General features: G+C 59.2%; 35 protein-coding genes (2 of these 35 cut by a window edge). 19 read left to right on the forward strand and 16 right to left on the reverse strand.

From position 1 onward, the window contains the following. Positions 1-82, reverse strand: the 5' end (the start) of a protein-coding gene (locus K227x_RS23830; RefSeq protein ID WP_246146153.1) for an acyltransferase family protein. 1070 nt of this gene lie to the left of the window's left edge; 82 of the gene's 1152 nt are visible here — the first part of the coding sequence; its start codon is at positions 80-82; its stop codon lies off the left edge, out of view. Between the two features lie 43 nt (positions 83-125). Then, positions 126-611, reverse strand: a complete 486-nt coding sequence (locus tag K227x_RS23835) for a hypothetical protein (protein ID WP_145173808.1) — start codon at positions 609-611, stop codon at positions 126-128. Positions 612-821: 210 nt separating this feature from the next. Between K227x_RS23835 and K227x_RS23840 the strand changes: the two genes are divergently transcribed. The 9 genes from K227x_RS23840 to K227x_RS23880 all read left to right on the forward strand — a co-directional run bounded on the left by K227x_RS23840 (position 822) and on the right by K227x_RS23880 (position 11378). Continuing rightward, on the forward strand, positions 822-2177 hold the full coding sequence (locus K227x_RS23840; protein WP_246146155.1) for a cofactor-independent phosphoglycerate mutase: 1356 nt from the start codon (positions 822-824) through the stop codon (positions 2175-2177). 118 nt (positions 2178-2295) lie between these two features. Next, positions 2296-4080, forward strand: a complete 1785-nt coding sequence (locus K227x_RS23845) for an aspartate kinase (protein ID WP_145173811.1) — start codon at positions 2296-2298, stop codon at positions 4078-4080. Positions 4081-4186: 106 nt separating this feature from the next. Beyond that, positions 4187-4984: a DUF4339 domain-containing protein gene (locus tag K227x_RS23850; RefSeq protein WP_145173814.1), complete on the forward strand. Its 798-nt coding sequence runs from the start codon at positions 4187-4189 to the stop codon at positions 4982-4984. 235 nt (positions 4985-5219) lie between these two features. Next, a complete protein-coding gene (locus tag K227x_RS23855; protein ID WP_246146157.1) occupies positions 5220-5780 on the forward strand; it encodes a hypothetical protein in 561 nt (186 codons plus the stop codon). A gap of 63 nt (positions 5781-5843) precedes the next feature. Then, entirely contained in the window at positions 5844-7388 is a 1545-nt protein-coding gene (locus K227x_RS23860; protein ID WP_145173817.1) for a hypothetical protein, read from the forward strand. A 414-nt stretch (positions 7389-7802) separates the two neighbouring features. Continuing rightward, positions 7803-8735 carry an acetyl-CoA carboxylase, carboxyltransferase subunit beta gene (gene accD, locus K227x_RS23865; RefSeq protein WP_218933486.1) on the forward strand — a complete coding sequence of 311 codons (933 nt, stop codon included), beginning with the start codon at positions 7803-7805 and terminating at the stop codon, positions 8733-8735. 214 nt (positions 8736-8949) lie between these two features. After that, positions 8950-9852: a serine/threonine protein kinase gene (locus K227x_RS23870; RefSeq protein ID WP_145173820.1), complete on the forward strand. Its 903-nt coding sequence runs from the start codon at positions 8950-8952 to the stop codon at positions 9850-9852. Positions 9853-10348: 496 nt separating this feature from the next. Then, a complete protein-coding gene (locus K227x_RS23875) occupies positions 10349-11197 on the forward strand; it encodes a hypothetical protein (RefSeq protein WP_145173823.1) in 849 nt (282 codons plus the stop codon). Then, positions 11175-11378 carry a hypothetical protein gene (locus tag K227x_RS23880; protein ID WP_145173826.1) on the forward strand — a complete coding sequence of 68 codons (204 nt, stop codon included), beginning with the start codon at positions 11175-11177 and terminating at the stop codon, positions 11376-11378. Before K227x_RS23875 ends, K227x_RS23880 begins: the two co-directional genes overlap by 23 nt. Before the next feature lie 272 nt (positions 11379-11650). Here K227x_RS23880 and K227x_RS23885 read toward each other — a convergent pair whose 3' ends face one another. Next, a complete protein-coding gene (locus K227x_RS23885; protein ID WP_145173829.1) occupies positions 11651-13096 on the reverse strand; it encodes a RecQ family ATP-dependent DNA helicase in 1446 nt (481 codons plus the stop codon). A 253-nt stretch (positions 13097-13349) separates the two neighbouring features. Here K227x_RS23885 and K227x_RS23890 point away from each other — a divergent pair, with 253 nt between their 5' ends. Continuing rightward, complete coding sequence (locus K227x_RS23890; protein ID WP_145173832.1) at positions 13350-14600, forward strand: GspE/PulE family protein; 1251 nt, start codon at positions 13350-13352, stop codon at positions 14598-14600. 1514 nt (positions 14601-16114) lie between these two features. Here K227x_RS23890 and rpoC read toward each other — a convergent pair. Both rpoC and rpoB read right to left on the reverse strand, forming a co-directional pair. Further along, complete coding sequence (rpoC, locus tag K227x_RS23895) at positions 16115-20488, reverse strand: DNA-directed RNA polymerase subunit beta' (protein ID WP_145173835.1); 4374 nt, start codon at positions 20486-20488, stop codon at positions 16115-16117. Positions 20489-20672: 184 nt separating this feature from the next. Continuing rightward, on the reverse strand, positions 20673-24398 hold the full coding sequence (rpoB, locus tag K227x_RS23900) for a DNA-directed RNA polymerase subunit beta (RefSeq protein WP_145173838.1): 3726 nt from the start codon (positions 24396-24398) through the stop codon (positions 20673-20675). 977 nt (positions 24399-25375) lie between these two features. On the opposite strand from rpoB, the gene K227x_RS23910 reads away from it, so the two are divergent. Beyond that, the gene (locus tag K227x_RS23910) at positions 25376-26344 is read left to right on the forward strand and encodes a deoxyhypusine synthase family protein (RefSeq protein WP_145173843.1); all 969 of its coding nucleotides are present in this window, start codon (positions 25376-25378) and stop codon (positions 26342-26344) included. Between the two features lie 805 nt (positions 26345-27149). On the opposite strand, the gene K227x_RS23915 is transcribed toward K227x_RS23910, so the two are convergent. Beyond that, positions 27150-28250 (reverse strand): cellulase family glycosylhydrolase, encoded by a 1101-nt coding sequence (locus K227x_RS23915; RefSeq protein WP_145173846.1) that lies wholly within the window; start codon positions 28248-28250, stop codon positions 27150-27152. Between the two features lie 324 nt (positions 28251-28574). Here K227x_RS23915 and K227x_RS23920 point away from each other — a divergent pair, with 324 nt between their 5' ends. The 4 genes from K227x_RS23920 to K227x_RS23935 are packed head-to-tail and all read left to right on the forward strand — an operon-like array spanning position 28575 to position 32135. Then, positions 28575-29072, forward strand: a complete 498-nt coding sequence (locus K227x_RS23920; RefSeq protein ID WP_145173849.1) for a pilus assembly FimT family protein — start codon at positions 28575-28577, stop codon at positions 29070-29072. A gap of 11 nt (positions 29073-29083) precedes the next feature. Beyond that, the gene (locus K227x_RS23925; protein ID WP_145173852.1) at positions 29084-30133 is read left to right on the forward strand and encodes a PulJ/GspJ family protein; all 1050 of its coding nucleotides are present in this window, start codon (positions 29084-29086) and stop codon (positions 30131-30133) included. Further along, positions 30133-30807, forward strand: coding sequence for a type IV pilus modification PilV family protein (locus tag K227x_RS23930; RefSeq protein WP_145173854.1), 675 nt, complete (start codon positions 30133-30135; stop codon positions 30805-30807). Before K227x_RS23925 ends, K227x_RS23930 begins: the two co-directional genes overlap by 1 nt. Then, positions 30807-32135, forward strand: coding sequence for a hypothetical protein (locus K227x_RS23935; protein WP_145173857.1), 1329 nt, complete (start codon positions 30807-30809; stop codon positions 32133-32135). Before K227x_RS23930 ends, K227x_RS23935 begins: the two co-directional genes overlap by 1 nt. Positions 32136-32407: 272 nt before the next feature. On the opposite strand, the gene K227x_RS23940 is transcribed toward K227x_RS23935, so the two are convergent. The 7 genes from K227x_RS23940 to K227x_RS23970 form a co-directional block, all read right to left on the reverse strand. Next, positions 32408-33058, reverse strand: coding sequence for a PEP-CTERM sorting domain-containing protein (locus K227x_RS23940; RefSeq protein ID WP_145173860.1), 651 nt, complete (start codon positions 33056-33058; stop codon positions 32408-32410). Positions 33059-33177: 119 nt separating this feature from the next. Then, on the reverse strand, positions 33178-38940 hold the full coding sequence (locus K227x_RS23945; RefSeq protein ID WP_145173863.1) for a beta strand repeat-containing protein: 5763 nt from the start codon (positions 38938-38940) through the stop codon (positions 33178-33180). 993 nt (positions 38941-39933) lie between these two features. Beyond that, the gene (locus K227x_RS23950; RefSeq protein WP_145173866.1) at positions 39934-40737 is read right to left on the reverse strand and encodes a hypothetical protein; all 804 of its coding nucleotides are present in this window, start codon (positions 40735-40737) and stop codon (positions 39934-39936) included. Between the two features lie 69 nt (positions 40738-40806). After that, positions 40807-41871 carry a DUF1559 domain-containing protein gene (locus K227x_RS23955; RefSeq protein WP_246146159.1) on the reverse strand — a complete coding sequence of 355 codons (1065 nt, stop codon included), beginning with the start codon at positions 41869-41871 and terminating at the stop codon, positions 40807-40809. 149 nt (positions 41872-42020) lie between these two features. Continuing rightward, on the reverse strand, positions 42021-42200 hold the full coding sequence (locus K227x_RS23960; protein WP_145173873.1) for a hypothetical protein: 180 nt from the start codon (positions 42198-42200) through the stop codon (positions 42021-42023). Next, on the reverse strand, positions 42197-43315 hold the full coding sequence (locus K227x_RS23965; protein WP_246146168.1) for a DUF1559 domain-containing protein: 1119 nt from the start codon (positions 43313-43315) through the stop codon (positions 42197-42199). Before K227x_RS23965 ends, K227x_RS23960 begins: the two co-directional genes overlap by 4 nt. A gap of 572 nt (positions 43316-43887) precedes the next feature. Continuing rightward, positions 43888-44916: a Gfo/Idh/MocA family protein gene (locus tag K227x_RS23970; protein WP_145173876.1), complete on the reverse strand. Its 1029-nt coding sequence runs from the start codon at positions 44914-44916 to the stop codon at positions 43888-43890. 620 nt (positions 44917-45536) lie between these two features. Between K227x_RS23970 and K227x_RS23975 the strand changes: the two genes are divergently transcribed. From K227x_RS23975 to K227x_RS23985, 3 genes are all read left to right on the forward strand, one after another. Continuing rightward, complete coding sequence (locus K227x_RS23975; protein WP_145173879.1) at positions 45537-45929, forward strand: thioredoxin family protein; 393 nt, start codon at positions 45537-45539, stop codon at positions 45927-45929. A 263-nt stretch (positions 45930-46192) separates the two neighbouring features. Beyond that, the gene (locus K227x_RS23980; protein ID WP_145173882.1) at positions 46193-47071 is read left to right on the forward strand and encodes a UDP-N-acetylmuramate dehydrogenase; all 879 of its coding nucleotides are present in this window, start codon (positions 46193-46195) and stop codon (positions 47069-47071) included. 120 nt (positions 47072-47191) lie between these two features. Next, positions 47192-48061 carry a cell division protein FtsQ/DivIB gene (locus K227x_RS23985; RefSeq protein WP_145173885.1) on the forward strand — a complete coding sequence of 290 codons (870 nt, stop codon included), beginning with the start codon at positions 47192-47194 and terminating at the stop codon, positions 48059-48061. 381 nt (positions 48062-48442) lie between these two features. On the opposite strand, the gene recQ is transcribed toward K227x_RS23985, so the two are convergent. From recQ to K227x_RS24000, 3 genes are all read right to left on the reverse strand, one after another. Beyond that, positions 48443-50290: a DNA helicase RecQ gene (recQ, locus tag K227x_RS23990; RefSeq protein ID WP_145173888.1), complete on the reverse strand. Its 1848-nt coding sequence runs from the start codon at positions 50288-50290 to the stop codon at positions 48443-48445. 669 nt (positions 50291-50959) lie between these two features. Then, entirely contained in the window at positions 50960-52285 is a 1326-nt protein-coding gene (locus K227x_RS23995; protein WP_145178384.1) for a serine/threonine-protein kinase, read from the reverse strand. Between the two features lie 169 nt (positions 52286-52454). After that, positions 52455-55586: a hypothetical protein gene (locus K227x_RS24000; RefSeq protein WP_145173891.1), complete on the reverse strand. Its 3132-nt coding sequence runs from the start codon at positions 55584-55586 to the stop codon at positions 52455-52457. A 522-nt stretch (positions 55587-56108) separates the two neighbouring features. On the opposite strand from K227x_RS24000, the gene pilM reads away from it, so the two are divergent. Continuing rightward, positions 56109-57671, forward strand: partial view of a type IV pilus assembly protein PilM gene (gene pilM, locus K227x_RS24005; RefSeq protein ID WP_145173894.1) — the 5' portion only. The gene runs 699 nt beyond the window's last position; 1563 of the gene's 2262 nt are visible here — the first part of the coding sequence; its start codon is at positions 56109-56111; its stop codon lies off the right edge, out of view.

Consider the following 57671-nt stretch of genomic DNA (forward strand, 5'->3'; position numbering starts at 1 on the left):
CCAAAATTCGGCGGTGGGGCTTCAGTATGCTGGCGTTGGATTCCATCACGGGGCGTTCGCACATCCGGCCAAAGGTCGGCATCAAAGGGAAGGGGGCAGTGAACGAAAAATGGGATCGCGGAGATCTATTCAGCGAAAGGATTCGACTGGACTTGGCTGGTCGCCTGGCTGGGGTCTTTCTTAAAGAACCATTGGTCGGCCAGACGGTGAACGGCGGCTTCGTATTCAGCGGCGACTTGCCCAGGGTCACCGCGGGAGTCCTTGTCGCGAGCGACTTCATCCACCATCTCGATCATCGCCATCTCGATATCCGTCGTTTCGGTATCAGCAGTTTCGATATCCGTCATGTCGGTATCAGCGGAGTCGAGATTGGACGACCACTCGTTGGCGGTCAGACCGACCGAACGGATCTCGGGAAATTCGGTGCCGACGTACTGCATTCGCGGGGCGACGTATTCATCTTCGGCCGTCGCCATGCTGCTCGACTGGGGAACGTATGCTTCCCGCTGGTGGGGGCACTTCCTGCCTTGGATTCCTCGCCCAACGATCAGCAGCAGCACCCCAAAGGCCGTGACGACAGTGACAGTTCCTAGATGGGGCACGCTTCGCATGACAGGGGGATCGGTTGGAGGACGAAGTGGGGAATTCGATGTTCTGAACCCTAGGTCGGGCTAGCGGGGACACTCCCGATCGGGTCATGGTTTGTGCCCCCCCGAGCGGATCCGAGTGTGGTTTGTCACAGAGATAACGATTGGGACGGCAACGGGCCCGGATGGGGCTGAAAACCAGCTTGCTGGAACCCCCTTTCGTAGGACCGATAGGTGAACGAAACTACGGCAACGATCATCCGCAGCCCGTTTGGCGGGAATCAAACGGATGATTTGGCTGGCCGGTCGCCCCGCCAGCAGGACTGTTTTGTTCCCTCTCCACCCCCCTTCATTCCTGGGCCATTGACCGCCGTGAAGTATGTAATCGTGATTCCCGACGGATGTGCCGACGAACCGATCGAATCGTTGGGGGGCAAGACTCCGCTGCAAGCGGCCCACCTGCCTGCGATGGACTCGTTGGCAGCCCGTGGCTACCAGGCGCTGTCCAACAACACCCCTTCGCATTGGCCGGCTGGCAGCGAAGTGGCCAATTTGTGCTTGCTCGGTTACGACCCCGACGTTTATTTCACTGGCCGGGCACCGCTAGAAGCCGCCGCCCAGGGGATCACACTGGGGCCGGACGACTTCGCCATTCGATGCAATTTGGTCACGATCGAAGACCAAATCATGGTCGATTTCACGGCCGATCACATCAGCACCGAAGAAGCGACCGAGCTATTGTCGGCTGCCCAAACGCTGGTCGCTGGCGATGAATTTGGCGGTCGATTCGAATTCGTGCCTGGGGTCAGCTACCGAAACCTGTTGATTTATCGCGGCCAACCGGGGGAAAAGCCACCCTTTTCCCGCGACACTCGCAGCAGCGCCCCGCACGACCTGACGGATTTGACCGTCGCCAACGATTTCCCACGCGGGCCGGGCAGCGATCTGTTGGTCCGTTTGATGGACGCATCGGCCGAACTGTTCGCCAACCATCCCGTCAATCAGAAACGGGTGGCGGCGGGCAAACGCCCGGCCACCAACGTCTGGTTGTGGGGACTGGGCGGTGCCCCCAATTTGCCGTCGTTCCAGGATCGGCTGGGCGTCCAGGGCGTGATGATCACGGCCGTGGACCTGTTGCGTGGGATTGCCGCGTTGGTGGGCTGGCCGCGGATCGAAGTCGACGGAGCAACCGGTTATCTGGACACCGACTACGCCGCCAAGGGGCAAGCCGCCATCGAAGCTCTGGATCAATACGACGTTGTTTGCGTCCATGTCGAGGCCCCCGACGAAGCTTCGCACGAAGGCCGCCCGGACGCCAAGATCGAAGCACTGCAGCAGATCGACAAACTGGTCGTCGCCCCGCTGATCGAAGCATTGGCCAGCCACGGCGATCACCGCATCCTGGTCCTGCCCGACCACCCCACGTTCTGCAGCACCAAGAAACACACGCACGGGATGGTTCCATTGGTGATGGCCGGCACGGGCATCAACTGCGACGCCCAAACGACCTACGACGAACCGGCTGCGGAAGCGGCTGGCAAGAAGTTTGATCACGGCTGGGATCTGATGGAAGCGTTCATCAAGGGCTAGGAATCGACACCTTCCCGGCTTTGCCATTGCCCCTGGATCCATCCGACCCCGGGGCGATCTCCTGTTGCCTTTCTGTATTTCCCCCCAATCCCTTTACGCAACTTCCCCCTTTCCAGCCATGTCCTTGATCGTTCAGAAGTTTGGCGGCACCAGCGTTGCCGATGTCGAAAAGATTCGCGCCGCGGCTCGGAAAGCCATCCGGGCCCAACGACAGGGACACCGCGTCGTGATGGTGGTCAGTGCGATGGGCAAGAACACCGACACACTGTTGGATCTGGCATCCCAAGTCGGCGACAACCCGCCCGCACGGGAAATGGACATGCTGCTTAGCACCGGGGAACAGGTCAGCGTCGCTCTGGTTGCGATGGCCATTCACGAACTGGGGGCCAAGGCGACCAGTTTGACCGGTGGCCAGATCGGAATGAAAACCGACAACAGCTATTCCAAGGCTCGGATCCAATCGATTTCGACCGAACGGATCGAGCGGTTGTTGGACCAGGGCAACATCGTTGTCGCCGCCGGATTCCAAGGCATCGACGACGACCTGAACATCACCACCCTCGGACGGGGCGGCAGCGACACGACCGCAGTCGCGCTGGCGGCCGTGTTGGGCGCCGACGCCTGCGAGATCTACACCGACGTCGATGGCGTCTACACCACCGACCCGCGGAAACTTCCCGAAGCCCGCCGCGTGGAAGTCATCAGTTACGACGAGATGCTGGAATTGGCCAGTCTGGGTGCGGGCGTGATGCACAGCCGGTCGATCGAGTTCGCCAAGAAATTCGGCGTCCCGATCCATGTCCGCAGCAGTTTTTCGGACACCGAAGGCACGATGATCGTTGCCGAAGCCGAATCGACCACCCAACCGGTTAGCGGCGCGGCGATGACCGCCGACGAGGCTCGCGTGACCGTCCTGGGTGTGCCCGATGTGCCCGGCAAAAGCTTGCAGATTTTCTCGGCCATCGCGGCTCGCAAAATCGCCGTCGACATGGTCGTCCAGAACGTCGGCAAAGACGGCCGCGCCGACATCTCGTTCACCGTCCCACGCGGCGAACTGAAATCCACCTTGCAAGCGCTCGATCAAGTCATCGCTGCGGTGGGCGCCGAAGGGGTGACCCACGACGACCAGGTTTCCAAAGTCTCGGTCGTGGGTTTGAACATGGCCACCCAAACCAATGTCGCCTCGCGAATGTTCCGGGCCTTGTCGGACGCCGGGGTCAACATCCAGATGATCACGACCAGCGAGATCAAAATTTCGACTCTGGTCCCCAAGGATCAAGCCGCCAACGCGCTGCGGGCTGTCCACGAAGCGTTCCAATTGCACCACCGGCCCGACGACGCCAAGTCGTGGAAACAGATCAAAGCCGATCGGGGTGCCACGGATGTGGAAACGCTGGTCAATCGATTGCGAGCCGATGCGTTGGAAGCCCTGACGTTGACCGGAATCACGCTGACCAAAGACCAAGCCCGCGTCACGCTGCACGGCGTTCCCGACCGGCCGGGGATCGCCGCCGACGTGTTCGAGATGATCGGCGAAGCCAAAATCTTTGTCGACATGATCGTTCAAGGTTATGACGGCGAAGACGGTTCGACCAGCGTCAGCTTGACGGTCGAAAAGAAAGACCTGAAACGAGCCATGGAAGTCGCCGAATCGATTCGCGCCAAGCACGGTTTGCGAGACATCCAAGGCGCCGACAACATCGCCAAGGTGACGGTCAGCGGCATCGGACTGCGCAGCCACACGCATGTTGCAACGCTGCTGTTCGACCGCTTGGCAACGGACCAGATCAACGTCGAAATGATCAACACCAGCGAATTGCAGGTCAACGCCGTCATCGATGCCGCCAAGGCTGTCGAGGCCACCGAAGGGCTGCGGAAGACATTCGCCGAATCCCTGCGCTGATTTTGGCGATTGCGTCGCCCGCTGAAAAACGATCACCAACCGGCTATACTAGGACGGCGTTCATACTTTCCTTGTCTCGTTCCGTTCTGTCCGCTTAGGGTCGTCCATGGGCGTTCGCTTTGCATGCCACGCATGCCAAAAGCCGCTGCACATCAAGCAGGAACTGGCCGGACGGCGTGGCGTATGCCCCCAATGCTCGGTTCGATTCCGAATCCCGACGATCGACAGCCCTACGTCGACGCCGCTGGATACGCCTGATGCGAACTCGCAATCTGATGCGAACTCGCAATCCGATGCGAACTCGCAATCCGATGCGAATTCGCAATTCGGCGGGCCAGAGTCCGGGCAACCGGCATCCCCCCAAACTGCGGCCGCGGTGGCCGATTCCGCATCCGCGACCAGCCGCCCATCGGCCTCCAGTCATCCGGGCTCCAGTCATCCGGCCGCGGCAAGCAAGATCGGCCTGATCGCCAATGACCCGGACGCCAACTGGTACATCCGCCCACCCAGCGGCGGACAATACGGACCGGCCGATGGCGATTTGTTGTTGCAGTGGATCGGGGAAGGCCGCGTGGCGGCAACGGCGTTGATCTGGCGTGACGGTTGGCCCCAATGGCGCGAAGCATCCGAAGCGTTGGCCGAAGTCGCGTCCACATTGCCGGTCGTGGCCGAACCATCGCCGCGTCTCGGCAGCGACTCCAATCCAGCGGCCGCCGCCGGTGCGTCCAAGGCCCCAACCGCTACGGCAAGCCTCGATAGTACGGCATCGGTTGCGGGCCAATCCGGCATCGGCGCGGCTCGTCGATCGCGTTCGATGCAACGAATCTTTTGGATCGGACTGCTATCCTTGGTGGCGATCGTCCTGGTTGGCGTCCTGATTTATCTGGTCACTGGATCGGCCTAACGGCGGTCGTCCGGACAGACCCACGCGGAAAAAAAGACGGTGCTATCGGAGTCTTCAGTTTTGCTTTCGTCGTTGCACGACGTACAAATACAGCAAAACCAGCTCCTTACCGATCACAGTGCTGATCCACTACATTGTCTGAACATTCCGCCACCCCTTTTGTCGGCAGTCCCGCGGGGCTTGCTGTCCCCCATGGCGGACGATCCCTCGAACCACCATTCCGGAGTCACCTCTGATGCGTTTGATTCTTTTGACACTTGCGTTGGCAGCTTTCGCAACCTATTCGGCCCCATCGATGGCCCAGACCGCCGCAGCCGCCAAGACGGAAACCGTCGACGTGTTCGGCGATGGCAAATTGGAAATCCCAGCCGAATTCAAACGAGTGCCACCACAGTCTCGGATGCTAGCGCATGAATTCCAGGCGTCGGCTGGCGAAGGCGATGATGCGGCGACCGCGCGAGTCACGATGATGGCCGCCGGCGGTGGCGCCAAAGCCAACATCACCCGCTGGCAAGGACAGTTTGCCGGCGGCGACAAAGCGGCCAACAAGACCGAAGAACTGAAGATCGGCAATTGGGAAGTTCACTTGGTGGACGCCAACGGCAGCTACGCCGAAACCATGGGCGGAGGCCCGTTTTCGGGTGGCAAAGTCGTCCAACGCACCGATTATGCGATGGCCGGTGCAATCCTGATCAATCCCGCAGGCAAAAGCTACTTTGTCAAAATGATCGGGCCTGCCGCGGTCGTCAAAGCCAACCGGCAGCGGTTTGTCAAAATGATCAAGAGCATCGAGTAAACCGCCGCTTTTTTCGATCCATTTCCGCCCGCGCGGGCAACCGCCACCTGCGAAGACTGACGCATGAATATCCAAAGCTTTTTGGAACACCACGGGATCGTCCGAAATCCTTTCGCCGAAGAGGACGCCCAAACGGACCAAGTTTTCAAAGAGCACTGCATCAGTAGTGCCTACCACCCGATTTGGGACAAAGTGTACGGCGACCCCAAGGAACCATCCACGTCGATCGTGTTTGGCCCCAAGGGTTCGGGCAAAACGGCCATGCGGTTGCAAATCGATCGACACATCCAACGCTACAACCGCGAAAACGTTGATTCGCGAGTGTTTGTGATTCGTTACGACGATTTCAATCCGTTCTTGGATCACTTCTGTGAACGGATGAGCCGGCGGACGACCAAGAAAAGCGAGCGAGTGTTCGACGCGTGGCGGCTGTGGGACCACATGGATTCGATCCTGTGCATCGGAGTGACCGATCTGGTCGACCGAGTCCTGCGGGAAGCGGGCGATCCGCCCCCACAACGATCCGGGATGGCGGACGACAACGGTGACGCGATCGGCCCGGATGACCTGAAAAAGCTGGATCGCACGTCGGCCAGAGATCTGTTGCTGCTGGCCACCTGCTACGACCAATCGACCGCGTCGGCGTTCACCGATCGCTGGACCAATCTTCGCAAACACCTGCGTTATGGCAATGCATCGTCGCTGTGGCCCATGATCTTGGCCATCGTTTCGTTCGTTGCATCGATGGCATTGGTCGGATGGCTATTTGTCCGCGGTGGTGGGCAAGGGCCCGATGGGGAAGCCATCCCGGTCAGCCCCCATTGGTTGTGGCTGGTCCCGTTGATCACGCTGATCGGTGGGATCCCGTTTTGGATCAAATGGGCCAAAACCCAGTCAGCCGCAGCGGGGATTCGCAAACACATGCGTGTCGGCAAACGCGAAACCGGAACGCTGCGAAAGGTGCTGATGAAGTTCCCGTCCAAGGAACTGGACAGCCAACCGCTGCCACGTTTCGACCGCACCGACGATCGCTACGAGATGCTGAATAAATTCCGGGCGATCCTTTCGCGATTGGGATATGGCAGCGTCACAGTGCTGATGGATCGTGTCGACGAACCCGACTTGATCGGTGGCAAGCCCGAATTGATGCAGCGATTCGTGTGGCCGATGCTGGACAACAAACTGCTGAAACACCAGGGAATCGGTTTCAAGCTATTCCTGCCTCAGGAACTGCACCGGGACGTCGAACGCGAAACCCGCGAATTCCACGAACGGGCCCGATTGGATAAACAGAACGTGATCCCTGCGTTCCAGTGGACTGGCGAAGCACTTTACGATCTGGCGCGGGCACGGATGTTGGCCTGTGCGGCCGACGGACGATCGCCCGAGCCGAAGGACCTATTCGACGACGACATCAGTTACGAACGATTGCTGGCGGCCATGCAGTCGCTGCGAGTCCCCCGGCACCTGTTTCGGTTGCTGTATCGTGTGCTGGTCGACCATTGCAACCGACACACCGATGCGCAACCGGTCTTCAAGATCAAGGGACAGACGTTCGAATCGGCATTGGCCGTGTACAGCCGCGATTCGGAAGTCAACAATGGCTAGTGGACCATGGGGTGGCTGATCAGCGGCTAGAACCGCACCAAATAGATCCTCCCAGCGGGTGGCCAGGCAGCGATTCCGAGCGACGATTGGCGCCATCCCCAGCATCCGACTTGTCCTGTGCCAGCGATTTGGTACGCTACAAGGCCCGGCGGTAGCGTACCGCCACACTGATTTGTTAGGCACCAACGTCGAACAACACTCTGTTTTTCGACATCAACCAAGGGAGATTACACTAGGTGGGTACTAAGAGAACGGGAAAAGGTCGACGAAAAGTGGGACGAAAAAAGCGCCGTATGCGAGCGAAAATTCGTCACCGTAAGAAATAATTTCTGATGGCCGGAAATAGCGGCCAACTCGCGATTCTCCCAATCACCTCGCATGTCCACCGTCGATTCCAACCCTGCTGGCCCCGCGATGTCTGAGGAAACTGCCGAGTCCGAGAGCTCGTTCTCCCCGGAGAACCCCGCCTCATCCAACGACTTGGTTTCTGCCCCAAGTGCGGTATCTGCTGAAAACGCAGTACCACCTGAAAACGCAGTACCACCGAAAAAACGTGGCGTACCAGAAGGGCTTTGGTTGAAGTGCCCTGGGTGCGGTGCATCGGTCTATAAAAAAGAAGTTCAGCAGCGGCTGAACGTTTGCCCGAAGTGCGATTACCACTTCTACGTTTCAGCGATCGAGCGAATTGCTCAGGTGCTGGACGAGGGCACCTTCGAGCCGATGAACGAGTCGCTTCGGCCGATGGATCCGTTGGAATTTTCGGATCGCCGAAAGTATTCCGAACGGCTGATCGGCGAACAAAAACGCACCGGTCTGACCGATGCTGCGATGACGGGAACCGGCATGATCCGGGCTCGACGCGTCGCCTTCGCAGTCACCGACAGTGCGTTCATCATGGGATCGATGGGCAGCGTCGTCGGCGAACGATTGGCCCGCCTGATCGAACGCGCAACCGACGACAACCTGCCGCTGATCATCATCAGTGCCTCCGGTGGCGGTGCCCGAATGCACGAAGGCATCCTGTCGCTGATGCAAATGGCCAAAGTGTCCGCAGCATTGGCGCGTTACCACGAAGCCGGTGGATTGTTCATCAGCGTGCTGACAAACCCCACGATGGGTGGGGTCGCGGCCAGTTTTGCATCTCTGGGCGACCTTGTCTTTGCCGAACCCAAAGCATTGATTGGATTTGCCGGACCGCGAACAATCAAAGCGACGATCGGGATCGAATTGCCCGAAGGGTTCCAGACCAGCGAATTCCTGCTGGAACACGGCTACATCGATCGAATCGTGATGCGAAAGAGCCTGAAAAGCGAGATTGCTCGCGCGATCGATTACTGCGGAAAGTAACCGGCATCGATCCGCCGGCGGACGCGGCATGGCCTTTCGAACAGGTCCCCCCTGAAAGCCCCCCCCGCTGAACGGCCCTCCTGAACGGTCCTCCGCGAACGGGCTAATCCCGGTTGGTTGCGAAGCGATGATTGCCAAAACCTAGTTGTGACGTAGCCTTAGTCGTCGGCCTTTTGCTTTTCTTCTGACATCGTTGCGCGAGTCTGCTGGTTCCATGAGTCTTTTCGATTCGATTAAATCCGCCTTCAGTTCCAGTGGCGGCAGCACAGGCGGCCGAATCGACGTCGCCGGACGCTTCGCGCGTCAACGAACGGCTGTCACAGGCACGATGGCGAACTTTTTCGTCGCCAAGGACCGCGAACACGACGACCGCATGGTCGGTGTCAAAATCCTTGATATCGAAAAGATGGAACTGTTCGAGGCTAGGTTCAAAGGCCTGAAAAAGCCCAGCGAAGGCCAGATTGCGATGCAGATGAAGCATCCCAAAGTGGTTGAAACCTACGAAATCGGTACCTCGCTGAAGGGCGAACCGGTCATCGTGATGGAATACGTCGGCGGCCCCAGCCTGCAGAACATCGTGGTCCAAAAACAGGAACATCACGTCACCGGCCGTCGAATGATGATGATTCGGGACATGGCCGAGGCGTTGAAGTACGTCCACAGCCAGGGATTCATCCACCGCGATATCTGCCCGCGAAACTTCATCTGCCTGCCCGATACCGCGGGCGTCAAACTGATCGACTTTGGGCTGACCGTGCCCGCCACGCCGCCGTTCATGGCGGCCGGCAACCGAACGGGCACGCCGCTGTACATGTCGCCCGAAATCGTGCGACGCCGGCCCACCGACAAACGCGTCGATATCTTTTCGTTCGGTGTCACCTGCTACTGCCTGATCTGTTTCCAGCATCCATGGCAAAGCGAAATGCTGAACGGTCGCGCCGCCCTGCAGCACGACTCGGTCCCGCCAAAGGACCTGTTGACGCGATGCCCCAACGTGGATCCGAAACTGGCGCGGACGATCATGAACGCGCTGAACCCGGACGTGGACAAACGAACCGCCGACATGGACCAGTTCCTAAGCGGGATCCGCCAGGTCGAAAAAGCATTCGTCGACTAGCGCTTCGCTGCACCATGGTTTTCGGGTAGCGGAACTCGTCAAGAGTTTCGGCCTCGCCATGATTTACGAAAGTCTTGACGACTTCCGCGACGACGTTTGCCCGAAAACGAAGCTGGACATGGAGTACTCGCGAGGAATCCGACGCTGCACTGACGACTGCCCGTTGCCGGATACCAGCGCTGAATCTTTCGCATATTCGGCAACATCAGCCCACCCCGTATCGTCGTGCAATCTGTACGGCGCGTCGCATTTGGTTCTGATTCGGCAAAACAGGGGACCAATGCCGGTTTTCACGGCGAATTCGTTGACACTCGATTTTCCGCGTAACTATACTTCGGGGACGTGGTAATCTTGGCAAGCCCTTTAACGTGGGGGCTTTTGCCATGGAAGCCCCAAATACCGGCTTTCAATACCGCGTTATGCACGGGCCGGAACGCACTGCGAGGGTGCCCGCCACGTTGTTCCTTGTCGATCTCGTCGTAAACGGAAAACACCCATGACCCTACTTGGGAAGTCCTTCACTGCCCTCATCCTGATCCTCAGTGCCGTATTCATGGTGCTGGCGCTTGCGGTTAACGCATCTCACCGCAACTGGCGGGATGTCGTGCTGACCGGAATCGACGGGCAACCAGGGCTGAAGCAGCAAATCGAAAACACCACTCGTGTGAACGAACAGCTTCGCGATTCGCAACAACGTGCCCAGGCATCGCTGGACCGCGAACAGGCGACTCGCCGGACCGCACTGGCCGCTCTGTCGACTCAGTTGGACCAACTGAAAAGCGACCTGCAACAGAGCGAAGCTAGCGTCCAGAAGCTGACCGCCCAAGTCCAGGAACTGACCCAGATCGACCTTAGCCGAGCACAAGAATTGGAACGGCTAACCGCCGAAAATTCGAAGCTCCGTACGTCGGTCCGAACCGAACAACAAGATCGCGACCAACTGTTTACCCAAACATTGGAACTGACCGATCAAATGAACAAGCTGCGTGGCTTCAAACAACAGTTGGAAGAACGCAACTCGCAACTGATGGCGCAAGTCACCCGATTCGAAGAAGTGGTCGCGTCCAAAGGCATCGACGTCAACGAGCCCTTGGATGGTGCACCACCGATGCGAAACGGCAAGATCCTAGAGATCGACCGACCGCGTCGCTTGACTTTGGTATCGATTGGATACGACGAAGGATTGCGTGAAGGCCATATGCTGGAAGTGACCCGCGATGGCCGTTACATCGGAAAGCTGAAGATCCGCAAGACCGAACCAGATCGCGCGGTCGCCGAGATCATGATCGATTACAGCGACGGAATCATGCAGGAGAACGACCGTGTCGACACAACCCTCGATTGATACTCGTAAACAACCACCAAGCGTCTACACCGTGATGCTGCTGCTTAGCATGCTGTTCATGCTGATCGCCGTCATCGCCATGTGGATCGAACTGAACCGCTGGGCCCCCGATTACTATCGCACCGGCACAGCCAACCCGTCGGTCATGGTTGCACCGACATCGATGCCAACCTTTGGCTAAGAAATCTGGACGCAGCGTGGCCCCGTGCCACCCGTTCCAGGATCGCGAAAGACAGACGTCTTTCGCGTAAGTCTTGGCGCCGGGACCTCCGGTTGCCAACGACGCGGAACCGGATGGCTCCTGACCGGATGGCGCCTGACCGGATGGAAGTCAACCGGCAGTTGCCCAACCGACAAGCGGATCACCGTCTTCCCCCATGCGGGAGATTCGATCGGGCAGACACGCCGCGGGCGCATCCCCGCAACGACGATTAGTCACCGCCGATGGCGCCCCTATTCATCATCTGCGATGGGCTCTGAATCGCCCATGAAGTAGCGATTCAGGAACTCTTTTCGATCGCCTTCTTCGGCCGCCAATTGAACCATCGCGTACAGACGCTGTTGGTCGCGGCGTTTCTTTTCCCCCAGCGCCTCGTCATCGGTAAAGTACGCCGGCAGCGGCTCTTGGATTTCGAAACACTCCGGTTCTCGCGGACCTGCGATGACGCCGTGTCGGTCCAACATCGCGATCGCGGTGTCCAATCGATGATCGTGACGACTGACCCGCTGCAGGCGGTCATTAAGCCACTGCAACCCGAATGCCTTGCACTGTTCCGGATGTTCGCCAATCGCCGTGTAGAGGCGGCTATAGAAACTGGCATCCGGATTGGACCATTCGATGAACTGCATCTGGGTCATCAGGTCGGACTGTTCGTACAACCAACGACACAGGCTAGGCCGGCCATCCCGACCGGCCCGTCCGATCTCTTGATAATACGATTCGATCGACCCGGGCGTCTCGGCATGAATCACCATCCGAATGTCTTCTTTATCGACCCCCATCCCAAAGGCCGGCGTGGCCAACACGACATCGGCATCACCGGTCATGAATTCGTCCTGAATGCGTCGCCGTTTGCCCCGCGGTAGATCGCCGTGATAGGTCACATGATCGACCCCGCGCCGCATCAGGGCATCACTGAATCGTTCCAGGGTTTTGATCAGCGAAAAGTAAACGATCACGCTGCCACCGCGGTAAACCGGATCGGCCAAGGTTTCAGCGATCACGTCGATCTTTTCGTCTTCGTCAAAGACGGGCTGAACATCCAGCTTCAAATTGGGACGATCAATCCCTTCGTGGAACAACCGGATGTCGCCGGGGGCAATTCCCATTTGGCGATAGATATCGCTTCGGCATTCGCTGGTCGCCGTCGCGGTCAGCGCGATCGTAACCGGATCGCCCAACTGTTTTCGAATCTGTTGGATCCGGGAATAATCGGGGCGAAAATCATGCCCCCACTGGCTGACACAATGGGCTTCGTCGATCGCCAACAACCGCACATTCCGCTTGGCCAAGACATCACAAAAATCAGCTTTCCGAAACCGCTCGGGGGTCACATACAGCAACCGGTACCGCCCCTTGGAAACATCGTCGTAGCGTTGTTGGCGAGTCGATCGATCCAGCGATGAATTGATGTAAGCGGCGTCAATTCCGCGACGCACCAAGGAACCGACCTGGTCGTGCATCAAAGCAATCAGCGGCGACAAGACCAACACCAGATCGCCCTGGTCGTCAGGCATCGCCAGTGCCGGGATCTGATAACAGACCGATTTGCCCATGCCCGTCGGCATCACCACCATCGCATGCCGGCCAGACATCACATGATCAATCACTTCGGCCTGGCTGCCGCGGAATCGGTCGTAGCCGAAACAGGACTTCAGCAATTGGCGAGGTGAGTTCATCAGGATCAGGGATACGAGGGGGCTTGGGGGGCTAGCTGCTTTGCGATCGGTTCTGTCGCGGCGGCATGCTGGACCGAATCGCATTCTTTGACAAGCGGGCAGCGATCGTGTTTGCCAGCCAGCCCACATCGCCACGGGCCCCCGACAGAGCCAAATTTTGCATTTTGCCGCCCAATGCACCATAGTCTTACCGCAGGCGACAACATGAAACCGCTACTTGATCCGACAACCTGAATCCAGGACGAATCGCACGATGAGCACCGATGACCGAGTGGACTTTGAACCGATCGAAGGCGAAACGGAAGCCGCCCCGCCCGAAGTCTATGCCGCCAACCTGATTGAATGGGCGATTGAACGACACGCCAGCGACCTGTTTGTTTCCGATTCCGAACACTGCGTCATCGTGGCAATCCGGCGACTTGGAAAGATTGAACGCGTCCGCCAACTGGCTCGCGCCTATGGCAAGCGATTGCAGGGACACCTGCGGGTCATCGCGAACGCGGATGCCGGCGAAACGTTGCGTCCGTGTGATGGCCGCGGCGTGCTGACGACACCCAACGGAAACACGGTGGACGTCCGGCTCAGCAGCCTGCCGACTCTGTACGGCCAAGACGTTGCCGTCCGGCTGTTCGACCCCGTCCGCGGTGCTCGATCGCTCGACAATCTTGGATTCGACCCGGAGGAACTCGCGGTGATCCAAGATCTGATCCACCGGCCTTCCGGGTTGGTGCTGGTCGCCGGCCCGGTTGCCAGCGGCAAATCCAGCACACTGTATTCAGCAATCCAAGCGCTCAACGACGGCACTCGCAAGATCCATACGCTCGAGGACCCGATCGAACATTCGCTGCCCGGCGTGATGCAGACGCAGGTGAACCTGAAAGCCGGGCTGGATTTCGCGGACTTGTTGTCTGCCGTTCTTCGCCATAGCCCGGATGTCATCATGGTTGGCGAGATCCGAGACTCACGCACCGCATCGACGGCGGTCCGGGCGGGTGCCAGTGGCCAATTGGTTTTGGCGACCATCCATGCGAAAAGCAGTGCCGAAGCGATCGACGCGATGCTGCAATACGACACCAAACCAAAGTTTCTGGCCGGGGCATTGATCGGCGTCATCAATCAACGCTTGTTGCGGCAACTGTGCCCACGCTGCCGAACCCCGGTGCATCAGGTTGACTTGGATATCGGCGAACGGATTGGATCGCGATTGGACAATCGACCGCCCCGTCTGTTCGAAGCCGTCGGCTGTGACGAGTGCTTTGGTGCCGGCTTTGCATCCCTGGCCTGCGCCCCGGAAATCATGCGAATCGATCGCGCACTGGCCGACGCGATCGGCAACAGCGCATCGGCGCAAGAACTGGAATCGCTCGCCGTCCAGCGCGGCATGCTGTGCCTTGCCGAGGTGGTCGCAGCCAGGGTCTTGCGAGGCGACACAACCGCCTTCGAAGGCAATCGCAGCGTCGCCGATCCGCTACTAGCCAACCTAGCCGCAGTCGCCCAAGGCTAGCCCGCCCAAGACACGGCAGAACCACAGCAGTCCGCCCAAGCCCAATCGTTTCACCACGCGGGCAACGCCCCTCGCGCACCCGCAACCAAACGCGCGGGCACGCCCAAACCCAATCGTTTAACCGCGTGGGCAACGCCCCGCGCGTCCCCGCAGCAAAACGCGCGGGCCGATGGCCACACGGCAAGACAACAGCGCACCACCCAAGACCCAATCGTTTCACCGCGTGGGCAACGCCCCGCGCGTCCCCGCAGCAAAACGCGCGGGCCGATGGCCACGCGGTTAAACGACAGCGCACACCCCGAGACCCAATCGTTTAACCGCGTGGGCAACGCCCCGCGCGTCCCCGCAACCAAACGCGCGGCCCGATGGCCACGCGGTTAAACGACAGCGCACACCCCGAGCCCCAATCGTTTAACCGCGTGGGCAACGCCCCGCGCGTCCCCGCAGCCAAACGCGCGGGCCGATGGCCACGCGGTTAAACGACAGCGCACACCCCAAGACCAATCGTTTCACCGCGTGGGCAACGCCCCGTGCGTCCCCGCAAACAAACGCGCGGGCCGATGGCCACGCGGTTAAACGACAGCGCACACCCCAAGCCCCAATCGTTTAACCGCGTGGGCAACGCCCCGCGCGTACCCGCAGCCAAACGCGCGGGCCGATGGCCACGCGGTTAAACGACAGCGCACACCCCGAGCCCCAATCGTTTAACCGCGTGGGCAACGCCCCGCGCGTCCCCGCAACCAAACTCGAGGCCCGATGGCCACGCGGTTAAACACCAACGCACCACCCAAGACCCGATCGTTTAACCGCGTGGGCAACGCCCCGCGCGTCCCCGCAGCAAAACGCGCGGGCCGATGGCCACGCGGTTAAACGACATCGCACACCCCAAGCCCCAATCGTTTAACCGCGTGGGCAACGCCCCGTGCGCCCCCGCAGCAAAACGCGTGGGCGATGGCCACGCGGCAAAACACCAACGCACTACCCAAGCCCCAATCGTTTAACCGCGTGGGCAACGCCCCGCGCGTCCCCGCAACCAAACGCGCGGGCCGATGGCCACACGGTTAAACGACAGCGCACCACCCAAGACCCAATCGTTTAACCGCGTGGGCAACGCCCCGCGCGTACCCGCAGCCAAACGCGCGGGCCGATGGCCACGCGGTTAAACGACAGCGCACACCCCGAGCCCAATCGTTTCACCGCGCGGGCAACGCCCCGCGCGCCCCCGCAGCCAAACGCGCGGGCCGATGGCCACGCGGTTAAACGACAGCGCACACCCCAAGCCCAATCGTTTCACCGCGTGGGCAACGCCCCGCGCGTACCCGCAGCAAAACGCGCGGGCCGATGGCCACGCGGTTAAACGACAGCAGACCGCCCAAGCCGACTCGTTTCAGCGCGTGGGCAACGCCCCGCGTATCCCCCTGGGCGAACGATAGCGGTACCGAACAAACAAAAAATAAGCCGGCGGTGAATGATCACCGCCGGCTTTGGATGTTTATCGATACTGAATGACGCCTTTAGGCAGGATCCTGTCCGCCACCCAACAACTGGTCCAGCGTTTGATCGCTAGGCATATCGGCGGGTGCTTCGGCAGCTGGCATCTCTGCGGCTGGCGATGGTGATGCAGGCGATGGAGCCGCACCTTCATCAGCATTCAACAGCGGGAAGCTTTCTTCCAGGCTCTGGACAGGTGCACTGGCCAGTTCCTCGAGTGCTTCGCGGCGGTAGTTGACTTCCGATTCTTGGAAGATTCGGAAACCGGTACCGGCCGGGATCAAGTGCCCCAGGATGACGTTTTCCTTCAAACCAACCAACTTGTCGACCTTGCCGGCCAATGCCGCTTCGGTCAACACCTTGGTGGTTTCTTGGAACGACGCTGCCGAGATGAAACTGTTCGACTGAACGGCAGCCTTGGTGATCCCTAGCAACTGAGTACTAGCGGTCGCACTCTTGGGCCGTTTGCCCTTGGCAGGGTCTCCGCCCATCGCTTCGATTTCAGCGTTGGTTTGCTCGAACACTTCCTTGGGAATGATCTGACCTTCGTGGAAATCACTTGCCCCAGGCTTCACGACTCGCAAGCACTTGGCGAGTTCGTCGTTGGCTTGGCGGAAGTGGAACCGGTCCATCACGCTGCCGGGCAACAGGTTGGTGTCACCGGCCGATTCGATCTTCACCTTACGAAGCATCCGGGCGATGATGATTTCGCAGTGCTTGTCGTTAATTTCGACCTTCTGCGATTGGTAAACCTGTTGAATTTCGTGCAGCAAGTACTGCTGAACGGCTTCTTCGCCCGAAACACGCAGGATGTCGTGCGGGACCAATGGGCCTTCGACCAAAGCTTGACCAGCCTTCACGAAGTCACCACTGTGCACTTGGAAGTGCTTCCCGTGCGGCACCAAGTGTTCGCGTTCGATCCCCGATTCGCTGCGGACGATAATCGTTCGCTTGCCACGTTTGCGTTCGGCCAAGATTTCGACTTCACCGTCGACTTCGGCGATAACGGCTGGATCCTTGGGCTTCCGAGCTTCGAAAATCTCGGTCACACGAGGCAGACCACCGGTGATGTCCGACACACCACCACCTTCACGAGGCATTTCAGCCAACACCGTACCGGCGACGATCATGTCGCCACCCTTGGCGATGATCATGGCACGTTCCGGCAGGTATTCGACGTGCAAAGCCTTGCCGTCGGCGTCTTCGACCACCATTTGTGGGTGCAGGTCACCCTTGTGATCCATGATCAGCATGCGAACGTTGCCGCTGGCTTCACGTTCGACACGCATCGTTTCGCCTTCGACGATGTCTTCGAAACGCAGCTTCCCGTTGACTTCCGACAGAATCGGAATCGAATACGGGTTCCATTCGCAAAGCACGGTGCCTTCGTTGACTTTTTCGCCTTCTTTGACACGAATCGCAGCACCGGTCGGCACTGGGTAGGATTCGATTTCGCGACCACGGTCGTCGACCAACGCGATTTCACCGTTGCGGTTCAGCACGATTGGCACACCCTCGGTGTTTTCAACCGCACGCATCCGGGTCAGACGAACTTCGCCGGAACGCTTGCTCTTGATGTCCGATTCAACCGACTGCTTATTCACCGATCCACCAATGTGGAACGTACGCATGGTCAACTGAGTTCCGGGTTCACCAATCGATTGGGCAGCGATGATTCCGACGGCCATGCCCTCTTCGACCAACGTACCGGTCGACATGTCCATCCCGTAACAGCAACGGCAAACCCCTAGCGGAGCGTCGCAGGTCATCGGAGTCCGAACCTGGATCTTTTCCAGCCCCATGCTTTCGATGTTACGAGCGATGTCCGGAGTGATCATTTCGTTCTCGCGAACGATCACTTCGTCGGTCACTGGGTTCACGATCGATTGGCGACTGACCCGACCATTGATCGAATCAACCAAACTGACTTCGACCTTTTCGCCGCGGTAGACAACACCCTTGGTGATCCCTTGGGTGGTGCCACAGTCGTTCATCGTGATGACCACGTTCTGTGCCACGTCGGCCAGTTTCCGAGTCAGGTACCCCGAGTCGGCTGTCTTCAGTGCCGTATCGGCCAGACCCTTTCGAGCACCGTGCGTCGACGAGAAGTATTCCAACACCGACAGGCCTTCGCGGAAGTTAGCCTTAATAGGTGTTTCGATGATTTCGCCGGTTGGCTTCGCCATCAAACCACGCATACCGGCCAATTGACGGATCTGTTCGATACCGCCCCGAGCACCCGAGTGCGACATCAAGTACACCGGGTTGATGTACCAGCCGCCTTCGCGGATGTCGTTCTTCATCGCCTGCATCATGTCCGTGGTGATCAACTCGCGAGCCGACGTCCATTCGTCCAGCACGTGGTTGTATCGTTCGGCCCCGGTCATCAGCCCGCGTTCGTACGACTTCTTCAGCTTCATGACTTCTTTTTCGGCCTTCTTGATGAAGTCCGTCTTGGTGTCCGGCGTCACCAAGTCATCCGTCGCGAACGACAAACCACTTCGCGTCGATTCGCGGAAACCCGTTTGCATCATGTCGTCCAACAAGTGGATCGTCGCACGACGGCCCAAGCGTTGGTAGCAATCGCTAATGGCAAGTGCCAAGTCACCGCTCTTCATCGGCTGGTTGTAATAGTCCATGCCGTCGGGAAGCATTTCGTTGAAACGAACACGGCCCGGAGTGGTGTCGATGATGTCGCCATACTTGCCGTCACCGTTTTCGGTTTTCAAGCGTTGGAACTTGGGCAGACGCATCTTGATCTTCGCATGCACGGCGATGGCGCCTTGGGCGAATGCCAAGTCGACTTCGTCGTACCCCGAGAAGATCATGCCTTCGCCACGCTGGTCGGGCATTTCGGCGGTCATGTAGTAGCAACCCATGACGATGTCCTGCGACGGCGACATGATCGGCTTGCCATTACTTGGCGCGAACACGTTGTTGGTCGACATCATCAAAGTGTGGGCTTCGACTTGCGCTTCGATCGAAAGCGGCAAGTGAACGGCCATCTGGTCACCGTCAAAGTCGGCGTTGAAACCCTTGCAAACCAATGGGTGCAAGTGAATCGCGTTGCCTTCGACCAATACCGGTTCAAACGCTTGGATGCCCATCCGGTGCAACGTCGGTGCCCGGTTCAGCAAGACGGGGTGATTGGTGATGACCTGTTCCAGGATATCCCAAACCTCTTCGTCTTTGCGTTCCAGCATCTTCTTGGCCGACTTGATCGTGTCGGCGTGGCCGAGCTCTTTCAGGCGACGGATGATGAAGGGCTGGTACAGTTCCAACGCGATCTTCTTGGGCAATCCGCACTGGTGCAGCTTCAAGCGTGGACCGACCACGATCACGCTACGTGCCGAGTAATCGACTCGCTTGCCGAGCAGGTTTTCGCGGAAACGACCTTGTTTCCCCTTGATCATGTCGGTCAAGGATTTCAGCGGTCGGTTCGACGAACCCAACACGGGACGCTTGCAACGGTTGTTGTCGAACAACGCATCGACGGACTGCTGCAGCATTCGCTTTTCGTTGCGAATGATGACTTCCGGCGCGTTCAAATCGACAAGCTTACGCAGTCGGTTGTTACGGTTGATGATCCGGCGATACAGATCGTTCAAGTCGGACGTTGCGAAGTTACCGCTGTCCAGCAACACCAACGGACGCAAATCCGGAGGAATCACGGGCACGACGTCCAACACCATCCACTCGGGACGGTTGTCGCTGTCACGGATCGATTCCACGATCTTCAGGCGGTTGATCAGGTCTTTCTTTTTCTGTTTCGATCCGGTTTCCACCAGGTCGATCCGAAGCTGTTCGGACAGCGTGACCAGGTCCAACAGGTTCAACAGTTTGCGTACCGCTTCGGCACCCATGTCGGCTTCGAACGAACCGTCACCGTACTGTTGGCGAGCGGCGCGGTACTCTTCTTCGGTCAACAGTTGACGCGGTTCCAAGTCGGTCGTGCCGGGATCGATGACCACGTAGTCTTGGAAATAGATGACCTTTTCAAGCGAACTGGTCTTCATGTCCAACAGGTTGCCCAAGCGCGACGGCATCGCCTTGAAGAACCAAATGTGAACAACGGGAGCGGCCAATTCGATGTGGCCCATCCGTTTACGACGGACACGACTGTGAGTGACTTTCACACCACAGCGGTCGCAGATCATGCCCTTGTACTTCATGCCGCGGTACTTGCCGCAGGCACATTCCCAGTCCTTTTCAGGGCCGAAAATCCGTTCACAGAACAGCCCGTCTTTTTCGGGACGGTAGGTACGGTAGTTGATCGTTTCGGGCTTCTTTACTTCGCCGAACGACCACCCTTTGATGTCTTGCGGGCGGGCAAGCGAGATGCGTACCGAAGCGTAGTCGTTGATGCGATCGTAGTTGCTGGTTTCGCCATTTGACATGGGGAACTAAGCCTTAGGTTTTAGGTGTTGGTTGTTAGGATTTAACCGCCGGGCCAGGCCCGCGTTACCACCGGCAAACGCGCGAGGGGCGATTGCCGGTTAATCAATTCCTGTCGAGAGAGGGCAAGGTCCTAGGCGTGCTGGATTTCTCCGCACCCCCAAAACCGAATACCTAATCCCTCTCTCAGATCGCTCGTTTTTCTAACTGCATGTTGAGCGCCAGACCACGAATTTCGTTGGTTAGAACGTCGAACGATGCCGGCGTACCGGCTTCCAACGTGTTCTCGCCCTTGACCATCGATTCGTAGATCTTCGTACGTCCTTCGACGTCGTCGCTCTTGACCGTCAACAACTCTTGCAAGATGTAAGCAGCACCGTATGCCTCCAACGCCCACACTTCCATTTCTCCGAAGCGTTGGCCGCCGAAGCGGGCCTTGCCACCGAGCGGTTGTTGGGTGATCAACGAGTAAGGGCCCGTCGATCGTGCGTGTACCTTGTCGTCGACCAAGTGGTGCAGCTTCAACATGTAGATGTAGCCCACGGTCGTTTCCTGCTCCATCGCTTCGCCCGTCCGACCATCGGTCAAACGGATCTTACCGTGAGCCGGCAAACCGGCTTCGGCCAGACACTTGTTGATGTCGCCTTCGGTCGCACCATCAAAGACAGGCGTGATCGCTTGGAATCCAAGCTTGGCACCAGCCCAACCCAGGTGAGTTTCCAAAATCTGTCCCACGTTCATCCGCGATGGAACGCCCAGTGGGTTCAGCATGATTTGGATCGGCGTACCATCGGGCAAGAACGGCATGTCCTCGATCGGAAGGATCTTGGCGATCACACCCTTGTTCCCGTGACGACCGGCCATCTTGTCACCGACGCTGATCGTTCGCTTGGTAGCGACATAGATCTTGACCATCTGCAACACACCGCTGCGAAGTTCATCGCCACGCTTCATGCTGTTGAGGGCACGGTCGCGAGTATCGATGGCTTGTTCAACGTTGGTCCACTGTTGGGCAAAGACCTTCTCGACCTCGGCCTTCTTTTCTTCGTCTTTGACCTGATCCAAAAGGTGATCGATGCGGAATCCGGTGGCTCGTTCGGCGACGAACTTAGGATCTTGACCGTCGGCCAATGGCGTTCCGGTCGAATCCTTCAGCTTCATGCCGGCGGCTTCTTCCAGATCACGAACCAAGGCTTCGAAGGTGCTGGCGATTTCGCCGTTACCTTCGCTCTCGGCTTCCTTCAGGTCTCGTTCGAACGCCTTTCGCTCGTCTTCGGACAGACTCATACGGCGACTGAATTTGTGCGTATCGATGACGATACCTTCGATCCCCGATGGCACTTCCAGCGAATCGTTCTTCACGTCTTCACCGGCACGACCGAAGATGGCGTGCAACAGTTTTTCTTCCGGAGTCAATTCCGTCTTGCTCTTCGGCGACACCTTGCCGACCAGGATATCGCCCGGTTTGACGTAGGTACCGACGTTCACAATCCCGCTGTCGTCCAGGTTCCGCAGAGCCTTTTCGGAAACGTTGGGAATGTCGCGAGTGAATTCTTCGCGGCCGAGCTTCGTTTCGCGAATTTCGACATCGAAGTCTTCGATGTGAATCGACGTATAAGTGTCGTTCCGCACCAATTCTTCGCTGATGATGATCGCATCTTCGTAGTTGTAGCCGTCAAACGACATGAATCCGACCAACACGTTGCGTCCGAGTGCCAATTCACCATTCTGGGTGGCAGCACCGTCAGCGATGATCTGATTCTTTTCGACCTTGTCGCCAAGACCGATGATCGGACGTTGGTTTTGACAGGTCCGTTCGTTCAGGCCTTCGTATTTCTTCAGGTCATAGTGATCGCTGCCGATTTCGATGCGAGTCGAATCGACGTAGGTGACTTTGCCGGCACGGCGAGCACGTACGACCATCGCACTGTTCTTGGCGACTTCGCGTTCCATCCCCGTTCCGACGATCGGAGGCTCGGCGACCAACAACGGCACAGCTTGCCGCTGCATGTTCGATCCCATCAAAGCACGGTTCGCATCATCATGCTCCAAGAACGGGATCAACCCGGCCGACACACCTACCATTTGGGCCGGTGCGACGTCCATGTAGTGGACCTGTTCAGGCTGCACAATTTGGAAGTCACTGCGGAACCGAGCGATCATGTTTGGACCGGGAACCAGAGCCCCGTCGGTGACCTCGGTATCGGCAGGCGCGACATAGGATTCGCTTTCCTCGTCCGCACGCAACCAAACCGTTTCGTCCGTGACCTTTCCTTCCTTGATCTTGCGGTAAGGCGTGATCAAGAAACCGTAGTCATCGACGCCTGCGAAAATCGCCAACGACGAAATCAGACCAATGTTCGTGCCTTCCGGCGTTTCGATAGGACAGATACGTCCGTAGTGCGAAATGTGAACATCGCGAACTTCAAAACCAGCTCGTTTCCGGTTCAAACCGCCTGGGCCCAGTGCCGAAAGCCGACGTTCGTGAGCCAGTTGCGACAACGGGTTCGTCTGGTCAACCACCTGCGAAAGTTCGCCACGACCAAAGAAGTAGTCGATCGCCGCAGAAACACTCTTGGGGTTGATCAGGCTACGCGGCGACATGTCGGTCGCGTCCTTGATGCTCATCCGTTCCTGAACGGTCCGGCGAAGCTTCAAGAATCCCTTTCGGAGTTCTTCGCTGGCCAATTCGTCGATCGTTCGCAGACGACGGTTGCCCAGGTGGTCGATGTCGTCGATTTCCGCCTTGCTGTCGGCGTCAAACAGATCGATCAGATATCGGATCGCCGAGATCATGTCGTCGGGACGCAGACACATCTCCGTCTCGGGCACTTCCAGGCCTAGCTTCCGATTCAAGCGGAAACGCCCAACCTTGCCCAACCGGTATCGATTGTCGTCGTAAAACTTCTCGGTGAACAACGTGCGCGCTTTTTCAAGCTGCGGCGGGTTGCCCGGACGCAGACGCTGATAGATCCGCAGCAACGCTTCTTCGTGGCTGGCGGTGTTGTCATCGATCAACGAGTTGAAGATCAATGGGATCTTCGGCGCATCCATCGCGTCGATGCTTTTCACACCGGCGGTGCAGATGATCTCGGCAACTTCCTTGCTGATTTTGTGGCCGGCTTCGACGATGATTTCGCCAGCTCGTTCCGATTCGCTCGGATACACCACATCGTCAACCGCGATCTTGCCTTCGATCGATTCAGCCGACTTGCTGCTGCCGATCTTGATCGTGCCGGTTTCGTAGAACGCGTTCAGGATGTCGGCGTCGGTCGAATACTTCGGATCCATCGCACGCAGCAGCGTGGTGGCCGAGAACTTACCGCTCTGGTCAATCCGAACCGTCAACGCATCTTTCTTGGTCACGTTGACTTCGATCCACGAACCCCGTTCAGGGATCACGCGGCACGAAGGCAGTTTCCGGTCCGTGGTCGTGTCCTGTTCCAGAACGAAGTCGACACCGGGACTACGGTGCAACTGGCTGACGACCACCCGTTCGGCACCGTTGATGATGAATTCACCACCGCCCAACATGATTGGCAGGTCACCCAGATAGACCTCTTCTTCCAACGGTTCTTCACGATTCAATCGCAACCAGATTCGCAGCGGGCGACCATAGGTCAAACGCAGCTGACGACACTCTTGGCTGGTGTAGCGAGGCTTGCCCAGTTCGTAGTACAGGTACTCCAGCGTCGTATTGCCGTCGTAACTGCTGATCGGAAAGATCTCGTGCAGAACGGATTCCAACCCATGCAGCTTGCGGCTACGAGAATCCGTGTGCTCCTGAAGAAACTCAGCGTACGAAGCGGTCTGCAGAGCGGTCAGGTCCGGAAGCTCGAAATTGCCTCCCAAACCGGTGCCGAAGTGACGGACAGTTGTCGGCTCTAGTCGACGGTGACTGGTGGTTGCCATCGTTTAGAAAAGCTCCTTTAAGGGCCAGGCCATGGAAAGCCGGGGATGTGTGCGGGCGTGTGAAGGACGCGGGCCAGAATGCGCGGTGACGTTCGAAAACGAACCACAAGCTGCAGAGAACGAAAAGACGCCGATCGCCCGAGGCGAGGGCGAGAATGCGCTCAGTGCACGAGCAAGCCGACGAACCGCAGCCGTTTCGAAAAACGTCTGGGTCGCTGGAGGATGGGGAAACGGGCGAGAACGCAACATTGGGCCGATGATCACTCCCGAAAACTATCACACTGACTAAGTGTCGAAAAGGCCAAACCCGACTTTTTGGCCCGAATTGTGCTATGCGGCGTTTTCCACGCAAAAAGCAGCCATACACGCCCAAAACTTTTTCTCGATTTTTCCTCAAGCCGTTTCAGAAGAAACAAAACTCGAGGAAGTTTTTTCTTTTCTTGCGGTCCGGTTGCCGCCAGTAGCAGCGATGTGCGGCGGCCTGCCGACCGCTAGGAAATTAACTTTTGGGATTTTGGGGAGATGTGTAGGTTTTGTTTTTTTCGGTTTTTTTGTTTGTTGTTGGCGTTGGGGTGGGGGCCTGGAGCGGAGACGGACGGCCCCCCTCACCCCAGCCCTCTCCCCCCCGGACTGGATTCGAGTTCCACTCGAATCCAGTCCGGGGGGGAGAGGGGGCAAGAAGACGGCTGCCCGCCGCCGAATCCGGGGGAGGTGCATCCCACTCTCCCACTCTCCCACTCTCCCACTCTCCCACTCTCCCACTCTCCCACTCTCCCACTCTCCCACTCTCCCACTCTCCCACCTCCCAAATTTGCATTTTGAAATGTTCATTTTGCAATTTGCAATCTCCTCCCCCCCGCCTCCTCTTTTCCTGACGGGTTGCCGACCGGACCATCCGATCGGAAGCTATAGCCGCGACTCCTCCGTCTCACTCCAACCCCTTTTTCATTCACACCGACACTTTGGCGGCACGACGCATGAACGTTACCGAACTTCTTGAAAATCACTTTCGCCATTTCAACGCCCGCGAACTGGTCGCCGCTGCCAAAGCCTATGGCGAGTTTGTTTCGGCCGAAAACAATGGGCGGATGATGGTGACGCTGGCCGGTGCGATGAGCACGGGCGAACTGGGGCTGTCGCTTGCCCCCATGATTCGGGCTGGCAAGATCCACGCGATCACGTGCACCGCGGCCAACCTCGAAGAAGACATGTTCAACTTGGTCGCGCACGACGAGTACCAGATCGTCGAAAACTGGCGTGCTCTATCGACCGAGGACGAAGTCGCCCTGCGTGACAAAGGATTCAATCGCGTCACCGACACCTGCATCCCTGAAACCGTGATGCGGCATATCGAAGGACGATTGACACCGATGTGGCAAGAAGCGGCCAAGTCGAACAAAGGCCGGATGCCGGTCGATTTCATGTTCGACCTATTGGACGACAAGGACCTGGTCCAGCACTACCAAGTCCCCCGCGAACACAGCTGGTTGGCCGCCGCCAAGGACATGGACATCCCTGTCTTCACACCCGGGTTCGAAGACTCCACCCTGGGCAACATCTACGCCGCCCGCGTGATTGATGGCACAGTGCCCAATCACACTGCGATCGCGACAGGCACCTATCAGATGCAGCGACTGGCACAGTGGTACGAAGAGGAATCGAAGGAATCGCCGATCGGTTTCTTCCAAATCGGTGGTGGCATCGCCGGTGACTTCCCGATCTGTGTCGTACCGATGCTGATTCAGGACCTGAAAAAAGACATTCCGCTGTGGAGCTATTTCTGCCAGATCAGTGACGCCGTCACTAGCTTTGGTGGATACAGCGGCGCGGTGCCCAACGAAAAGATCACCTGGTGCAAACTGGAAGCCGAAGGCCCCAAGTTCATGATCCAATCGGACGCATCGATCTGCGCCCCGCTGATCTTCGCTCACGTCCTGGGCTGGTAGTCCACAACCACCAGCAGACCGCCGATATCGCGAGACGCTCAGCCACGCGCGACAGGCTCCCGTGCACGCGCATCGTTTCACAACGCGTGCTCAGCAGGGCTGCGCGCTTGGTGGGTGGACGCACGGGGCGTTGCCCACGCGGTGAAACGATCGGGGTGCGGGCGAGTGGGGATGGGGTGCGGGATGGGTGCGGGATCGCATCGTTTAACCGCGTGCCCAGCGGGCCGCGCGTTTGGTGGGTGGACGCACGGGGCGTTGCCCACGCGGTTAAACGATCGGGGTGCGGGCGAGTGGGGATGGGCACGGGTTCCCTCGTTTAACCGCGTGCCCAGCGGGCCGCGCGTTTGGTGGGTGGACGCACGGGGCGTTGCCCACGCGGTTAAACGACGGGGTGCGGGCGAGTGCGGATAGGGTGCGGGTTCGCATCGTTTAACCGCGTGCCCAGCGGGCCGCGCGTTTGGTGGGGTGGACGCACGGCGCGTTGCCCACGCGGTGAAACGATAGGGGTGCGGGCGAGTGGGGATAGGGTGCGGGTTCACATCGTTTAACCGCGTGCCCAGCGGGCCGCGCGTTTGGTGGGTGGACGCACGGGGCGTTGCCCACGCGGTTAAACGACGGGGTGCGGGTGCGTGGGGGTGCGGGTTCGCATCGTTTAACCGCGTGCCCAGCGGGCCGCGCGTTTGGTGGGGTGGACGCACGGGGCGTTGCCCACGCGGTTAAACGATCGGGTGCGGGTGCGTGGGGGTGCGGGCGAGTGGGGTGCGGGTGCGTACGAGTGGGGCCGAGCGACGGCCCACGCTTGCGACTATGGCTGCGGGGCTAACTGCTTGAATCGGTCCAACCAGGATGCGGTGATGGCGCTGGCAATCGACGCCGGTTCGTCCGATCGCAATTGGTCCGCGGTTTTCCCCCAATAGAAACTGATCCAGCCGTCCGCGAAGTCCGACGATTGGTCGACGAACTGCGCCAACTCGTCGACGCTGCACTTCATCGGAAACATCTCCTCGATGATCAACGGCTTGCCGACATCGTAGGCCTTCAGCGCCTCGATCGCCTTGTCCACTTCGCCGGCCTTGGGATAGAAGTGAACGGCGACAAAGTCCAGTGGTTCGGCGACCGCGGCGGAATGGAACAACGGTTCGCCCGCACCGAAGACATGCACCCACGGGATCACGCCGACCGTCAACAAGTGTTCCTTGTCGTGTTTGCGAATCGCATCGGTCATCTGCTTGATCCAAGCCCCAGCGATCTGTTGACGCGTGCGGCCATGGAGGTGCGTCGCGATCCGCTGGACAAAGAACTTGCCGCCAAGTTCCCCCAACAACCAATCATCCGTCGGCACCTTGCCGGGCAGCACCGGTTCGTTCATCAGGTCATAGCAGAATACCGCAGGGCTTCCCTGGCATCGCTGGGCTACCGCTTCCCAGAACACCGCCTGTGCATCCCATCGGCGCTGTTCGTCCAGCTTGTCGTACCAGGCTGGGACGTGCTGTTTGTGATAGCAGGCTAGCCCAGTGATATCGAGATACAGCCCGGCCTGCTCGGCCAATCGAACCAGCCTTTCCAACCGGTCCAGCGACCGGACGTTGGGCAGGTCCGGTTGATCCATGAACAGTCCGAATTGAAGATGGACTCGCACACAGTTGGCTCCCAGCGATCGGATCTCTGCAAAATCGTCGACCACCGTCTGCCAATCATCCGTCCAGTATTCGTCCAACAACCTGCCGTCGGAATCATGGTCGTAGTTCACACCCCAGATGACGATCGGCTGATCATTGTCACCGCGCACGAACCCCGAACCATCCGGGCTGACACGGATACGCTGCAGCGGCTCGGCCGCCGTCGCGCTGGACTGAACCAGCAACCACGACAGGATCAACAAACTGACACGCGGATAATGGATCATGATTCGCTGCTGCCAATGGGGTTGGAGAGGATGCGGCCAAAGGCCAGCGATTCTACCACCCGGCCAGTACCGAATCTCGGTTTGAGGATACGTCTGAGTTCTGGTTTTAAAAAATGGGCGGGAGGTCGGGTGGATTCGGCGATGGAGGGTGGGTTATGCGGGGTGTGCGGGTGATCCGGCGATGATTGGCGGAAAGATCGGCTCCCCGGTGCTCGGATGTGACCTAAGTTTCAGCAGCAAACGGCCGTAGGGATATTCGGCCGTTGGTCCTTGCCGAAGTTCGGCGGGTACTGATTGTTGTTTGGCCACGATAGGGGTTCACTCGTGCAAACTCGCCGCAGCGGCATCACGATGATCGAATTGACGATTACGGTTTTGATCGTTGGACTGATCGCAGCCGTAGCAACTCCTCAATTTGCAGCCTCCACATGCGTGGCGAACCTGCAGTCGGCGGCGTACCACGTGGCTGCCGATGTGGAGCATATTCGCCGCTCTGCGATCGTTACCGGGCGTCCAACGTCGATCGACTTCGACAATTCGACAGCCCAGTACGAGAGCGTCACCGTATTTTCCACCCAGCGCAAGGGAACCCTGGTCGACGTCGAACTTCGCCAACTGTCTGACTCGTCCACTCAGATGATCGCGGACTTTGATGGCGAATCTTCGCTGAGCTTTGACACCGAAGGGGTGCCTCGAGCCGGATCGGCGGCGATGACCAGCGGATCGATCGACCTTCGATGCGGCGGCTTTCGTTACGTCGTCACGATCGCCAAGGGAACCGGCGCCGTGTCAGTGGCCAGTGCTGCGATGCCTTTGGAATGAGAAGACGGAACATGAAACGAAACGCATTCACATTGATCGAATTGATCCTTGCGGTCGCAGCGTCCGCCATGGTGATGGTGTCGCTGACCGGATCGGTCATGGTGGTATCGGGTCTGCTGCAGCCGGATGAACAGGCGGCACAATTTGCGATCGATCGCCAAATCTCTGACCGCGTGTCCGAAGACCTTCGCTACAGCACTGCGATTGGACCGCTGCCGTCGGGCAGCGGATTCCGCCTGACGCGAACCGAACCAGCCGGCGCAACCGCCACACTAGACTACAAGGCCGACTGGACAGGACTGACCCGGACGGTCGGATCGGCCCCGGAGATTACACTAGACACGGTAGGTGTTAGCCACCAGTTTCAGATCGATGGCGTTTCGGGCGCAAGCTGGACTCCGCCACCTGTGGTGTATCCCCAATTCCGATCTGGCAGCGCAGGCGCAACCTCTGGCAGCACGGACAAACTTTCGGTCCCCACGCCGGCCGGGGTGATCGACGGCGACCTAATCTTGCTGTGCTTCTCGGGCCGTTCGCCTTACACAGTCGAACTATCGAAGAAAAATGAGTGGAGCACACTAGTCCACACTGACAACAACGGGCTGCTACTGTTCGTTGCCTACCGATGGGCCAGCAGTAATTTCAAGGACGAGATTGATGTTAAGGTGACCCCCAATTCCAGGTTCGCTGTCTCTATGGCAGCCTTTTCCAATGTCCGAGCCAACAGCCCGATTGGATCGATCAGCATATACAAAAACACCAGCAAGTCTTCGGGCCTGAACCCGCTAGCGCTAGAGCCGGCGTCGATGAACGCCAACGATTTGAACATCCAAATCATTGCGGGGGAAGGATCGCCATGGGTCAACGGAACAATTGGCATGTCATCCTTCGTCGACATTGAACAGATCAGCGCGCCCGGCACACTATTCCCATCCAATTCGATAGGCATCACCCTGCGACGCGGAAGTTCAGCCTCGCTAACGCCGCCGCAGATGCATCACTCCATTTTCTTCTCGGGCTATCTGGTCCAGGCCGGCATCGTGTTGCAGGGGCCGCTGTGATGAACCACCAATGCAACGGCACCGCGAATCAATCATGGCGTAGCTCTCCCGCAGCCAACCGCGTTGGGATCACTCTGATCGAGGTCCTGATCTCGCTCGTTCTGGTTTCCATGGTGATCTTGGTATCGCTGGTGTCATCCGCGAACCTGTATCGCCATCGGTCATTGTCAAAGTCGGCTGTGATGGCATCGCATCTAGCGAGCCAGATGCTGGACGAAGCAACCGCCATGGCGTTTCGCGATTCGGACGCCCCACTGTTTGGCATCGAGGTCGACGAAGCCGCTGCCAACGCAGGCCAATCGGATCGACTGGCATTTGACGACGTTGATGACTATCACGCCTACACCTCTTCACCGCCCGTCCATCGCGGTGGGGAATTGATTGACGGGTACAGCGGTTGGCAGGTTGCGTTCACAGTGCAACCGGCCCAGACAACGACCGCAGGCGTCGAAGCGATCGTCGATCCAGACAGCCGACTGCGGCTAATCACGGTGACATGCACGGCCCCATCAGGCGACACATCGATCGAAACCGCCGTCGTTTCGGATTCGCCGACATCCGTCGACGCCGCCGATTCGTACGAACAATTCCGAAGAATCACTCTTTACTTATCTGACGGCCGAACGCTACGCACCGCTGCACCGCTACGCAATCAACCCGATCAGGTGCCATAATGCTGGGCTACGCACACTTCACAGCTGGGCCTCGGCCAACAGGGAATCGCAGCCGCCCGCGGCAAGGGTATCTGTACGTCGCAGTCCTGCTGACATCGTTGGTGGTGTCCAGTCTGCTTGCCGCTGCCTTGACGGTATCCACCGCAACGCTTAGCGGCCAATCCGACATCGAAGACCGAGGCCGAGCGATCCGTTTGGCGGAAAGCGAAATGCACCGTCTGGCTTCCACGATGCGCGTCAGCACTCTATGGCGAACGGCAAACATCAGTGGCGACTTTTCCACTTGGCGAACATGGTCGTCCGGCGCCGTCGTCCTATCAGGACCGCCGGGCCAGGTTCGATACCGATACACCGACCTGGATGGAGACTTGGCAGACGATCCGCGTGACGATGTCGAACTGACCGTTCACACGAAGGTTGGCCGAGCCGAGTACGCCGTATCGGCGACGCTGCAGTGGGACCGCGTTCCTTATCGCTGGCTGAACTACGACGTCACATCGTTCGACAATCTTGGATTCCAGTATTGGTCCACGCTCAGCACCGAAGGACCGACCCAGGTCGCGGGCGACTGCACGGCAACACTGGGCGGGTACCTGATGACGCCCCAATTGGAATGCAACGGATCCGTATCATCGACGCTGCAAGGAACACAGGTCGCGGGAAATATCGGTTCGCCGCCCGCCGACTTGGTCGGACAGTACGAACTGGCTGGAACGGTGGTGCTGCGAGGTTCCATTCCCGTCATCAGTTCGAATCACACCATCCAAAAGTGTGTCCTGTCGCCGACGTCCAACCCGTTCGGCGCGGCCAACGCCGAAGGCGTCTACAACATCGACATGCAAAACCAAAAACTAGTGATCCAGGACTGCCGGATCAGCGGGACATTGGCAATTCGAAATGCAAGCGAGATCGTGATTCGCAACGGGGTTCACTGGTCCTACCCGACCACCGCCGATGCCATCCTAGTGACGGACTCGCCCGTCACCATCACGGGCATCGACCGCTCTTTTGGCGAAGCCGACCTGAACGTCAACTTCAACCCAACAAGCACGCCCTTCCGCGGCACGAGTGACATCGAAAAAGATGACCTGTACTCATCGGAATTCCGTGGCGTGATCTACTCGTCATCCACCGCGACATTGGAAGCCACCGACGGCGACTGGAACCTGATCATCATCGGAGCAGTCGTCGCCAACGGCATCAGCGTTACCGGGCATGCCAGCATATTCAAACTGCACGAACTATCAGACGACCCAGCGGACCGATTGTGCGACCCAAACCCAATGCGGTTTGTACGCGGTTCATGGCGGCGAATCGATTCGCCCTAGCAGATCCGGCAATCCCACATCCCAACCGCCGCCAAACATGCCGGAGCGGCGCTTCGGTTGGTCCGGCCTACGTTGCTACGTGGCCAGATTCAGTGAGCCGTGATCGCGTCAGCGGCCGGGCATTCCGCACCGACCGGCGGCACGAACTTGCCCCCAGACCCAAAGAAAGCCCCGACGTTTTCACATCGAGGCTTCCTTGGATCATAGACCATCCGACCGCATCCACGCACCGACCAACATCAGCGATGCAGGCGGTCGATTCAAACTGGCGCCTAGACAGCGGCCTTGGCAAGCTTGCGGCGGCGAAGTCGATAAGCAGCGACTCCACCGACAGCGGCCAAAGCCAAAACCGTCGAAGGCTCCGGCACGGCAGCGACACTAAGCGTTAGCGACCGACTAGTAAACAAATCGTCGGAGATGACGCCACCGTTGCTGAGACGGAAGTTGTTGACGCTCGCCTGCGGGTCGGCGAACGTGAATCGAGAACTGCCGCCCACCGTCGCCGGCGCGACCAAATCAACAGTGCCCAACAGAAACTCGGCAACGTTGCCATTGGAAACCGCCGAACGTGCACCGACAAAACTGAGCTCGCTCAGGGTGTTCGGGGAACTCAAAGCCGTTCCAGCGCCGACTTGAGTTGCATTCGTTGCGCTGCCTTCGCCGTCAGCGAGGACCTGAACCGCAAACGAGAGGACCGGGGCGCTGGCCAGCACGGATGCGTCAACCTCCGCTTTGGTTTCACGCAGATAGACCTCGGCACCAGCAAAAACCTGGCCAGGTGCCGCCGGAATGATGATGTCGGCAGCTTCGCTACCGGCGATCTTGAAGAACACGTCATAGACCAATGCAGCCTGACTGATCGGAGCACTGGCAAAACTAAACAAGACAGCCATCGCGATGGCGCCCAGGAATCGTACACTCATCAAAGAATCCTCGAAGGGGGGAAGGTGCCGCCCTGGCTTTGAATCAGAATCAACTGATCCAGCGGTGCCAGAGCGGCAAGGTTTAGGTTAGAAAAATCAGGGATGTCACTCGTGCTGAACTAGCCGCGCCCCTTAAAGAAGTTCGGCGCGAAGTAGCTGTCTAAGTCGACGAACTCGATGATGCCGTCACCGTTGCCATCCAATCCCGGGTCAAAAGCTGCGCTTGCAACATCCGAAAAGAAGGACGGTGCGAAGTGTTCGTCCAAGTCGGTAAACTCGACGATGCCATCGCCGTTGGCATCGCCGTAGAGACGGAAGAAGTCGTCGTTGTCTTCATCCGCAGCGACATGACCACCGAAGCGATAGTCGGCCGATAACGCGGCACCACCATCGACGGCGATGATCTTCGAAGCGGTCACATCCAGTTGGTAGTTGCCATCGACAAGCGAGTTGCCCAGAGCACCGACACCCACACGGTTTGCCACCGACAAGCCATCGGTTCCGAAGGTCAACGTGACCGTCGTCTGCGTGGCACTATCAACGGCGGCCACGATCAACGCATCGACCACTTCGCCGGTATCGATGTTGGTGATCGCAAACGCGGTCGCCAATTCGGCATGGTCGACCAGACTGTCGAACTGAACGGTCACCGACGTCAACTGAGATCGCGAGGCGGCATTGGGCACTCCCTCGTTGATGGTGACGCTGGCCACTTGAGGTGCAACGCTAGGGTCGTCCACGTCGATCACGTTGATCGTCAAGTCTTGGCTGACCGATTCGCCATCGCCGCCCGTCGAAATGACACGGACCAGATAGCTGGGCTGGGCCTCGAAGTCGATCGTCGTGCCCTGAGCGATGAACAGTTCGTTGCCGACGATCACGAATCGATCGTTGTCGGTTTCGGTGGCTGCTGGATCCAACGTGATGGTGAACTCACCGCCGGGGACTGCTGCGACGGTATCCAGTTGCCCCACCAACAGGTCGGCTGCGGACGTGTCGGTATTTTCGACCACTTCGTTGGCCGACAAGGTGACTTCGGTGGGCACGTTGCTGCCGAACACTTCGACGCTAGAGGTGACCGTTGATGTTCGACCATCGGTATCGGTGATGGTGTAACTGAACGTATCCAGCACGGATTGACCGGCGGCCAAGGCAGCGATCGATCCGCCTGCCGATGTCGGATCATAGAGAACCGTTCCATCGACATCGATCGACAAAGCGGCTCCCAGGGCACTGCTGCCGTCGACCTGCGTGATGGTGAAATCGGCTTTCGAGCTCAACTCCGTCTGCAACGGATTGCTGAACGGGATGAACATGAAGTCGAACGATGATTCGATCGAACCGAAGTCGCCGCTGGAGCGCGTGTCGACTCGGAACCTGCCGTCGCCGTTGTCGGAAACGAAGGCTGCGTTGCGAACCGGAATCTGCTGAGTTTCGCCGCTGGGCAACAGCACCGACTGGCTGCCGGTCGCGATGGCGATCAACGCACCGTCTGCGGGAGTGGCTCCGGCGATGTCCAACAACACCGATCCGTAGTCTGGTCCAACGATGCCGGTGACCGCACCGGAGATCAGGTCGGCGTCCAGGCCGGCAGGACGCGAATCGGCTCCTTCTTCTTCACCTTCTTGAGGGTAGTAGGTTGCATTCCAACGTCCACCGATCAGTGCGGGTGAATTCTTTGGCACGTAGACAAAGCTGAACGGGTCGTCTTCCAACCCATCGGCGGCGCTATCGTTGTCGACTTGGCGAACCAACCATTGATCGCCACCGAGCGGCAGTGCAGTGACCAGGTTGTCATCATTGGCGCCACCCATGGCGAACAACATGCCGTCGGTTTCGGAATTCGTCACACCGGGGATCGAAACGATCCACAGCCCGGCGTAGCCCGGCACCTTGCTGATGTTGGATTGGTTCACGCCGTTGCCAACCGAAAGCGTGCCATCGGCCAGCACATGCCCGCCAATCCAGTTCTCGGCAAACGGCATCATCGCGGCAGCTAGCGGCGCGTTGCGTTCGCCATTGCCACCCACGCCCATCTCGGTCGCGAACGTATAGATGCTGTCCTGGCCAGCAAACCATCCACCCTGGTAGGTATCCACGGAACCAAACGGATCGGAATCGTTGCGAATGGTGCCCAACAGGACTCCGTCGTATCGGTTCACCGGCACTCCCCCCACACCGACCGCAAGATCGCCGGTGTTCTGAGGGGAGTGGAGCGTGAACGCGTTATCGCCGGCGGCGGTCTGTTCGACGACCCAACCGCTGGTGGCGTCTTCGGTCGATGCACTGTCGGCGCCGATGTTTGCGGCGGTCGCTTGGAAACGGCCAGCGTCTGGATGGCTATCGTTGGCCAACACATCGATGGCGGTGACCTGCCCCTTCAGCACAGGCGTGGTTTCGGTCAGCGCGATTGGCGAATCGCTGGTGGCAGTGATCAAGATCGGCAGGTCCGTCGAAACGGTCGATCCCAACAAGTCGGTCGCGGTGACGGTAGCACGAACGAACCCGAATCGGTCCGGTTGTCCCGCGAACGTGACCACGGACCCGTCCACCGATGCGGTGGCGACATCGTCTTGCGAAAAGACGACCGAGTAGGTCAGTAGGTCACCGTTGTCGACATCGCTAAAGAACGACGACAGATCGATCGCTGCGCTGGTGTCTTCGGCAAACTGCAGTTCGGCGATCGGCGAGATCAATTCGGGTGCGTCGTTTGCCCCAACATGATTGACCGTCGCGGTTGCCGTCACCGATTCGCCCAAGTATTGGGCTTGATAGACAAAGGTGTCGACAAAAGTCTGGCCTTCGGACAACGCACGAATCGATCCAGCGGCGTCATAGTTGATCGTACCGTCGGCGTTGACCGAAAGTGAAACGCCACCAACGGACAGGTTGTCACCCAGGTTGGCTTCCGAACTGCCGACCGAACCGACCGTGACCTCGGTACCCGATTGAATCTGGTTTTCGAACGGGATAAAGAAGAAGACGAAGTCACCGTTTTGCGGATTTCCGGTGTTCGGGCTACGCGTGTAATCGAACTGGCGGATCAGGAAATCATCCGGATTGTCGGTGGCCGCTTCGTAGCTGAAGAACGAATTTCGCGGCACGCCGGCGGTCAGGTCCATCGTTTCCATGATCAGCACACCGCTGGTCGGACTCTGCCCAGGCACGCTGACTCGCCAAAACCCATCGGATTCACGCGTGACGCTGAAATCGCCAAACGATTGCCGCATCGGGTTGGGCACAGCGCTGTTGCCGTTGACCACGCCACCGATCAAGCCCTGCGAACTGCGTGGGACGTACAACAGGTTAAAATTGCTGGCCTGGGCACCGTCCACCGCCTGGGCATTGTCTCGGTCCTGCACCAACCACCGGTTCCCACCGACGGGCAAAGCACGCGCGTAGTTGTCGCTGTTGCCCGCATCGATGGCGAACAGGAACCCTTCATTGAGTGAATCGGTGACCCCGGCCACTTCGACTTCGTAATAGCCACCGCTGCCGGTCACGGTCAGTCCCGAACCACCGGTGATGGCGGTGCCATCGGTACCGCTAAACGATCCGCCAATCCAACCAGCTTCGTAGGGGAAGTACGCCGCGCTGAAATCGGTCGCACGTTCCCCGTCATTTTCCGGGCCCGCGTCGGTCGTGATCGAAGCGTTGCCGCTGAAATTGGTGTACTTCACCAACCCAAAGTTCTTCGCGTCCGCATCCAATGGTGAATTGTCCATCGTGGTCCCCAGCACGACCCCTTGGCTATTGCGAAGCCGAGTCAAGTTCGCCGACACGTTGTCGTTGCTGGGGTCATCGTCACCATCCAGATAGACGACGGTGTCACCATGGTTTGTCTGAGCTGGCGAAACCGTCATCGCGCCGGTGAAAACGGTCCGCTGTGGCACGCCGGGCATCCCCGGTTGGTCCGGGATGAAGGTTTCGGCGAAGTTGCTGGACTTGTCGATCGTGTTGCGGTTGTACAACACGTTCATCGCGGAAACGTTCGGTTGTTCGCTGCCGGTGACATCGTTGTTCAGCACGCTCAGGACGGTGCTGTCGGACACAAAGAATTCGTCGTTGACCGCTTGCAAGCCAAGCACCGAAAGCTCTAGCGAAACCGTTGCGACACCGCCAAAGTTATCCGTTGCGACGATCGTTACGATCGTGTTCCCCGTCGCATCGACAACGGGCGTCAATGAAACCTGCCCACCGGTGACACTAGCGGTGGCAACGCCGGGATCCGAAAACTGAACGGTAAAGGTCAACGAATCGGTTGCATCCACATCATCAAAGAATGGCGACGCATCGATCACGGCGGCGGCATCGTTTCGCCCCAACACGATGTCGGCAGGTTGCGAAACAACCGTCGGATCATCGTTCACCCCCTGACGGACGATTGTCGCCGTTGCGGTGTACGAAACGAAAGCTTCGTCGACCATCTCCTGCACTTCGTACACAAACGTGTCGGTCGACGTTTCGCCTTCGCCAAGTTCTAGGATCGAACGACCGGTGTCGTAGTGGACCGTTCCGTCCGCGTTCAGACTGATCGCAACGCCCAAGGCCGATACGTTGTCACCTAAGTTGCCGACCGAGCTGCCCATCGAACTGATGGCAAGCGAACTGGATGCGGCCAATGCATTGTCGGCAAACGGAACAAAGAAGAACGTAAAGTCTTCGCTGGCCAAGTCTTCCTGGCCGTTGTAATCGAATTGGCGAATCAAGATCGCTTGCGGATCGGCGGGATCCACGTCGTAGCTGAAGTAGGTGTTTCGAGGGATACCGTGCGAAGTGTCCGCGGTTTCCATCATCAGCATGCCGGACGTGATGTCTTGTCCGGGAACCGTCAACTTCCACATCCCTTCGGATTGCCGTTGGATGTTGAAATCACCGAACGATTGCAGCATCGGATTGGCAACCGTTGCGGAACCCTTGACGGTTCCGCCAATCAATCCCTGTGCCGACCGTGGCACGTACAGCACGTTGAATCGCTGAACGCTGGTTTGTGTGTCGGTCTGATCCAGACCGTTGGAATTATCGCGATGGACGATCGACCATTGATTCCCGCCGATGGGAACCGCACGCGTGTAGTTATCCGAGTTGTCGCCACCGATCGCGAACAGGAATCCTTCGCGATACGAATCCGTCACGCCATCGACGGTGACCACATACTGCCCAGGACTTCCGGTCGCAACGATGCCGGTGTCGCCACTGAGTTGCAAAGCGATATCGCCGGTGGCAAGGGCAGGATCGCCATTGAAGGTGGCTCCCCGCCAACCGTTTGCGTAAGGAAAGTACGCGGCGCTAAAGTCGGCGTTCTGCTCGCCACCGTTCTCTGGACCGGCGTTGGTTGCCATCCATCCGTCGCCAGCGGTGTTCGATGCGTACTGGATCACCGCGCCGTTGGATCCCGATGCATCTAGCGGTGTGTTCTCGCGAAGCGTTCCGAGCACGATGCCCGACGAACGATTCAAACGCGTCAGGGTGCCGTCCACCGCATCGTTGGACGGGTCGGCATCGGTGTCAAGGTAGAAATCGATGTCGCCACGGTTATTCTGAGTTGGCAACAGAGTCAACGCACCTGGGAACAGCGATCGCTGCGGTGTGCCTGGCGACGCAGGATCGTCGGCGATGGCGTTGCCGGCAAAGGCACCGTCAACTTCGGAGTAAATGACTTCTTGGTTGAAGCCCGAAACGCTTTGCACTTCTTCGCCGGTGCTGTCGTTGGTCAGCACGTTCAACGATGCGTCCGATGCCAACGTGAAAAAGTCGTTGGCGATATCGAACGCCATCAACTGACGCGTCTCGAGCGTTTCGAAGCGAGGGGTGGACCGCTTGCGTGGCGAGAGTTTAGGAGAACGTTGGCTGGTAGCTCGATTGCGTTTGCGACGCCGCATGTTTTAAGACCCGTATGAATGTTCAAATCGTGATGTCGGTGTTTGCGAAACAGGGAACGGATTGACAAAATCCCCCGCCAAGCAACCGGTAAACCTGGAACGTTGGCGAGGAGTCTAGTAGTGAAATGGACCCTCGCAACCGACTTCATCGCCTATTCACACAATCACAAAATGGCTTCACGAACGATTCGCACAATGCACTTAACTCGTTGAATACCAGGGGGATCCGGGCCCCTGACACAGCGGTCGTTTGGACGTTGGCAAACACCATTTGGCGATGGCGCGCCGGCGCCGAGAAAGAGAAGAACCCAACGATCAGCTGAGACGCGCCGTAGCGAATGTCGCCAAGACCTTCGGCCATGGGGAACCACCAAATGTCTTGACGACATTCGTCGCGGGATGCGGGGCCGAAACTCTTGGCGAGTTGCGTTACGGGGATGCAGCGCCGAAACTCTTGGCGAGTTGCGTTACGGGGATGCAGCGCCGAAACTCTTGACGAGTTCCGCTACCGAGATGCAGTAGCGAATGTCGCCAAGACCTTCGGCCATGGGGAACCACCAAATGTCTTGACAACATTCGTCGCGGGATGCGGGGCCGAAACTCTTGGCGAGTTGCGCTACGGGGATGCAGCGCCGAAACTCTTGGCGAGTTGCGCTACCGAGATGCAGTAGCGAATGTCGCCAAGACTTTCGGCCATGGGGAACCACCAAATGTCTTGACGACATTCGTTGCGGGATGCAGCGCCGAAACTCTTGGCGAGTTGCGCTACCGAGATGCAGCGTCGAAACTCTTGGCGAGTTGCGCTACGGGGATGCAGCGAATGTCGCCAAGACCTTCGGCCATGGGGAACCACCAAATGTCTTGACGACATTCGTTGCGGGATGCGGGGCCGAAACTCTTGACGAGTTCCGCTACGGGGATGCAGCGCCGAAACTCTTGGCGAGTTGCGTGGCGGGGCGTTTTGTGGACGCGTCTGTTTGGTTGGCTGGCTTGTTATTCGAACAGCGATTGCAACGTTTCTTGAAATGGCGTGCCGGCGTTTCCCCAACCCTCCACACCTTCGTCGCTGGCGGTGCCGCCTAAATGGATCCCGATCACTTCGCCCGCGTCGGTCACCAGGGGTGCCCCTTCGGTCGCACGCAGCGAAAGATCATCGACGGCAAACCGATAGACCAGCTTGCCATCCTGATCATGGCTGATCACACGTGCCTCGTGGCATTTCTGACTCGGAGACGCGCCGCCGTAGACCGCTGTGACCATCCAAATCCGTTGGTCCTTGGGCAGCACACTGGAACCCTCGGGCAAATCGGCCAGTTTCAATGCCTTGGGCCCTAGGCGGCTGCCCTGATGAAACGCGATCAGGTCCTGATCGATCCAACGCTGGGCCTCACTTTCATCGGCGATCTCGAACGCCGATGCAATGTGATAGATACCATCGGTCGACCCGAATGCATCGGTCAGCGCCACCCGCTCGATCACGTCCCGCCACTGCGTCGGATGAATGTCTGTCTCCAGCCCGGTCGCAGGCCCAAACAGGTGCAAGGCCGTCACGATGATCGGTTCGTTGGAACCCTGCACATCGACCGCAAAGGCGCTGCCGACGACCTGGCTTTTCGAAGCCGATCCGACGGTCGTGTTGAATGACGGACGCCAAACAAATCGCTCGGGAATTTCCGGAGCCCCCTCGGGACGCGGTGGACCAAGCGGCCGGTTCGCAGCAGGCGGTGGGCCCTGGATGTCGCATCCCAGTGTGACCATGACCAGGCTGATGCAGAAAAGATGACAGATGCGTTGCATAGTTTTGACCGAAGATGATCGGCTTGTGTTGGTTGGTTGATTTGGAATCGGTCGAACCCGACCGCAGCCCTAAAGAGCTTCGCCGCTGATCACTTGGCCGTCATCAATGACGCACAGATTCTTCCAAAGCGCCGCGTCGACTTGAAAGTTGAAGAATCGGACGCTGCCGTCGCAGAAACCCACATTCAGCCCACCGGTATGTGGACCGCCAAAGTATCGGTTCCAGTTGGTTCGGTTGCTGGACGGATCGGGCGCGTAGGTGTTGAAATCAGACTTGGGTGGGAAGTGCCAACGCACCACACAGGGATCCCAACCGGGATTGTTCCAACGTTCGTTGTCGCCACCATCACGACCATGTTGGCTTAGGTTCAATGCCTTTTCGGCGAACAGGATGGAATGCGTTGTGCCATCTTCGATATCGCTGTAGCGGCGGGCATCACCTTCGCCAGGCCAGACGATCGCTCCCTTGCTTTGATACACCAGACTGCAATTGGATCGCGATCGCGTTCCCTGCGCCGGTGCGCCCAGGGGAGCATCCGGGATGAAGTCGACTTCGGTATCGGGTCGTCCGTGAAAGAAGCCTGCACAACCGGCGTAGTCCGTTCGGCCAAACTTCCCGCTGCCATAGCCGGTGGGGCTGCGGCGAGTCGGGCAATAGAAACCGACGACCAACGACTGCGCGACCTCGTCTTCGTTGCTGGCGTTCGTCACCGCGGGCCACGTCGGCGGGCCGTCATGACCAAGCTCGTAAACATTGCTGCCTTCCATGAAAGGCAAAATCTTGTACTGCGGACTCCAACCGCGGCGAGTTGCCGCCCGACAGCAGGCATCGGCTGGGAAGCCGGACGTGTTGGGGGTGCCCGAGGTGGTCACCGCTTCCGGGTCACCATCCATCGGTCCTTCGGGCAGCTTCTTGAACGCACTCTCGAAGTTTGCCGCAGCCAATACCATCTGCCTCAGCTGATTGCTGCACTGCATTCGCCGAGCCGACTCGCGGGCCGCCTGCACAGCGGGCAGTAGCAGCCCCACCAAGACCCCAATGATGGCGATCACGACCAACAGTTCCACTAAGGTAAATCCGCTGCCATGATCTTCGCGGCGGCGATTATTGAAAGAACGCGTATCAGTTGGCACGGATCGAATCTGCATCAAAGGGACGGAACGTTTTTACACGAAGGAAGCGGAGTGGACGGGAAGCCGAATCGGGTCGCGAGGATCCGACCGGCGAATCGCCCCGAATCAGCCTGTTGGCACGAGGCCAACAAGCCAGGGATTCGAGGAGACTAGAGCGCCGATTCTTCCTGGCTGACCGCCTGGTCTTCGGCTTCGATCTGTTGGCGGATATCAGCGTCCATGGGCGAAGGCGGCGGCGTTTCGCCGCAACCCACCATGGCCGTCACAGTCACCGCAGCGGCAAGCCAAAGGACGCATGCCGTCATCTTCTTCGATACCATCAAATTCATAGCGATCCTCCGTCGATAACTTCCATGTCGTCAACCACGCAAAGGTTTTTCCACAGCGTCGCGTCGACACTGAATGCGAAGAACCGAACGCTGCCGTCACAGAATCCAGCGTTCAAGCCGGCTGCGTGCGAGGCACCGAAATAACGGTTCCAGTTCGTGAAGGCGTCATAGGGCTGCGGTGCCGCGGGCGCGATCGTTTGATTGTCATGCTTTGGCGGGAAGTGCCAACGCAGGACACATTCGTCCCAACCAGCATTGTTCCAACGTTCGTTGTCGCCACCATCACGGCCGTGCTGCGATTGGTGCAACGCCTTCTCGGCGAACAGGATCGAGAACGTGGTTCCGTCACGAATGTCGGCAAAGGTTCGCTTGTCACCTTCCCCAGGCCAAATGATCGCACCACCGCTCTTGTAGTTCAGACCACCATTGTCGCGAGTCCGTGTGCCCAAGGCCGGCGCACCTAGCGGAGCCTGGGGGATGAAGTCCACGGTCGAATCGGGACGACCGCTGTAGAAGCCAGCGCAACCGGCGTAGTCCGTTCGACCGAACTTCGAACTGCCATAGCCCTTCGGTGCTCGTCGGGTGGGGCAATAGAAAGTCGGCACCAGCGATTGGGCAACGACATCTTCGTTGGCATTGTTGGCAACGTTAGGCCAAGTGGGCGGATCATCGGTCGCCAGATCGTAAACATTGTTGCCTTCCATGTAAGGCAAAATCTTGTACTGGGCGCTCCAACCATCGCGGTTCGCTGCACGGCAGCAAACATTGTTTTCGGGGTAACCCGACGTGTTGGGTGTGCCACCGGAGGTGACGGCTTTTTGGTGTCCGTCGACAGGACCCTCGGGCAACTTTTTCCAACTGCTTTCAAAGTTCGCCGAAGCCAGACAAATCTGTTTCAGGTTGTTGGAACACTGCATTCGCCGAGCCGATTCGCGAGCCGACTGGACGGCGGGAAGCAACAGTCCAACTAAGACACCGATGATCGCGATGACCACCAGCAATTCCACTAGCGTGAACGCCTTGGACGCAGCACGACTTCGCTTGCACAGCGATCCGTCTGCCAGGCCTTCGATCGGGGCGATGCTCTGCGGCAGAGACACCTTGCGAATCATCATCAGAATTTCTCCATGCACAACGTTTAGATTGGGATGCTCCGGATGACTTATTTCATCGCTGGAAGCATGGACCAGAGACCGACAATCGTCTCTGGCTCGTTGGCACGAAGTTGATCGAACAACCCTGTTTTGAAAAAGTGCAACGCGACCTGTTCGGGGCAAACTTCTTCATTCATTAACACACCGATCGCATGCACTTCGCAGTGTTAGGATTGCGTGAACCGCAGCCACCCCACTGGGGTGCCACGGAATCCCTGATGATCCGAGATAGGGTTAACGAACGTCTACGCCCGAGTGGGGGAAGCCCGCCACCACAGACGCGAACAGCCATCTGCACCGGAGCCCATGGGGTGGCCCCGACAGAGGCAATCGCCTTCGTAATCCGCTGGCCGTAAGGGCATGGGGAACAAAGGAATCCCGGCCGCGCACGCGTCGCGGCTCACAGAGATCGACAAACCGCTGGCAAGTTCCGCATGCGAAGAACGCCAGCGACGCGCAGCGGCGTCAGCAGCGATGGCTTGGTGCCGCGGGCCGCTGGATCAGGCTGACGGCGGACAAAGCACCCCCGCGGTTCAGCAGAGGTCGATGCGGCGGCCTTCGGCTTCGCTTTGTTTGGCGGCTTCGAAGATTGCAACAGCCTGGTAGGCATCGTTCAGGTCGCCCATGTTCCGCAGCAGACTGGTGACGCTGCGGTGAAACTGAGCCAACAGTTTCTCGCCCACCGGCGACTCGGTATCCAACGTTTCCATGTTGCGGCCGGCATCATCGAACCAAACCAGAGTGCTGGGAAGATCCAGGAAGGCGACGCCCCGCTGGCAAGAGATCTGCATCGCTGATGGTGGCCGAAATCCGGCGGCTTCGTGCCATGTCGAATGGATGTAACTTCCGCAACTGACCTGGGCGGTGACCGCGGGCGCATCGCCATGAGCGGGAAACGCCAAACTCATGCAGCGATAGTCCGTTTGCCCACCGCTTTGGTGAGCCACCGAAGACACGGTCGTCGGTTCACACCCGACGACATAGCGGCACCAATCGATCAATTCGACCAGTTCGCGGCGGGATGGATCCACGTTCGAATCGGGCTTCCCTGCAACGCCGTTGCCGACACCGTTCGTCATGGCGTTCGCAGGCGTGGCCTGCAACCGACGATGACAGAACATCAATTTGGGGGCGCCCAACCGGGTGGCGATCAGTTCTTTGAGCCGCAGCGTGGCCGGAGCAAATCGCCGCGGGAACTCGACCATGAAGGCCACTCCCGATTCATCGACCGCCGAGCGAACCTCGGCGTCTCGCAGTGGGTCAAAATCCAGATCGCCCGCCCAATAGACCGCTTTGCCGGCCTCGCAGGCGGCCAACACTGGCAACCATCCCAGCCAATTCTTCTGCAACACGATGACCGCATCGATGTCGCAGCGGTTCACCAGGGCGCGATAACCATCGACGACGTCCGCCTGGAATTCGGCCGCCGTATTTTCAGCCAACTTGGCGACGGTGCTGAACACAGCCCGAACGTCAAATCGGTCGTGCAGCACGCGAAGGGCAGGCCGATGTCGGGTTTGCCAGGCATCGCCTTGGCCGATCAATCCAATCCGCAATTTCATGGCGACAGGGCCGAGGCAACGAATGAAGAACAAGAAGAACGGGGGATCCATCTGATGGACGTTGGTATTGTGCCCCAAATCGGGCTTTCCCGTGGCCCGCGCAGGAAAAAAATCTCGGATCCACCGCCTGCGTGGCGGGGGGTGACTCAATTTGTCGCACCTGAATTGGCACGCCGGAAATCGTTTGAAGCGGTGCATTTAGACGCGCCCACCCAGCGGATCGCCCGGGGGGGAAGCAAAAATGTACCCATTTCGTCAATAGCGATTTTTCGAAAACTTGGACGAAGGTCTTGTGACCCCGACCCGGCCCCATATACTCCGCCCAAGTTTGCCGTGCCGGAGAATCAGCAAGGTTTGCACAAACCCCCTGATTGGCCGAATCGGTAGAAACTGTGGTTTGCCCAAGCGGTTTCGCACCATCTGTGACGGTGGCAAAAGCGAACCGATGGAGACCGCCACAGCGGATATTGACGGGTTTTTGGCAGTTTCTAGTTTGCCGTTGGCACCAGAAACCACGTCAGGAGACTCACGGGGGAAACTACACGCGATGGATGCGGCAGCGATTTGCCGATGCATCGGGGTGCGGTCTCCTTCTTATCTATTCACAGAGGGAACTCTCTATGGTTTTGTTACTTTTGGCAGTCGCGCTGTCCAGTATTACCAGTGAACAGCAGATGCATCAGAAGTACGCCGACGCCTACCAGGCATCGGTAGAGCAGCAGAAACCGCTGATGGTCGTGGTCGGTGCACCCTGGTGTCCGGCGTGTAACGTGTTGAAAGACACGACGATCAAGCAAATGGCCGAAATGGGCGAACTGGATTCCGTTAGCTTGGCGGTCATCAACAAGGACGAAGACCCCGAGCTGGTCAAACAACTGACCGCAGGCGATCAATTATTGCCTCAGATCATCGTCTTTACCCAAGACAACGGCCGCTGGAAACGACGCAAATTGCTGGGCTACCAACCCAAGCAACCCGTCCGATCGCTGATCCGCAAAGCCCTCGGTGGCTAACGGATTCATCGCCAGCCGCGATTGAAAAGCTATTCGGCCTCCGTTTCCCGGGACATGCATTCCCCCGAAACGGAGGCCGTTTTGCGTTCACAGCCAACCGCGATCCGGCGACACCGCCAAAAGCGATCTGTGCAGATTCACCCGGGTGGTCTGTTCTTTGACGCCAATTCGCTATCCTATGATCCAGAACTCACTGTTTCGGGACCGGCCGCAGGGCGTCCGATTCCGAATGAACCCCGCATTTGCCGAGAGACCGCCCGCTGATGACTTTTCCGGACGACTTGAATCATCTGATTCGAAACGATGAACCGCTGGGCCCGTTGGTTTGGCTTGGCATTGGTGGTCCGGCACATTATTTCGCCGAACCGGTGGAAGAAGCCGAGATCGAACGCCTAGTTGCCGCCGCAGCCGCCGCGAACCTGCCGGTACGCATCCTGGGTGACGGCAGCAATGTGCTGGTTCGCGAATCCGGCGTCGACGGTCTGGTGATCTCGCTGTCGGCCGCGGCGACCAGCGGGATGTCGATCGACGGCACACGCATGACCGCAGGTGCCGGCGCCAAGCTTTCTCACGCGGTGATCAAAGCCGTCGGTGCCGGGCTGGGCGGGCTGGAACACCTGGTCGGTATCCCGGGCAGCGTTGGCGGGGCGGTCGTGGGCAATGCGTCCAGCGACGGTCGCGACATCGGTTCGGTGGTGCACAGCGTCACGGTGCTGGAAAAAGACGGATCGCGGCGCACCCTGTCGCAGGACGAGATCGGATTTTCGCACCGCAAGTCGTCGATGAGCGGTCTGATCGTGCTAAGCGTGACTTTCGAACTGGAATCGCGAGATGTCGAATCGCTGACCAAACGAATGCAGAAACTTTGGATCGGTCGCAACGCGTCACGACCAAGCGAAGAACGCCGGATCACGATGCCGTTTATCGATCCCGACGGCATGCCGACCAAGGATCTGATCCAGTCGGTGGGGTTGGCAGGCCTTCGCGAAGGCGATGTTTCGCTGGATTCCAATCAACCGCACTACATCGTTGCCCATTCGGGGGCCACCAGCGATCAATGCTTGCGTTTGATTGAACGCGTCCGCGAACAGGTTTTGCTGCAAACCGGGATCGACTTGCAGCTGAACCTGCAAATTTGGTAACTGAAAGGGTGTCGGTTCCGAGCGTCGGTCCGGCGGTTTATTTTCAGTTTCCCGTCCCATAGCGCAATCCCCATCACATCGGGGGGGATTGGCAGTGGTTGGATTGATAAGGGCGTGCCCATGGCGATGCGATCGGCTGAACCCGAAACGAATCGGCCGATCCGTGACACGCTGCGGCGGCTGATCAAGGCACCCGCGGCGCTATCGATTCTGTGGCCAGCACTGCTGATTGTCGGTGGCTATGTCACCTGGCACCGCTGGGGATCCGAACACGTCGCCCAGAACTACTACGGCATCGACGTCGCTCAAATCCACATCACCCAACCTCCTAGCTACGTCCGCAGCGATATCATCCAGTCCGTTTACCGCGACACGGCGATGGACGGATTGTCGTTGATGGACAAGCAAGCGACCGCCAAGATCGCGTCCGCATTTTCGATGCACCCCTGGGTGCAAAGCGTGACCAGCGTCCGGAAATTGCCAGGCGGTGTCGTCGACGTCCGCATGGATTACCGTCGTCCGGTCGCGATGGTGCAAGTGTTTCGGACCGTCGATGGAATTCGTGATAAGTTTTTTTTCCCGATCGATGGCCACGCCGTGCTGTTGCCGACGGGCGAATTCACGAGATCAGAAACCCTAGAGTTCGTGCACATTGACGTCCCCGGGGCCGACTCGACCAATGCCGAAGGGATGCCCTTTGGGGACCCTCGCGTCGAAGCGGCCGCCCGCTTGGCCGAAGTGCTGTTGCCGGTGTACCGCGAGGTCGGCATCCGCAAGATCACCGTCGTCGGCGACCCGCGACAAATCCAAGTGCCCCAGCTAGAAGTGACGACCGACAACGACACCCGGCATCACTGGGGCAGCCCACCCGGACTAGAGATCCCCGGGGAAAGAACGGCCGAGATGAAACTGCGAGCGTTGATGGCGGTGCGAGGCAACACGCCCATCGATCTACGAGTGGCGACGATGGCCGACCCCGGCCATTCGTGAGACAACGCCAATCCAGATCCCCACACCGTGCCGTGCGCCTATCCCAAAAACGCGCGGCCAGATGGGCACGCGGCTAAACGACCAAAACCGGCCCATCGTACGCACCCCCATCGTACGCACCCCCATCGTACGCACCCCATCGTACGCACCCCATCGTACGCACCCCCATCGTTTAACCGCGTGGGCATCGCCCCGTGCGTCCACCCACCCCAACGCGCGGCCCGCCCCGCACGCGGCTAAACGACCAAAACCGGCCCATCCCGCACCCCATCGTTTAACCGCGTGGGCATCGCCCCGTGCGTCCATCCACCCCAACGCGCGGCCAGATGGGCACGCGGCTAAACGAGCGACCCCAGCACCATCGTGCCAGATGATCGCACTTTACTTCGCGTCGTTGCCGACGTTCAGTTCACGGCAGTACTGCTGGATCGCTTCGACAAACGCGTCGCCGAAGTCTTCCAGTTTTCGTGCGCCCACACCCTTGATGCTCGCGAACTGATCCAGCGTTTGTGGTTGGTGCCTGGCAAATTCTCGCAGCGCGGCGTCGCCAAAAATCACGTAGGCCGGCACGTTCCGCTCGGTCGCGATCTGTCGCCGCAACTCGCGAAGCGAATCGAACAGCCCACGCTGGACCCCGTCCCAAGTGTCGCCCGATTTTGCTGATGGAGATCGGGATTTACCGGACCGCCGAGTCGGCGTCGCCACCGACAAACGGGGATCCCCATCGCGGCGCAGCAGCCGACGTCCGGCATCGGTCAACGACAGAGTCTGATATTCGCCGCTGCGACACAGGTATTCCTGTTGAACCAGTTGGTCGATCCACATCCGCACTGCCGGCAACCCGTCTTTGGTCAGCAAACCGTAGGTGCTGAGCTTGTCATGTCCGAGTTCACGGATTCGCTGCTCCCCCGATCCGCATAGAACTTTGGCGGTATGCCCGACCCCAAATCGCTCCCGCAACCGAATCACACAGGACAGGATTTTTTGGCTTAGCGTGATCGGATCGTCCACCAAATCGATCTCGTCCAAACACACATCACAGGCGCCACAGTTGTCGGCCGCATGGCTTTGGCCGAAGTACTGGACCAACGATCGGTGGCGACAAACCGTGCCCGCGCAAACATTGAACATTGCGTCCAACGATGCGACCGCCGCCTGATACGACGACGGCTCGCTCTCCATGATCTTCTTCCAGGTCACCACGTCGCCACCGGAATAGAACAGCACACATTCCGATTCCAAACCATCGCGCCCCGCTCGACCACTTTCCTGTTGATAGTGTTCAATCGACTTCGGCATGCCGGCGTGCACGACATAGCGGACATTCGATTTATCGATGCCCATCCCGAAGGCGACCGTTGCAACGATGACGTCGCACTTGTCTTTGATGAACGCGTCTTGGTTGGCCTTGCGAATCGAGTCGTCCAGGCCCGCGTGATAGGGCAGCGCCGAAGTACCGCCGGCGACCAATGCCGCCGCCGTCTTTTCGACCTCTTTGCGGCTGATGCAATACACGACGCCCGATTCGCCGCGATGGCGACCGACAACGTCGATGACTTGGCCGAGTCGCCCGTCGGCGCGGATCATCCGGTAGGTCAGATTCGGCCGATCGAAGTCGCCGACGATGATCTCCGGTTTCCGCAGCCCCAACTGGCTGGCGATATCGTCGCGGACCGACTCGGACGCCGTTGCCGTGTAGGCGTGGACCGATGCCTTGGGGAACTGATCCTTCAACATCCGCAGCCCACGATACTCGGGCCTAAAATCGTGCCCCCAATTGCTGATGCAGTGAGCTTCGTCGATGGCAAAGAACGAAATGTTTTGTTGACGCAGGAAATCCAGCGTCCGGGCCGCCAGCAAACGCTCGGGCGCGACGTACAAGAGTTTCAATTCGCCACTGCGAATCCGGTCCGCGACCTCGCGTTTTTCGTCGTCCGATTGAGTGCTGTTGACGAACGCGGCCGACACGCCGCACGCAAGCAGCGAATCGACTTGGTCCTTCATCAGCGAAATCAATGGCGAAACGACCACTGCCATCCCATCGTGGCACAGGGCAGGGACTTGGAAGCACAGCGATTTCCCGCCACCGGTCGGCAGCACCGTCAGCGAATCGCGACCGCCCAGAACACAGTCGATCGATTCCTCCTGCAGCGGCCGAAACGTGTCGTAGCCCCAGACGTCGCGCAGCACGCGGTGCACTTGTTTGGGCTTCTCTGCTTCCGCTGTCATCCGTTTCGCTCCTGGGCGTCTGATTTCTGCACTATGACGGCGAGCGAAGGGATCGGCAAGAAGCCCGCCCGAATCGCGTCGACGGGGACGGGCCGGTGCAGGTCGTTTAGCTGTGTGCCCGGCGGGCCGCGCGTGGGGGTGGGTGGACGCGCGGGGCGATGCCCACGCGGTTAAACGATGGGGTGCGGGCGGGTGGGGGATGGGTCGGTTTTGGTCGTTTAGCCGCGTGCCCAGCGGGCCGCGCGTTGGCGGTGGATGGACGCGCGGGGCGATGCCCACGCGGTTAAACGATGGGGTGCGGGGGGGTGGGGGATGGGTCGGTTTTGGTCGTTTAGCCGCGTGCCCAGCGGGCCGCGCGTTGGCGGTGGATGGACGCACGGGGCGATGCCCACGCGGTTAAACGATCGGGTGGGGGTGGGTCGGTTTTGGTCGTTTAGCCGCGTGCGGGGTGGGCCGCGCGTTGGCGGCGGATGGACGCACGGGGCGATGCCCCCGCGGTTAAACGATCGGGTGCGGGCGGGTGGGGGATGGGTCGGTTTTGGTCGTTTAGCCGCGTGCGGGGCGGGCCGCGCGTGGGGGTGGATGGACGCGTGGGGCGATGCCCACGCGGTTAAACGATGGGCGTGCGGGCGGGTGGGGTTAACGTACGGGTGGGCCCGGTGCCGGGCGTTACAGTCGGCCGTGCAGGACGAACCCGATGATTGCTCCGACCAGCAGACTGATCGGGACCGCGATCGCCAGCGCGATGGCGATCGGCAGCGCGTGACTGCGGCGGCGGACGGGGACGGCATCCAATTCGAACCCGACCGGGATCGACCCCAGCGATGCATCACTGTGCTGCGAACCTTCCAGTTCTAGCGTCGCCGCTCCACTGCCGGACAGTTGCGGATGGTCGGGCAGTTCGCGAATCTGGGACGGTTCGTGTGGCGGTGGCGGCGGAGTCCATTGTCGATGATCGGCACCTGAATCCGCCTGCTCGGGCGTCAACGCCGATGCCGCACTGGCCCAGGGCTCCAGACGCTCGGCCACTTCGGCGGCCGATTGGATTCGGCGAGCCGGATCCTTCTCCATCATGTCCGCGATCACGTCGACAAAGTCCTCGGACAAGTCGGGCGTCAGATTTCGCGGGTGCCAGGGAGTTTCTTCGCAGTGGCGGCGACACTTGCTGCGCGAGTCCCCGCCGGGAAACGGCACCTTGCCGGTGACCGTGTAATACAGAGTGCAACCGAGTGCGTAGATATCCGATAGCGGGCCGACGGTCAGCGGTTCGCGAATCTGTTCGGGCGATAGGTAGTCGGCGGTCCCCACGATCTTGCCCGCCCGCGGATCATCTTCTAGCCCCATGCTCCAGGCCGCCAAACCGATATCCGAAAGCTTGGCGTGACCATCGGGCGTGACCAAGATATTGCCCGGCTTGATGTCACGGTGAATCAGCCCCAAGTCGTGAGCGTACTGGAGGCCCATGGCGACTTGCGAAATGATCAGCGCTGCTTCGCCCATCGTTAGCGGCCCATTGGTCCGCACCAACCGGCGCAGATCGGTCCCCGGCACGTATTCGGTCACCAGGTAATGCACTTTGCCATCTTGGCCAGCATCGAAGGCGCGGACCACATAGGGGCTGTCCAGACCAGCCTGCAACCGAACCTCGCGTCGAAAACTATCGCGTGATTCGTGAGTCGACTTTTCCCGCGGCAAGACCTTGACCGCGCACTCGCGGCCCATCACTTGGTGCACGGCTTTGAAGACGCGCCCCATGCCGCCCTGGCCGATGAAGTCGGTGATCAGGTACGGCCCCAGGGTCAGCTTCGTGCGACCTTCCCGCAACTGGTTGGCTTGATAACGAGTGATCACGCCACTGTTGACCAGGGCTTCGGCCACCGCCTCGGGCGCTCGCGTCCCAGCGATATCGACAGCCTTGGCAAACCGCGATGCACTGACCAACCCGCTTCGGATGGCAGCCTCTTCGAAGGTCGGCGGAGTGGGCGAAGCGTTGATGTCGGCCTCTTTTGAAAACAACAGGGAAAGATACGGGCCAGCCCCGGACTGGGCGGAATGCAAGTGTCCGACACTTTTCTTCTCGCACGATCCCCCCCGCGACGAATCGCACCCGCAGGCGGGATCCACAGGGCTGGACCACCCGGTGGTCAGCGGTCGTCAGCGGTCGTCAATCCTGAAACACCACCAACACGTCCGCCACGCCATGACTTGCCATCGGCAATGTCACTTGGTCCCCATTTGTTTTTAGCGAATCGGCGTCGCCGTCACCATCGCTAGGCGACGAAACGACACGCGCAGATTCAACATCCCGAAAGAACCGCAGCTTTGCCTTGCACGACTTGGGACGCGTCTGGATCACGCGCACCATCGCCGCCAACTTGCCGTCGGATTGGCGGAACACATCCAACGATCCAAGCAGCAAGTCTTTGGGGGACACGTGAACAATCCAGCCGATGTCAGCCACCTTATCGCCGGCGTCCACCCCCACCTCGACCGGCGGTGCGATCATCGACTTTGAAACGGCAACCGGATTGGTGACGTCAAACCCGTAGTCCAGTGCGAACGAATGGTTCGATTCGCCCGACACCGAGATCAACGTGTCAAAGAATCGCTCGTCCACGCGGCGGTGAAACGCGTGTCCACGAGCCCCGATCATCGTTTGCCGATCCGCCTCGTCGATCAACAACCCCAACGGCGACACCAATCGCCGGCCGCTGGCACGGTGCACTTTATCACGCAACATCACACGACAGATCGATGCGTCGGAGGAAACCGCGACGCGCACGGCGACGTAGCTGCGCCACGGATCGTCCGACCATGTGACCTTGGGATCCACTTCACCGCGGACCTGGATCACTCGGCTGCCACGCAGCAATGTGTATTCAAGCCGGAACGTCGACACCGTTTGGCCCGCTGCGTCGACGATCGAACCGGACGCTTCGATCACGCCCTTGGCCATATCGGAATCGACCACGCGCAGCCGATCGCATCGCATCGTCGGCTGGACATCGGCGGCCGACTGTTCGCCTTGGGCCACCTCTGCTTGATCCGACGTCACTCCTACTGCGGCCAAACGCAGCGAGAATCGGTTGCCGCGAGCGGCGCCGCTGTAGACGCCTGAAATCCCACCGGAATCGGGATGGATGGTGGCTTCCAGGAATTCGTTTTGCAGTCGCCCACCGTCTGCAATCGAGGTGGGGTTACCCAGCCATTTGTTGCGCAGCCAGGAACGAGCCGTCGCCTTGCCGGAAAAGTTCCCCGGTCGCAGCAGCGCAAATCCGCAGGCCGGAACGTCAGCGGTCACCGCGGTACCACCGGAAACGGTGGATGCAGCAAAGACGTGGGGCGCCGACCTGATGGGCGTCTTCATCAAAACCTGACCACGCAGCCCAATCGAATGAGCGTTGATCAGCAAACGAGCCGGCCCCGCATCGGCGGGCACCGCACCGACGGCCCCTGCAAACGCCGTGGAGGCATCGTCGCCGGATGAATCTTTCCCTGCGGCAACCGCGTCCCGGGTGATGGGGTCCCGGGCGATGGGGTCCCGGGTGATGGGGTCCCGGGCGATGGGGTCCTGGGCGATGGGTTTGCCCGTCACCAAGGTCGTCATCGCTGCGATCGTCGCGTCACGTTCGGACGTGATCCCGCCACAGAACGTCGCCGAAATCCCCGAAATCGGATCGGGCAATTTCGCATCCACTCGATTGTCCAACAGGTTTGCCGAGTCGGCGGACGTGGCCGTGACACTGCCGTGATGATAGGGATGTTCGCCATCGATAAAGTATCGATCCAGTCGCCAGAACCGGCCCAACGAAACACTCCACGAACCGATCCGTCGCAGGTCATGAAAACTATCGCACCCCTGACCGGGCCAGTGCACCAGCAGGGCAGTCGCGATTTCGCCGCTGTCGATGGCTTCGCCCATCCTGGCCCCCAGCCCCAAGAACGATGCGTCGCTGGCCGCGTCGATGGGCTTGGCCGTCAAGGCTTCGATTTCAACGCCGCCGGTTTGCAAGATCACCTTGGCTTCCTCGCCATGCCCCGTACCGCCGGCAAAGTCGATGGGGATGATTCCGCGGTAGCCGAGACCGGCGATGGTGGCGGTCATGTCGGATGGGGTCGCACCGGCCAACCGACCATAGACAGGCGGCGCCGCACCGACCGCCTCGGTCGCTTGGGCAAACGCGGACTTCACCGCGTCCTGGGCTTGGACCAAGGTCATCGTATCCAGATGCAAATCCGATGGCGGGCCACCCGCGGCCCAACCGATCTGGCCAGCGGCCAATTGGCGTCGAAATTCGGATGCCGATTCCGCCAAGCTCGGATCGGTCCCGGCATCCCGCGCACGCCGGGCCAGCGCATCGAGGGCTTCGGCATCGGCCAACAGGTTCGATGGCGTGGACAGAACCCGACCTTCGTCCGACCCGGTATCGCCAGGCTTCGCAGCAGCATACTGGTCGCCGTGCTGGGACCAATGATCCAGGAACGTGGTCAGCGTCGATTCGGTGACCAGCGTCAGATCGACCAGGTGCGGATCCGAGGTGAAATAGTGGTCGCGTTCTTCGGCCAACAGGTCGAACACTTCGTGCATCGCCTCGATCGCCGCTTCTGCCCGTCCGTCGACGAACGCTTTGGCCGCGTTGATCAAACAGGTCTGCAGGTGAATTTCGTCCAGGTTGCTGGTGTAGCGAAGCCGCCGCGTCATGACCTGGATCTGCAGCGACGCATAGCCCGCTGCGTAGAAATCCTGGACACCGATCTGGCGGATCTGGGCGGGCTGGTTCTGGGTGGGCTGGCTACTGGCCGTCGAGATGGCGGGGGCCGGATTGTCGGCCTCGCCCGCGGCGGCCGAGGCTGAATCCGATGGCGAATCGTTCGATTGGCCCGCATCGCCGCCGCTCAGGCCGCTGGAGATCGGCGTTGGCTGAGCGTCGTCGAACAGATCGGGGCAGGGCTGCAGCCCCATCGCCGCGACCATCTCGGTTCGATCACGCCCGGTGATCCACTGGCAATCCGGATCAGCGATCGCCCGCTGGCGGTATTCGTCCGGGACTTTCGGCCCACTGGGTTCTGGCACCACGATCATTCGGCGTCCGATCGGGTCGGGCGGCGAATCGGCTCGGTACCATGCCGGCGTCTGCTCGGTTTGGGCCAACAAGCGGGGGTGCCAGAGCACCGTCCAAGCGGCCAGCAGGCTGCGAGCGTCATCGTCAGAGAGTTTGACCGGAAAGTCCTCCAGCGTCGAAGCCGGAATCAGCAGGCAGCACTCATCGAAGGATGGATCGTCAACAACAGGCATGGCAAAGGAAATGTTTGACTTAGGGATGCGGAGATCAGTAAACTAGATTGTGACTAGTAAATGACGTCATCGTGCTGAAAATCGTGAACTTCGCGAGCGTTGGCACGCCGCCCCACCCGGGCTACTTTTCAGACTTATCCAATCGCCCTTCGGGGTCTTTCGCCAGCCGATCGAAATACTCGTTTTCGCTTTGTCCGGCATAGTCGGTCAGCCGATCGTCAAGAATCTGTCACGAAATCGATCAGAAAGCACTTTCGCCACCAATTCGCTGTAAACTGAACGTTGCGGAAAATTCCGATTTTCGCCGTCTCAGCGACGTTTGCAGCCATTTGGTCGACGCAAACGCTAGCGGATTGTAACGGCACCCGCTGACTTGGTCCCCCGGTACGGGCCGGGGATCGGGGAATTTTCGCAACCACATTCACGCACAACATTGATCCTACTTCCGCCGGCATCCGAGTCGATGACCATTCGATTCGGGGCTCCGGCGACCGCGGCTACGACGCAAGGCAAACAGCACCAATGGCAAAAAAAAGTTCCAGCGTTTGGGGAATCGAGATCGGACAAACGGCGCTCAAAGCGCTTCGTTGTTCGTTGGTCGATGGCGAACCGGTTGCCGATGCGTTTGATTTTATCGAATACCCAAAGATTCTTAGCCAGCCCGAAGCGGTCGCTGAGGAACTGATTGCCGATGCGCTGGCGCAGTTGCTCGAACGCAACGACGCGATCAACGAAAAGGTTTGCATCAGCGTGCCCGGCCAAAGCGGTCTGGCCAAATTCTTCAAGCCGCCGCCGGTCGAAGTCAAAAAGATCGCCGACATCGTCCGCTACGAGGCTCGTCAACAGATCCCGTTCGATCTGGCGGACGTCGTCTGGGATTTCCAGATGATGCCCGGCAGCATGGTCGAAGAAGGCTATGCGCTCGAAAGCGAAGTCGGTTTGTTCGCGATGAAGCGGGAACAGGCGTATCGTCAGATGGCGCCGTTCGAAGCCGTCAACATCGAAGTCGACCATGTCCAACTGGCACCGCTGGCGCTCTACAACATGCTGGCCTTTGACCGCATGCACGAACGCGTCGATTCGGGAATGTTCGATGCGGACGATCCACCGCCGTCCACCGTTCTGCTGTCGATCGGGACAGATTCCAGCGATTTGATCGTCACCAACGGGTTCCGAATTTGGCAGCGCAGCATGCCGATCGGCGGGAACCACTTTACCCGCCAATTGACCAAAGACCTGAAGATGACTTTCGCCAAGGCGGAACATCTGAAGCGGAACGCTCGCGAGGCCGTGGACCCCAAACTGGTGTTCCAAACCATGCGGCCGGTCTTCAATGACTTGGTCACCGAGGTGCAGCGATCGATCGGTTTCTTCCGCAGCATCGACAAGAAGGCGGAAATCGCCGAGCTGATCATCACGGGCAACACGGTCAAAATGCCAGGTTTGGCGGCCTATTTGGGCAAAAACCTAGGCTTCGACGTGCACGTGCTGGATCGTTTCAATCGCCTGGCCGGTGAAGACGTTCTGTCGATCCCGACGTTCCGCGACAACATTCCAACGTTTGCGGTCTGTTACGGCCTTTGCCTGCAGGGGCTGGGCGTATCGCAGGTCCACGCATCGCTGGTCCCTCGCGAAATCCTGACCCAGCGGATGATCCGGGCCAAGAAGCCTTGGACGGTTGCTGGATTGGCCGCGTTGATGGTGGGGATGTCGGCTCACTACGCGCTGACCGAACGGTCTTGGGCGACAACTCACGAAGATCTGTGGAAGGCCCCTCAGGCCGAAGTCACGCGGATGAAACAGTATTCCGATACCCACGTCGGCACCGACGGCGACTTGAACGGCAAACTGACCTATCTGAACGAACTGGGGAAAGAGGTTTCCGGGAACAGCGAAGGCCGTGTGAAGTGGCTGGAAATCCTGAAGGTCATCAACGACGCGATCCCGCGAGTCGATTTTCCCGATGGCAAGGTGCTGGGGCCCAAAGAACTGCCGTACCTGGACCGAAAAGACATCCACGTCAAACAGTTCGAAACCAAGTATTACGAAGACCTTTCCGACTGGTACACGGAAAAACTGGCGCGT

This window comes from Rubripirellula lacrimiformis, assembly GCF_007741535.1.
Taxonomy (GTDB): domain Bacteria; phylum Planctomycetota; class Planctomycetia; order Pirellulales; family Pirellulaceae; genus Rubripirellula; species Rubripirellula lacrimiformis.

Bases quoted from the DNA above. Each gene is read 5' to 3' on its own strand.
- K227x_RS23835 (WP_145173808.1), bottom strand. From the start codon at position 611: ATGCGAAGCGTGCCCCATCTAGGAACTGTCACTGTCGTCACGGCCTTT.
- K227x_RS23845 (WP_145173811.1), top strand. From the start codon at position 2,296: ATGTCCTTGATCGTTCAGAAGTTTGGCGGCACCAGCGTTGCCGATGTC.
- K227x_RS23850 (WP_145173814.1), top strand. From the start codon at position 4,187: ATGGGCGTTCGCTTTGCATGCCACGCATGCCAAAAGCCGCTGCACATC.
- K227x_RS23855 (WP_246146157.1), top strand. From the start codon at position 5,220: ATGCGTTTGATTCTTTTGACACTTGCGTTGGCAGCTTTCGCAACCTAT.
- K227x_RS23860 (WP_145173817.1), top strand. From the start codon at position 5,844: ATGAATATCCAAAGCTTTTTGGAACACCACGGGATCGTCCGAAATCCT.
- accD (WP_218933486.1), top strand. From the start codon at position 7,803: ATGTCTGAGGAAACTGCCGAGTCCGAGAGCTCGTTCTCCCCGGAGAAC.
- K227x_RS23870 (WP_145173820.1), top strand. From the start codon at position 8,950: ATGAGTCTTTTCGATTCGATTAAATCCGCCTTCAGTTCCAGTGGCGGC.
- K227x_RS23875 (WP_145173823.1), top strand. From the start codon at position 10,349: ATGACCCTACTTGGGAAGTCCTTCACTGCCCTCATCCTGATCCTCAGT.
- K227x_RS23885 (WP_145173829.1), bottom strand. From the start codon at position 13,096: ATGAACTCACCTCGCCAATTGCTGAAGTCCTGTTTCGGCTACGACCGA.
- K227x_RS23890 (WP_145173832.1), top strand. From the start codon at position 13,350: ATGAGCACCGATGACCGAGTGGACTTTGAACCGATCGAAGGCGAAACG.
- rpoC (WP_145173835.1), bottom strand. From the start codon at position 20,488: ATGTCAAATGGCGAAACCAGCAACTACGATCGCATCAACGACTACGCT.
- rpoB (WP_145173838.1), bottom strand. From the start codon at position 24,398: ATGGCAACCACCAGTCACCGTCGACTAGAGCCGACAACTGTCCGTCAC.
- K227x_RS23910 (WP_145173843.1), top strand. From the start codon at position 25,376: ATGAACGTTACCGAACTTCTTGAAAATCACTTTCGCCATTTCAACGCC.
- K227x_RS23915 (WP_145173846.1), bottom strand. From the start codon at position 28,250: ATGATCCATTATCCGCGTGTCAGTTTGTTGATCCTGTCGTGGTTGCTG.
- K227x_RS23925 (WP_145173852.1), top strand. From the start codon at position 29,084: ATGAAACGAAACGCATTCACATTGATCGAATTGATCCTTGCGGTCGCA.
- K227x_RS23930 (WP_145173854.1), top strand. From the start codon at position 30,133: ATGAACCACCAATGCAACGGCACCGCGAATCAATCATGGCGTAGCTCT.
- K227x_RS23935 (WP_145173857.1), top strand. From the start codon at position 30,807: ATGCTGGGCTACGCACACTTCACAGCTGGGCCTCGGCCAACAGGGAAT.
- K227x_RS23940 (WP_145173860.1), bottom strand. From the start codon at position 33,058: ATGAGTGTACGATTCCTGGGCGCCATCGCGATGGCTGTCTTGTTTAGT.
- K227x_RS23945 (WP_145173863.1), bottom strand. From the start codon at position 38,940: ATGCGGCGTCGCAAACGCAATCGAGCTACCAGCCAACGTTCTCCTAAA.
- K227x_RS23950 (WP_145173866.1), bottom strand. From the start codon at position 40,737: ATGCAACGCATCTGTCATCTTTTCTGCATCAGCCTGGTCATGGTCACA.
- K227x_RS23960 (WP_145173873.1), bottom strand. From the start codon at position 42,200: ATGAATTTGATGGTATCGAAGAAGATGACGGCATGCGTCCTTTGGCTT.
- K227x_RS23965 (WP_246146168.1), bottom strand. From the start codon at position 43,315: ATGATGATTCGCAAGGTGTCTCTGCCGCAGAGCATCGCCCCGATCGAA.
- K227x_RS23970 (WP_145173876.1), bottom strand. From the start codon at position 44,916: ATGAAATTGCGGATTGGATTGATCGGCCAAGGCGATGCCTGGCAAACC.
- K227x_RS23975 (WP_145173879.1), top strand. From the start codon at position 45,537: ATGGTTTTGTTACTTTTGGCAGTCGCGCTGTCCAGTATTACCAGTGAA.
- K227x_RS23980 (WP_145173882.1), top strand. From the start codon at position 46,193: ATGACTTTTCCGGACGACTTGAATCATCTGATTCGAAACGATGAACCG.
- K227x_RS23985 (WP_145173885.1), top strand. From the start codon at position 47,192: ATGGCGATGCGATCGGCTGAACCCGAAACGAATCGGCCGATCCGTGAC.
- recQ (WP_145173888.1), bottom strand. From the start codon at position 50,290: ATGACAGCGGAAGCAGAGAAGCCCAAACAAGTGCACCGCGTGCTGCGC.
- K227x_RS24000 (WP_145173891.1), bottom strand. From the start codon at position 55,586: ATGCCTGTTGTTGACGATCCATCCTTCGATGAGTGCTGCCTGCTGATT.